The following is a 57671-nucleotide window of genomic DNA, read 5'->3' as shown; positions in this document are numbered from 1 at the left end:
GTACTGGATGCCACCATGGGCAGTGGTAGCACATGTGTTGCAGCCTTACAGGAGAACCGTTCTTACCTTGGTATCGAACTGGATCGGCATTTTTATAATGTAGCGTGTGATCGTATCGAACGTGAAAAAGAAAAATTGAAATAAAAGCAATCGGCTGGTAGCTAACCACTGTAATACCACCCATGAAACCTCGGTGGTCAACTACCAGCTAATTGTTTATACTTCAACATCTTCCTCAATCCATTCCATCACTTCCGCATACTCTGTGTTGATATCATCAACATCCAGTGCACACAAAGCTTCCTGCTGGTTAAATACCTCCGCAGCTTTGATAGTTGGTTTTACACCTACCACTGCTGTCATGTGCTTTTCCATCAGATCCCTAACTTCATCAATCAGTGGTTCTTCGCAAAGCACTGAGTCGTGGATCGAAGCAAAGAAATATTTATCCTGATATTTATTCATTAGTTCAGTCATTACGCCATCGATTATGGCATCAGATTCTATTTTCTGCATCGTTACGGCAAGGTCGGAGTGATGCCCCTTTTTCTCGTGTTGGATTACCTGATAGACCGTGCTGAAATGTTCTCTAAATGCTTCTGCTTCTTTTGTGAAGTAACCTTTATTGTTTTCTGAAAAATAAACGTTAGCAAACATTTTAATTTTGAAGTCAGCAACATCTTCCTGAGGAACTATCAGCAGGTCTGTCATATGCCTGTAAAATACTCCACCAGAAGTTATGGAAATATAGTTGGCTACATCTTTTGGTAAACTGTTGTGAACAAAATTCTCCAACAATATTTTGTTCAGGCAGAACGGTTGAGAGTTCGCCACATCTAAATTATATATCACCGCATCTGGTTTGCTTTTGATGTAAGTAAACTGCCTGAGTTCTCTCCATAGAATAGAAAGTGGATGGTATACACGCCTGCCTCTGCCTCTGCGTTTAGTATTGAATGCTGTTCCGTTGGCGATGCTGTGTATAGAATGGAGATATCTTTCTTTCTTACCATCAATTACTTCCAGAAATGGTTTTTTCTTTTGCTTTGGCTTTAATTTTACGCCTTCTGGGTTCGCCAAAGCGTTTGCATACCAAGCTTCCACATAGGCAACTGCTTCTGCTACATTAATTCCGACATCTTGAATTTGGTAATTTATCCATTTGGTAACTGCATCCTCTTTTGCCAGATCGGCAGCCCTGAAACGCTTTATGTTGTTGAAAAGCGTGCCACGATCTACCAGCATTCTAACGTGTCGGACATCGTACTTCTCTGTAAGCCTGTAACCCTTGCACTGACCACGAAAACCATTTTCTTCACTTGCTACGGTGTAGCTGCCATTTTCCTCAATCACACCGTGTTTCAACAGAATAGGCTTGAGCCTGTTATAATCTTTGCCGTATAGGTATCTTTCAAAGCTGTGTTTTGCTGATAGGTGTACGTAATCTCTGCGTTCGTACTTGTCATTCAACACTCGGTTGATGTGGATCTGGTGCAGCATGAAATCCAGTTTCTGGTGATGCTTCTCTACCATAAATGGCTTCCATCCTTCCTGTTTCAATAATGCCTTGGAGTCGAAATTATGGGGTATGTATATTTCTTCTGTTTCTGTATTTATATTCATATGGTTCTGATTTTATATTTCTATTCACAGAATCCATTTTGTTTTAAATTTTAGAAATTTTATTTATCCACATCAGATTCCGATACCTTATATATCAGATCTCACTGTTCTCTAACTTCTATTTAACAATATCCATTTGGAATATTATTACATGGTGCTTTCATGCTTCAAGCACCGTATAAGGCACATAGAATATCATCTTGGATGATAAATCTATTTGTATGTGATGTAATTGATTTAGAATTTATTATAATTATACAAGTAAGATATATGTATAGTACCTTATTATTTCTTCTCTAACTTTTTAGGTAAGTGATATGTATAGTCCGTATATCATAATCTTGTATAGAATTTGATTGCAGTGACCATGGGTAAATGAGCGATGTACCAGTTGCATATATAACATAAATACAAAGCAATCATGATACACAACCTTACAGAAACCGACCTATACCGCTATGCAGAGGAATTTTATATTTCAACTGACAGAGCAGAAGATCCAGCTGACATTGATATATCAGAGGATTTAGACATACACCTGATTGTCATGTGCATTGTCAACCCACAGTTCAGGATGAATGCTGGTGGAAGAAGTAATCCTGCTGTTGAGAACCTGATCGTTGAGTTCGAAGTGTGGCTCAAGGCAGTGATAAGGAAAACTAAAATAGCATCGCTTCCCTTCATGAAACCAAGAAAATCACTCCTAAATAAACAGTACTCCTAAAAAGTGATTAAAAGCTTTTATATGCCATTTCATATATTTATATTTACTCCTGATTAAACACATGCTAATTCAGGAGTAACCATGCAAGAGAATATGAAGGCAGTAATCTACACACGTGTGAGCAATCTGGAACAATCTACCCAGAGGCAGATCAATGATCTCAAGCGTGTAGATGGTTTTGAAATCGTTAAGGTATTCTCTGAAAAAATCTCTGGTTTTTCCAAGAAGATGGAGGAACGGCAGCAGCTTCAAGCGATGTTACGATACGTTGACGAACACGGTGTAGAAGCCATCGCTGTACATGAAATATCTCGCTTGGGCAGGAATACTCACGAAACGCTTACCCTGCTAAAACAATTGGAAGAAAAGGGAATCAGGCTGTATATCCACAACTTGAACATTACCTTAAATAATGGGAATGCGAAAGATGACATCTTTTCCAAGCTGATCGTTACTATCGTTTCTGATTTAGCACGGTTGGAATCTGAGCAGTTATCGTATCGCATTAAAAGCGGAATAGAAGAACGCAAGCGAAATGGATTGCAGACAGGTAGACTTTATGGTAGTACTGAAAGCAAAGAGAAGTTCCTGAGCAAGCACAAGGACATCCAAAAGTACCTGAAATCTGGCATGTCATACTCCGAGATCAAAAGGCTGTGTAAGTGTGGTATGTCTACAATCAGTAAGGTGAAGGAATGCTTGGTGGCGTAGCCTGAGAATGCTTATGGAGCATTATTATGTTGTTACAAAAAATACGATACTAAATTTATTGTAAATCCATGTGAAGCTGTTATTTTTGCATTACGGTTGAGGCGATATACAACTTCAACTTGTATTATACGTTTGAAAAAAGAGATGAAGCCTTACGGGGCTAAACCTCTAAAACTATATTGCTATATTATAACAGTATAGTTTTGATTGCTACTGCAATCTTCGTGAACAACTTGATAAGCGTATCGAACTGGACGTCATAACGCTTAACCAAGTCAGCAAACCTCACCCAATGAGGTTTAGCAAGATGTGTTATAGAAAGGTTAGGCTTACGAGAATCCCCATTCTCTATATAGCTTAACCTTCTTTTTTTACCACACCTGTTCTTCTTTCTGCGTTTACGCATAGTCGAAGTGGTTATGTGAAAAAAGATGCAACATTTGACAAAGCACTTGATGCATAAGAACCCTCTGTTCTCTTTGTAAAGGTAAAAAAAAGAAGCGGAACTTTTTTGCCCAAATTTCCTACAACTTGCTAACACGCTATTTTAAACAATGCACATTATTTTAGCAACAGTATAATTGTTTGACAGTCAATTATTTATATGTAAAATTGAATATTGTTAACATTTTTATTGTGGAAAAATATTTCAAAAAAAATCTTTGAAATCTCTTTTAAGCCAGTTTTTAGCCTTTTAGAGCGCACTTATTGTTGGTGTGGTGTTTGGCGAAGCTCAGAATTTGAGTGCTGCCACAGTGCCTTATTTCGATATATCTAAATAATTTAGTTTTTATATATTTAAAATGGTGAGGTTGTAAACACGCTGTTATATGCGTAAAGTTATATTTTGACATGTTTTGGAATTTATACTTCTATATCAGGATCTTTGAACCTTACAGTAATCTGACCTTAAATAGTTACTGGGGATCTGGGTTCAGAATCATGGCTTCGTAATCTCACGATAATTTCCTCTTACACGATGATTATAGACATCGATAATATGAATGTATTAGTGAATACAAAAGTTGATGTACCGAGACTTCAAAATCAGGAAGTACAGGCAACAAATCCCAATAACGTTTTTTTGAAGACAAAAGGGCTTAACAACAATGTGTGAAAATTTAATAAAAAAGGTGATCATGAAGTTGATCACCTTTTCTTTTTGTAGTCATTAACCAGCACAACAACTCATTTTCTTCACATCTTTGGTAAAAGACATCGCTGCCAGCTTCACACCTTCTGCCAAGGTCAGGTACGGGTGCAGTGCCGAGGCAAGTTCTTTCACCGTAATATTGTACTTGATGGCAAGGCTTAGTTCCATTGTCAGCTCGCTTCCCTCTGGTGCGACAATCCTTGCACCTAACAATTGGTCAGTTTCTGGGTTGCGAATCAGCTTGATGAAACCTCGTGTATCCAGCGCAGCAATGCTACGTGGAACTTCTGTCAATGGCATGATGGTAGATTCATGGGGAATACCTTTTTCTGCTGCCTGTCGCTCGTCCATGCCCACGCCTGCTACCTGCGGATCAGTGAAGACAACCCATGGCAGCACGCTGTAATCTACTTTATGGTTTGAGCCTTGGAAAGCATTGCTTATGGCTGTTGTACCTTCATAAGCAGCGGTATAAACAAACTGCGGAAGCGTATTTACATCACCGATGGCGTAGATGTTCGGAACATTCGTTTCAAGGTACTCATTCACCAGCACATGTCCTTTCTTTCCAGTTGCCACGCCTGCTTTCTCCAAGCCTAAGTTTTCAGTGTTTGCTTTTCTGCCCGTGGCGATCACAAAATGTGAAGCCTCAATGGTTTGGCTTTGTCCGTTAGATACCAGTTCCGCTTTGACTACGCTGCCTTCCTGCCATACTCGCTGAATGGTAGCCCCCGTTCTTATCTCCACACCTTCGGCTCTCAGATGCTCTGTCAGTTCGCCTGTGATGTCCTCTGCTTCAACTTTTAAAATCCTATCCCTTACCACAACGGTAACCCTTGTGCCGAGGCGGTTGTAGAGTTGGGCTATCTCCAAGCCTATGTAACCACCGCCCACGATGATAAGCGAATCTGGCTGCTCTTCGAGATCAAAGAGCGTGTCGCTGGTCAGATACGGAACATTCGATAGACCTTCAAAGGGTGGGATATCTGTGGTAGAGCCTGTGGCGATGGCGATCTTAATTGCTTTGTATATTTCACCATCTACAGAAACAGTATTCTTATCAACGAACTCTGCACGTCCTTCCACCACGGTTAGGTTTTGCAGGTCAGGAAGTAAATCCAGATACTTGCGCTTCTGCATCTCCGCTACCAACGTCTGCTTCTGCTGAATGATTTGCTTGAAGTTTATTTCCGCACCTTTCGCCTGTACGCCTTCAAACGGGGAATGCATGGCATGACGCACACTTTCGGCTGCTCTGATCAAAAACTTGGATGGTACGCAGCCCACGTTCACGCACGTTCCACCCAGAGGCAAACCACTATTCACCATCAGCGTGGAAAGTTGCAGGTCATTGGCTCTGATGGCTGCGGCAAAGGCTGCAGATCCACCCCCGATGATGATCAAGTCATACTGTTGTTTCATAGCTATCTTTCTTTTTGGTCTGTTACTTTATAACCTGTTTTGAGAACTGCTTCCCTGATGGCAGGTATACTCGTCTTGGTGCTGTCGAACGCTACCACGGCATTGCTGTTGTCATAAGAGGCTTTCGCCTTCACAATCCCATCAAGGGCAAATACTTCTTGCTCCACGTGTGCCTCGCATCCACTGCACGTCATGCCACTGATGCTGAACTCCACGGTTTTGGTTGTGTTGATGCCGATTGCTGTCGTTTGAATCACCTGCTTGGGCTTCGGATAGAAGATGTGGGAGAATGAAGGAAAAGCAAGCATCACGGCTGCAAATGCTGTAACCGCAAACAGAAAAGTCTTTGACTGGAAAAAGCTTGGCTTTTCTACTTCGCAGTCGCAGTCATCTTGCTTTACAGGTCGTAGCTTTTGATACCACGCCAGCCCGAGAACAAGTACAGTTGCACCCACCAGCACGTATCGGTAAGGCTCTAAGAACGAAAATGAAGAAGCTACACCACTTGTGCCAGCAAGTAGAGCCAGCACTGGTGTGATGCAGCACATCGATGCTGCGACTGCACCAAACACGCCTAAACCGATGAATTTATTTTCTGCTTTCATGCGAGTTCGAATATTTTGTTTTCTTCCAGTAGTTTGAAAAATGGTCTGAGCATCTGCTCGTACTTGGGTGTGAGTGAGTAGAAGATGGTTTTGCCTTCCTTGGTGGGTGTGATAAGATCACGGTCTTTCAGCTTACGCAGGTGCTGCGATACGGCAGAGATGGTCATGCCAAGCACATCGCTCAGATCGCACACACAGAGCCTGCTTTCCTCATACAGCAGGAAAAGAATCTTTAACCTAACGTTGTTGCCAGCCAACTCAAGCCCTTGGGAAAGTTCGAAAAACGAATCGTTCAATTCCGTTACCCGTTCTCTGCACCTTCTTATCTGGCTTTCGTCAGCTTCTTCTCTTATACAGTTGATTTCCATTATTTCAGTTTATCATTTAAGCAACTGCTAAAATAACGAAAAGGATTATCTTTAATATAGTGCAGAACTTTTTTAATGGGAATAATTTTAGAGAAAGATGCGTTGGTTACTTTAAAAGAAAAGACCTGTACTTCACAGCACAGGTCTTTTTTATGTTTTAGTATATGCAGATATTAGAATTCACCAACAGCTACTTTGTAAGTTGGATCTTCCAAGATATTGACATCGATCACATCACCTGCATTTTTCAATAACCTCTGGCAATCAGGACTAAGGTGCTTGAGATGCACTTTCTTCCCGACCTTATGGTAGCGTTCAGTGATCTTATTCAACGCTTCGATCGCTGACATGTCCACTACCCTACTTTCAGCGAAATCAATAACCACTTCATTCGGATCACCCAGAACATCGAATTTCTCATTGAAGGCAGTTACTGAGCCAAAGAACAGCGGACCCCAAATCTCATAGTGCTTTACGCCATCTGCATCGGTATATTTTCTGGCACGGATGCGTTTGGCATTATCCCACGCAAACACCAGTGCTGCGATGATCACACCCACGATCACCGCCAGTGCCAAATTGTGCAGCACCACGGTTACGATCGTTACCAGAAACATCACGAAGATGTCAGAACGTGGCATCCTGTTGATTGTCCTGATACTTGCCCATTCGAACGTTCCGATTGCCACCATGATCATCAGACCAGTCAGAGCAGCCATAGGCAGCATCTCGATCAGTCCAGCACCGAACATGATGAACACCAGCAGCATGACAGCAGCCACAATACCAGAAAGCCTTGCTCTTGCACCAGAGGAAATGTTGATCAAACTCTGACCAAGCATGGCGCAACCGCCCATACCAGAAAAGAAGCCAGATAAGATATTAGCTGTACCTTGTGCTACTGCTTCCTTGTTGCTTCTTCCTCTGGTTTCTGTGATTTCATCAATGATGTTTAGCGTAAGCAAACTCTCAATCAGACCGACACCAGCCATGATCGCAGCGTAAGGAAATATCAGTGCCAGCGTTTCCCAAGTAAAAGGGACCATCGGGATATGGAACGGGGGAAAGCCACCTTGTATAGAGGCAATATCACCCACTGTCTTGGTGTCTATGCCAAAGAATGCTACAATACCGAACACGACCAAAATGGCTGTAAGAGAAGCTGGAATGGCTTTGGTCAGCTTCGGAAGCCCCCAGATGATCAGCATCGTCAGCAACACCAGTCCAAGGATGATATACAGCGACTGTCCTGTGAGCCACTCGCCTGATGGATCTTTGAACTGGTCTAATTGCGACATGAAGATGATGATTGCCAGACCATTCACAAAGCCGAAGATCACAGGGTGGGGCACCAATCGCATCAGCTTGCCCAACCTGAACACGCCAGCCAATATCTGGATGATACCAGCCAAGACAACTGTTGCAAACACGTACTCGGGTCCGTGAGATAGTGCCAGTGCAACGATCACGACTGCCACTGCGCCTGTTGCGCCAGAGATCATACCTGGGCGACCGCCCAGTATGGATGTAACCAAGCCCATCACGAAGGCTGCGTAAAGACCTGTCAGGGGAGATAAGCCAGCGATCAGCGCAAACGCCACCGCCTCTGGTACCAATGCCAGCGCAACGGTAAGACCTGATAATATTTCTGTTTTGTAATTTACTTTTTGTTTAAAATCGAATAGGTTGAGGTATTTCTGCATATAGAAATGAAAGCTTTAACGAAGCCACAATAGCTCCGTTCAGAGCCGAAAAGCCCTGTTGTAAATAAAATGTTAATTGAAAAAACGGTGATTACCGTGGGATAGGAAGAAGAAGCTGCGTACTCACGGGGGAGTAACAGGGGAACTGGTAAACAGATATGTTATAAATGCCTTCTTCATTTTTGAAGGTGCAAAGGTACGGGTTTACAATCTTAGATGCCAACTATTTTTTGATAACAGTTTAATAACGAGGAACAAGTTGGAGTAATGGATTGTTAATCGTAATATTGCAATCATACGATTTGAAACTATGGGATTGACGAAAACCGAGAACTTTACCGATAAGCAAAACGAAGTAGCCAAGCTGCTGAAAGCCTTGGGGCATCCAGCGAGGATCGCTATCATCGAACACCTGATCAAGATGAAAGCCTGCGTGTGCGGTGATCTGGTCAACGAACTTCCGTTGGCTCAAGCTACGGTGTCGCAGCACCTGAAAGAATTAAAAAACGCTGGCATTATCAAAGGCACGGTGGAAGGAAACGCTGTATGCTACTGCCTTGATGAAAACGCATTCGAATACCTGAAAGCCTACTTTTCAAACATACTGGCAGATGTGAAGTGCCAGCAATCAAACTGTTGTTAATACTTTAATCACAATTACCATGAAACTATCAGAAGTCAAGAATATCCTGCAAACTGCCGATGCGGTAGATTTTCAGTTAGATAACGGAACAAAAGTGCCTGAGCATTTCCACGTAACAGAGGTGGGCGTAGTAACCAAGCACTTCATTGATTGCGGTGGCACCGTACGCACCGAGAAAGTGGCAAACTTCCAGTTATGGGAAGCAAACGACTTCGACCACCGCTTAAAGCCACAGAAACTACTCAACATCATTGCTCTTTCTGAAAAAGCATTGGGAATGGAAGATCTGGACATCGAGGTGGAGTACCAAGGAGAAACAATCGGCAAGTACGATCTTTCATACAATGAAAATACCTTTGTGCTGTTGTCTAAAACAACCAACTGCCTTGCCCCAGACAAGTGCGGTGTTCCGAAGGAGAAAATCAGAATCAACCTCAAAGAGATGCAGTCGGATAACGCCTGCACACCAGGTAGTGGCTGCTGCTAAGCAGCCACTACCATTCAAAGCTTCAAGACTTATAAATATACCCTTATACAAGACACTATGAGTAAGATTGTACTGTTCAGCGACATTCATGCTAACCTGCCAGCCTTGGAAGCCTTCTTTGAAGATGTGGAAGCCAGAAAGCCCGACTTCATCTATTGCCTTGGCGATCTGGTGGGATATAATATCTGGGCAAACGAGGTGGTGGACGAGATTCGCAGAAGAAACATCCCGACTATCGCTGGTAACTATGACTTCGGTATCGGCAGAGAAAGCAATGATTGTGGATGTGCCTACAAGACCGATCAGGAGAAAGCCAACGGAGCAGTATCCATCTCTTTCACCAACGATATTATAAAACCCGAACAACGCCAGTACCTGCGCTCTTTGCCAGCACATATAAAAGTAGAGTACCAGCTAAATGAAGATAAGCTAAACCTGCTGCTGGTGCATGGTAGCCCGAGAAAGATCAACGAGTATCTGTTTGAGGATCGAGACGAGAAAAGCATGTTGCGCATCATGGAAACTGCCGATGCCGACATCATGTGTTTCGGGCATACCCACAAGCCGTACCACAGGATCTTGGATTTAGGGGAAGAGGGTAAGCCATATTACCGCCATGCCATCAACATCGGCTCAGTGGGTAAACCCAAGGATGGCGATAACCGTGGTGGCTACGTGCTGCTGACCATTGACGAGAAAAGTTCGGTGCTGAATAAGGATAGCATACAGGTGGAGTTCATCCGCTTCAAGTACGACTACGAGAAGGCTGCCCGTGCCATAGAAGCATGCATCCTACCAAACGACTATGCCGAGAATTTAAGAAAAGGCTGTTAAACTATACGATATGAGTGTTACAAACTGTGCCCCGACACACGAGCGGAAAAAGCTACGCTTCTTTGACCGCTACCTTACCCTGTGGATTTTCCTTGCCATGTTTCTGGGTGTTGGCATCGGTTATTTTCTACCTGAATCATCTGGGTTCATCAACTCTTTTTCCAGTGGCACGACCAACATCCCGCTTGCCATCGGTTTGATCCTGATGATGTACCCACCGCTTGCAAAGGTGCGGTATGAGAAAATGGGGGAAGTATTCAAGAACGTGAAGATCCTGAGTATTTCGCTGCTGCTGAATTGGGTGATTGGACCGATTCTGATGTTTCTACTGGCAATTGCTTTCTTTCATGACCAACCCGAGTACATGGTCGGACTGATCCTGATCGGCATCGCCCGTTGCATTGCGATGGTGATGGTGTGGAACGAGTTGGCAGAAGGCAACAGAGAGTATGCGGCAGGCTTGGTGGCACTGAACAGCATCTTCCAGATCTTTTTTTACAGCCTGTATGCTTATCTGTTCATTTCGGTGCTGCCACCATACTTTGGTGTAAAGAGTGCCGAGATCAACATCACCATCGGGCAGATAGCAGAAAGTGTGATGATCTATCTGGGTATCCCGTTCTTTGCTGGCGTGATAAGTCGTTATACCCTGATCCGATGGAAAGGGCTGGACTGGTTCAATAACAAATATATACCATTCATTTCGCCTATCACCTTGATTGCGTTGCTGTTTACAATTGTGCTGATGTTTAGCTTAAAAGGGGAATTGATCGTGCAGATCCCGTTTGATGTACTCAAGATAGCCGTTCCGCTGGTGCTGTACTTTGTGATCATGTTCTTTATCAGCTTCCTTATCGGCAAAAAGCTTGGTGCAGACTACTCCAAGAATGCAGCTATTTCCTTTACGGCTACGGGTAATAACTTCGAATTAGCCATTGCGGTTGCCATCGGTATCTTTGGCATCAACTCTGGTCAGGCGTTCGCTGGTGTGATCGGTCCGTTAGTGGAAGTGCCTGCGTTGATCTTGCTGGTGAACGCTGCGTTTTGGTTCAAGCGGAAGTGGTATGGTGAGAGTGCAGCAATGGCAACAACAGGCGAGTGATAAAATAGAATTGAAAAATATGTACACAAATAATGTACACTATTGTTTTTAAACAAAATAATCAATTAATCTATAATTGAATTTTTTTGATAACAAAAAACCCACTGAGTAAATCCAGTGGGTTTTGTTTTGTATTTTGTAGCCCCGCCCAGAATCGAACTGGGATCTAAAGTTTAGGAAACTTCTATTCTATCCATTGAACTACAGGGCCGGGTAATCCGGAAGTAGCCCTCCGTCAACCTGCACAAATTTAGCTTAATTCCGACTATTTACAAGCTTGACTACTCCTGTGGGGTTTGCTCTTGTGCTGGCTGGCCCTGCGTGGTTTGTTCCTGCGCCGGCTGCCCCTGTGGGGTCGGTTCCATAATGGGCTCATCGTAAAGAGCGATAGAGATACCAAATGCGATCACCGTAAGTACCAGCCCGACCATAAAGATAGAGTAGGAAACACGCAGTATTTTGTACTTGCGGCTGAGCACTTCACCCAGGTAATAAATGTCGGTGATCATGTTGGTGTAAAGCGACTTTTTATCCCGCATGATCTCGTGCATCCCGTTTTGGAAATCTTCCAAAGGAATGTTAGTGAAGTTGCCGAAGAAGAGCAGGTTCACCTTTTTGCTATTGATCTTTTTTCTGTTGAAAGAGAAGCTCGTAACTTCAGGCTGGGCCGAAATAATGGCAAATATCACAGACCCGAGTGTCGTGAGCAGTAGCATGCCGACAGGTATGAGCAGTGAGCGGTGCTGGGCAAACTCAGCTCCGGTAATAGAGGTTTTAGTACTCAGGTAGGTGATGATCACCGACATAATGATGGCGTTGAGGCTGATCATCATGTTGGCTTTGTTATCGGCAATGGCACTCAGGTTGAGGTGGGTGCGGTACGTGTTGCGGAACATGGTTTCGATGCCGCGCTTGGGCTGCGCCAGTGTTTCGCGCTGCTCTTTCTCTTCCTTCTTCTGCTTCTTCGACTCTTTCTGCAGTTGGTTGCGCTGCTCTTGTATGTTCAGGCCAAGCTGCTCGGCATATTTGTGCTGAGCTTTTGCCGTATAGAAGGTCGTAGAGAGCAGGAACTCCATCTGAAACTGGGCCCACTCCTGATCCGTGAAAAACTTTTCTTTAAAGATCTCCCATTCGACGCGCAGTAGCTCGGCCGTGGCAAAAAAGGTCTCTTTGCCAATGTTGGCCATGTCGGCATCCACGATAACTTCCTGCAAAAGGGTTTCTGGTTTAGTGCCGTGCCTGGTGGCCATGATACAGTCTGTCACGCGGGCGATGCGCTCAGCCGGGTAGTTCTTTTCCTGTAGCCACGAGGTGGCGAAGCGCACGCTCTCCTCTTCGTGTCCGTCGTAGGCAGTTACGTAGCCGGTGTCGTGAAACCAGGCAGCGAGCTCTAGGTCCTGCAGCTCTTCCGGACTCAAATTGTATAGCTCTCCCAACTGGCGCGTTTCGTTGGCAGTCTCGAAGGTGTGTTTGTAATTGTGATAGACAAGCTTTTTGGACAGCTGTTCCTTGAAAAGCCTGAAAACGTACTCACTGGCTTGCTTAATGATGTCTTGTTCTTCCATAACGGTGTCTGCCGCCATTGTCAGGGAGCTATGCAGAAGGAGCATAGTAGTGAGCGGCGGTTGAAGGTGGTGCTAGTATTCTTTTGCCGTTACGGTGAATACCGCTTTTTGTTGAATAGGGCGCTTATGATACCCACATTGCCCTATATAGTAAAGCAATAACTTAATGCCGCCGCCATACGTTATCAATCTCAGCCCGACTGCATCCAAGGCAAACCTTCGGGCTCTGATACCAACCATGCACTACCATACCCAATCACCGCTTATGGTCCTCTCCGGACGGCGACAAACGTTGTGTTATTGCCGTCATACTTGCATTTGCTAGACAGGACACCCCGTACACACAGAACCTTATGAAAAATCAGATTCGCCTTATACCTATTATCCTGCGTTCCCTGGCAGTGGGCTGTTTCTTACTGCTCCTGCAAGCCTGCGTTACCCATAAACCTTACTATAGCCGTGATGTGCTCAACTGGCAGCAAAACGAGCCCAAGCCTGATAACAAGGTAAACTACACGGTGTTCCTGATTGGCGATGTGGGGGCACCTGAACTTGATCGGCAGGAGCCTTCGCTTAAGCTGATGCAAAAGCAGATGAATGAGGCCGGTTCACAAAGTGCCACCATCTTTTTGGGCGATAACGTGTATCATAACGGCTTGCCAGAGCCAGGCCGATATGACCGGGAAGTCTCAGAAAAGCGCCTTAACGCACAGCTTGACGTACTGCGTGGCTACGAGGGAGAGAAGTACATGATCCCAGGTAACCATGACTGGAACCACAGCGGCCGGGGCGGGCTCGAATTTGTAGTGCGACAGCAGAACTACGTGAACGAATACCTGACCGAAGAGGGCATTGTGGTGGGCGGTGATTTTTATGTGCCAGGCGATGGCTGTCCGGGGCCTTATGAAGTGAAGATCTACGATGATGTTGTGATGATCGCGCTGGACTCAGAGTGGTGGCTGCACCCTTGGGAGCGCCCCTATGGAGCCGGCAGCAATTGCTGGGCATCAACGGAGGCTGACCTGCTGGTGAAGCTCGAGGATATCATTGAAAAGCACCAGGGTTCTAACATTGTGGTCGTAGCGCACCATCCTTTGTTTACCCGTGGAAATCACGGCGGCTTTTTTACCTTGAAAGACCATGTGTTCCCGCTCACCATGCTCCGCGACTGGATCTATGTGCCGCTGCCTGTGATCGGGTCTATTTACCCATTTGCCCGCAAGTACGGCGGCATCCTGCAGGATATCCCGCACCCGCGCTACAAAGCTTACATCGAGGGGCTGCTTACTATCTTTGACAAGTATGATAACATCGTATACGCTGCAGGCCATGAGCACTCACTGCAGCACTTTAAGTACAATAACCTGACGCACATCGTAAGCGGATCGGGCTGTAAAACACAGCACGTAAAGCCAGGCGGCAATGCCATGTATACCCATGAGGTGAAGGGTTTTGCGAAATTGCTGTACTATGAAAACGGCGAAGCCTGGGTAGAATACTGGACTCCGAAGGGCGATGGCTCTGAGGGTACGCTGACCTTCCGCACACCACTCTACGCCAAGGAGCCTCGTCGTAAGAGAGGAGCGGTGGTGGATGAAACCAACTATGCCGACAGCTCCATTGTGGTAGCTGCCAACGATACTTACAGAGCCAGAGGTTTGCGCCGTACCTTGCTGGGCGAGCACTATCGCCGTGAGTGGGCCACACCGGTAGAAGTGCCCTTGCTGGACATGCGCAATGAGTTAGGTGGCCTTACGCCCTACCAAAAGGGCGGAGGCAAGCAGACTGCCTCTCTGAAAGTGCGTAACCCGGATGCACGGGAGTACACGCTGCGCACTGTGGATAAAGACCCGACACTGGCACTGCCGGAATATCTGCGCCAAACCGCTGCAAAAGCACTGCTACAGGACCAGATATCCGCACAGCACCCTTACGGGGCTTTGGCTATACCCAAGTTGGCGGATGCCGCAGGAGTGTTCCATACCAATCCCAAACTGGTGTTCATCCCGCAGACGCCCTACCTGCGTCAGTACATGGATGAGTTTAGCAACACGCTGGCCTTCCTGGAAGAAGACGCCGATGAAAACCACGAGGATGTAGAGAGCCTGGGCTTTGCCGAAAATCTGGTAGGTACCGATAAGGTGCTGAAAGAACTGCGGCAGGACAACGATAACCAGGTAAACCAGCAGGAGTTCGTAAGGGCACGTCTCTTTGATATGCTTGTGGGGGACTGGGATCGTCACGAGGGACAATGGCGCTGGAAAGAAGCCAAAACCGACAGTGGCAAGGTATACATACCTGTGCCTGAGGACCGCGACCAGGTGTTCTTCAAAGCAGACGGTGTTATCCCCTGGCTGGCTACCCGTAAGTGGGGTGTGCGCAATGTCCAGAACTTCAGCCACGACTTCCGCGACATTGTAGGCCTGAACCTGAGCGCCCTGACCATCGACCGTTCCTTCTCGCCCGCCATCACCCGCCAAGACTGGATTCGCATAGCCGAAGAAGTGAAAGCTGGCGTGACGGATCAGGTGATCGAAGAGGCCATCAATCAGTGGCCGGCAGAGGTGCGGGCCATATCCGGAGACGAGATCAAAGCCAAACTCCGCTCCCGACGCGACAAGCTACCACAGGCGGCGGAGGCTTATTATGAACACATCTCCGAGATGGTGGATGTGGCCGGCAGCGACAAGCACGAGCACTTTGTGGTGAACCGGGTGAATGATGAAGAAACACACCTGACGGTTTACAAGATCAACAAAGAAGGCGAGCTGCGCGACACCCTTTACAAGCGAACTTTCTATACCTCCGAAACCAAGGAACTGCGGCTATACGGACAACGTGGTAAGGATATATTTGAAGTGAACGGGAACGTGAACGACGGCATACTGGTACGAATCATTGGCGGCAACGATGAAGATGTGATCACCGATAACTCACGTGTAGCAGGCCTTGGACGACACACCGTCGTGTATGACACAAAAGAAGGTAACGTGTTCAACTTCGGACCGGAAACGAAAGACCGTACCAGCATCAGTCCGGATGTGAACTTCTATGACCGTGACAATTACCAACTGCCATACCTGGGACCTCGTTTGTCGCTGGAGTATAACGTAGACGATGGCTTGTTTGTGGGGGCAGGTATACTGGCGCGAACACACAAGTTCCGTAAATCACCCTATGCAGCAGAGCACCTGCTGGAAGGCAATTACGCTTTCTTCACAAACTCCTTTAACGTGCGCTATGCCGGCGATGTACGTCAGGTGTTTGGCAACTGGAACGTTGGGGTGAATGCCGCCATACAAGGACCCCAGTACCAGCGCAACTTCTACGGTTACGGCAACGATACCCGCCAGCAGGACGGTGAGGACGACTCTTTCTACAGAGTCCGGTTTAAGCGGGTGAACGTAGGGGCTACGCTCAACAACAATCTGGCGCCTTTCTTCAAAATAGGTATAGGTCCGACTTATGACCGATTCCGGGTAGTAAATTCAGAGCAGAACACCTACTTGGTAAACGAAGCGCTGAGTGGGCGTGTGGAGCCAGGTACTTATGATTTTGAACGGGATCGTTTTGAATCGCAGCATTATGTAGGATTGATGGCTTTTGCTGATTTGGATGTGCTGGGAGAGGGCAACCAGAAGAACCCGCGCATCGGGATGCGCTCCCACAACCGCATCAGCTACAACAAGCAGACCGATGGTGAGGGCTTGAGTTATACCCATGTCAGCTCAGAATTTGCTTTTTACCTGACGCCGAACTTCCCGTTCCAGCTTACCTGGGCAGGCCGCCTGGGGGCAGCGCACAATTTCGGTGACTTCCGTTTCTACCAGGCCAACACACTGGGCGGCATGGACAACATGCGCGGCTACCGCCGTACCCGCTTTGCAGGGCGCAGTGCGATCTTTGCCAACGCAGAGGCTCGCCTATCCCTCTTTGATTTCAACCTATACCTGACGCCAGGTAGACTGGGTGTGTTGGGCTTGTATGATGTGGGCCGTGTATACTATGATGGTGAGCGCGAATCCGCCTTCTTCCGTAGCCTACATACAGGTGTAGGCGGTGGTGTATGGGCCGATATCATGCAAAAAAACGTGATTGTGCTAACCTATGCCAAAGGCGATGTGGACAGGCTCTGGACATTAAGCTTCGGCTTTTTATTCTAAAACTATCTTAAAACGTATAGCAAAAAGTGCCGCAGCAGAGGCACTTTTTGCTTTTACCGCCCCTTAATTAGTCTTGAACTATGAAATTAACCATACCTAAATTACTCCTGATTCCTTTACTATTGTTAGGAGAGCAAGCATTGGCGCAGGAAACCGAACAGGACCTGAGAGATGTGCAAAAGCAGACGATCGATTATGCCAGCCCGGGTGTGCGGGGCATGGGTCGGAGCCGGGGCATCGTGATCGGCTATGAGCGCCTGCCGCAATTTGACATGGAGTCGGAGTCAGATAACCCAGAGGTGGGCAACGGCAGTGCGCGGGTGCGACGCCACAACAAGTTTTTTGTGCGGGCACTGGCTCCCATCATGAACAAGCCTAACAACAAGCTGATCCTGGGTATAGACCACAAGTTCGAGGAGTTCAACTTTGAGAGCGTATCACCGGCCTCGTACAGCCTGTACCGTAACCTGGAAGACAAGAACCTGAAAAGTCTGGGGCTGCAATTGGCCTTTCTACATTCATTCGATGAAGTGCGGTTTATGCTGGTGCGCGCCAAGGGCGAGCTGAACGGAGACTATACCCGCGATAATGTCAATGTATCCGATTACCTGAAAACAACCGTAGACCTGGCCTATGGCTGGAAACGCAGCCCGGATTTTGCATGGGGCGTGGGCTTGCAGTTGGGCTATACCTTTGGGCGGCAGCGCATCTACCCGGGCATTATGTACAACCGTACCTTCAACGACCGTTGGGGTGTCGAGTCCATCTTTCCGGCTAACTTAAGGGTGCGCTACAATGTGTCTGAGAAGACGCTCCTCTACACTGGTTACCGCATTGAGGGCGCCAGCTATAACCTGTACGCCAACGAACCACCGCTTTCGCAGTTCAACGACATCGAGTTGCGCCGCACCGACATCAAAGGGCTGGTACGCCTTGAGCAGGAAATCTATGACTTCCTGTGGTTTGCAGTGGAGGGTGGTTTCCGGCAGTACTACCGCCACCGCGCATTTGATGTTATCGGCTCTCGCGATGAACTGATCACAAACACACTGGCCGGAGCAGGTTACATTGGCATTGAGCTATTTGCTGTACCTCCCCGCAAACTGCTGGAGCGCAGCCAGAACCGATAAAACAAGGTATAAACACAAAAAAGCCCGGCTTGCAGGTATAGCAAGCCGGGCTTTTGTAGCTACTCTGACTCCCTGGCCGGCTCCATACCTTCCGGGATTAGTCCGCGCAGGTACTCGTAAGTGGCATACTGCGAGCGGGTATGGGTAGGAGCTACTTGCTCCACATAGTTGTTGTTAATGTCACGGGCCTTGGTATCATCAGCGAGTTGTAGGTCAATGATAGTGCGCACTTGCTCAACAAGGTCTTTCTGAAGAATTGGAAAAGCCACTTCCACACGGCGACTCAGGTTACGGGTCATCCAGTCGGCGGAGGCCACAAAATACTCTTCTTTGCCGTTGTTGTGGAAGATGTAGACCCTGGCATGCTCCAGGTAGCGGTCCACGATGCTGCGCACCCTGATGTTTTCGCTGAGTCCTTCCACGCCTGGCATCAGGCAGCATATGCCACGCACCAGCAACTCGACCTTCACGCCAGCCTGACTGGCAGCATACAGTTTCTTGATGATGCGCTCGTCCTGAAGGGCATTCATTTTAAGGATCATGGAGGCTGGCTTGCCTTTTTGGGCATTTTTGATCTCCCGATTGATCAAGTCCACAAAGCGGTCCCGCATGTTGATAGGGGCCATCAGCAGCTTCTTGAACTTCTTGTCGTGCTGGCGATCAATAAAGAAATTGAACACCTGCTCTACATCCTGTGTAATGGCCTGGTTCGAAGTGAAAAGCGCGTGGTCAGCGTAGATCTTGGACGTGTCCTCGTTGTAATTGCCCGTGCTCAGGTAGGCATAGTTCACCAGTTTGCCATCTTCGTTGCGGGTGATCAGGCCCAGCTTGGTATGTACTTTCAGGTCAGGCAGTCCCAGTATGACGTTGGCACCGGCTTTTTGCAGCTTGCCCGCCCAGAAGATATTCGACTCTTCATCAAACCGGGCTTTGAGTTCCACCACCACGGTCACCAGTTTCCCGTTCTTAGCGGCTTTTACCAGCGATTTGGCAATGGCTGAGTTTTCGGCTACACGGTATAGCGTGGCACTCATGGCAGTCACCTTGGGATCATTGGCGGCTTCTTCAAACAGGCGCAACACGTAATCAAAGGACTGATAAGGGTAGTGCACCATGTAGTCCTGCTTTTGCATGGCCTCGATCAGGCTCTCTTCTTTTTCCAGAAGCGGATGTACCAGTGTCGGCTGCGGTGTGTACTTCAGATCCGGCAGGTTGAAATCAGGGAACTGAAAGAAGTCCCGGAAGTTGTGGTACTTGCTCCCTTCCACCAGCTCGTCTTCGGATATGCCGGTGTGCGCCATGATGGCTTCGAGCATCGGTTTAGGCGATTCTGGGTCGAAGAGCAGGCGAGCCGGGTAGCCGGTTTCACGCTTCTTCAGACTTTTCTGGATCTTGGCCATCAGGCTACCGGATACCTCTTCTTCAATGTCCAGTTCCGCATCACGCGATACTTTCACGGCGTGTGCCTCAAAGCGGCTGTAGTTCGGGTATAGCTCGGGCAGGCAGAAGCGAATCACGTCGTCCAGGAACATCACATAGCGCTGCTCACCTACTGTTGGGAGCTTTACAAAACGGCTACCGTGCTTTTTAGTAGGTATCTCCAGCATAGAGAAGCGCTCTGGCTTCAGGTCTTCCTTTTTAGGGTCGAAGAGATGCACACCCAGGTATACGGTCTGGTCTTTCAGGAAAAAGTGCGTCTCGGTATCGTCAAGCAAAAGCGGCAGGATATGAGGATGTATATGCTCGGCAAAATATTCGCGCACCCACTTCTGCTGCGTTTCATCCAGTTCATTTTCAGTCAGGAGGTTGATGCGGTGCTCGCGGAGGTCAGCTAATATACTTTCTCTGAACACCTCCCCAAATTCTTCCTGCTGGCGCTTCACTTCCTGCATGACCTGCTCAAATGTATCGGCCGGGTCTTCGGACAGCTTGTCGCGGGTTTTCTTTTTGAGTTTGATGAGGCGCTTAAGCGTGGCTACCCGCACTTTGAAGTACTCGTCGAGGTTGGCCGAGAAAATCGCCATAAATTTAACGCGCTCCAGCAGCGGAACCGTACGGTCTTTGGCCTCCTGCAGCACGCGGTAGTTGAATGCAAGCCAGCTGAGTTCGCGGTTGATCAGCGGTGTGGTGGTTGGTTTTTTATCTTCGGTATTAGTTTCCATGGTTTTGTATGTTGCCCGGTGCGGAGCAAGGTATAAAGGTGTAAGCACGGCTTTGAGGTATGGGGTTATACCTGGTTATGCTGTTGTGCTATGTTATCTGTGGTTTTTGGGTATGTCATAAAACAAAAGCTCGGCATTCTCCCGGTCGATGTCATACCAGCTGTCGCAGTTGAATCGAAGCGCCACCAAGCCCGCAGTAGGCATGCTGGAAATCTGCTTGGGCGATAGGAGGTTGGCAAAGTCTGAAATGGCTTCGTTGTGACCCACCATTAGGATACAGTCCGCCTCAGCAGGTGCTTCACGGGCTATTTCAAGCAGCTCGTCTGCGCTGGCGCCATATATGCGGTCATCTACTACAAGCTTGTCAGCGTCGTAGTCGAGTTCGCGGGCTACCAGTGTGGCTGTTGTGAGCGCCCGTACCGCAGGACTCGAAACAATGAGCTGCAGATCGGTGTTGTTGGCGGCCAGCTCCTGCCCCATGAGCGGAGCGTCATTTCGGCCACGTTTATTGAGAGGTCGGTCATGGTCGCTCAGCTCTTCAAATTTCCAGCTGGACTTTGCATGACGCATGATATACAAGGTTTTCATAAGGTGATGTTCTTTCAGAAAGGTATAGCAGGCCGCCTTATACATCGTGCGGTCGCTATGCTTGGTGTTTACTGAAAGCGAAGCAAATTTGTTGTGAGGCGGGTCCTTAGATTGGCTTAGGTTAAGTTTGGCAGGTATAGCAGGATGCCCTGACAGGTATAGCAATTGTCCGTATGCATACAAAATCAAAAAGGGGAAAGCCCTTCCGGACTATCCCCTTTTCTTGATTTTTTTAAGATGAGCTTATACGTTGTTCGGGTAGCGCTCATAATGAATCTCTGCTACACGGCGCTGCAGCTCGGCACGCAGATCGTCGATGTTGATGCGGTTGGTAGCCGAAATGAACAGGGCCGGAGCATGGATTTTCGCCATGTAAGTAGCTTTCAGGTCTTCGATAGAAGGTCGTACATGATGCTCTCCCTCTTCATCATTCCCGCTTTCTTCCTGCATCTCCTGCTCACGCTGCTCCAGGTACTGGTCTATTTTGTTAAATACCAGCAATACGGGTTTGTCAGCAGAATTAATATCCAGCAGGGTATCATTCACAACGGCGATGTGGTCTTCAAAGGAAGGATGCGACACATCCACTACGTGTACCAGCAAGTCGGCTTCGCGTATCTCGTCGAGCGTCGACTTAAAGGCCTCAATCAACTTGGTCGGTAGCTTGCGGATGAACCCAACCGTGTCAGACAGCAGGAAAGGGATGTTGTCGAGCACCACTTTGCGCACCGTGGCGTCTACTGTCGCGAAGAGTTTGTTTTCGGCAAACACATCAGATTTGGAGAGCAGGTTCATCAGCGTGGACTTGCCTACGTTGGTATACCCAACCAATGCCACACGCACCATGCCGGCGCGCGACTTGCGCTGCTCAAAGTTCTGCTTCTCGAATTTCTCCAGTCTGTCGCGCAGCAAGGAGATCTTGTCGCGCACAATACGACGGTCCGTCTCGATCTCGGTTTCACCTGGACCCTTCATACCGATACCACCCTTTTGCTTGGAAAGGTGAGTCCAAAGATTAGTCAGGCGAGGAAGCAGGTATTGGTACTGAGCCAGTTCTACTTGTGTGTGGGCCTGGGCAGTTTTGGCACGGAGCGCGAAGATGTCGAGAATCAGTAAGCTTCTATCCACGATCTTGACCTGCAGTTCGCGCTCAATGTTGCGCACCTGCGAAGGGCTCAGGTCATCGTCGAAGATCACCATGTCGATGCTGTGCTCGGTCACGTAGGCTTTGATTTCATCCAGCTTGCCGCTGCCCACAAAGGTGCGGGTGTCTGGTTTGTCAAGCTTCTGCACGAAGCGCTTCATGGCTACGGCGCCGGCTGTTTCGGTCAGGAAGGCCAGTTCGTCGAGGTACTCGTTGGTTTGTTCGTCGGTTTGTTTGTAACCGGGCACCGCCACCAGCACAGCGGTTTCCTGCGGCTTGGCGGTTTCGTAGTATTTTTGTTTACCCATTATCAGATGTTAAGCGTAGCGGTTTGTCAGCCTTTTTTCGGCATGAATCATTGTACGTAATTAGTCCCGGCCCCGGTTGGATGATGACAGGTATAGCGCTGCAAGCGCATACAGGACAGATGCAAGTTAGGTTAAAAATTTCAGAAGAAAGGGGAAAAAGCCTAACTTGCTACCCTTATAAAAGAGCCACAGCCTATCCACTAATACCAACCATGGAGCATAAGACCTATCATATTGAAGGCCTGATCGAATTTATACCGCGTGTGTTCCGCGACGAACGTGGCTGGTTCATGGAAACCTATAATGCCAGCATGTTTGCGCCTTTTGGGATCAACCCGATATTTGTGCAGGACAACGAGTCGGTGTCGAAGAAAGGCGTGTTGCGCGGGCTGCATTTTCAAAAGCCGCCTTATGCACAGGGCAAGCTGGTGCGGGTAGCTTCGGGCAGGGCGTTGGACGTAGCGTTGGATCTACGCAAAAACTCCCCGACTTACGGACAGCATGCAACCTGCATCCTTGATGCCGAGTAGCACAACATGCTTTACATCCCGGAGGGCTTTGCGCATGGTTTTGTGGCTTTGGAAGACAGCACCAGTTTTCTCTACAAATGCACGAACCTCTACCATCAGCCCTCTGAAGGTGGCATTCTCTGGAACGATCCGGCCTTAGGTATAGACTGGGGTATAGCCGAGCCGCTGGTGTCGCCCAAAGACGAAGTACTGCCGCTGCTAAAGGACTTTGATTCGCCGTTTTAAGAAAGACTTTAGGCGCTTGTAGATAATCTCTATTTAAGAGTTTTTAAAACCAAAGGCCCACGATGTATGAAGTCGTGGGCCTTTGGTTTTAGGTATAAGTTGTGCCTGAGAATTTCTCACATTAGCTCATGGGAGAATCAGTGCATTTGCTCGTCTCCAGTTCTACAACAATTCCACCAGCGTCTCCAGCCCCATGCCGCGTGATCCTTTGACCAGCACGTAGCTTTCCGAAATCGGATTGGCTTGCAACCAGTTCTGCAGTTCCGCCTTCGTTGCAAAGTAGTGGAAGTTATTGCTAACCTCGGAAGCGTACTTCATCTCGGGCCCGCAGAGCAGTACGGTTTCAAAGTTCTGTTCCGCGATGATCTCACCAATGGCTTTGTGCTCGGTGGCGCTTTCAGTTCCCATCTCCAGCATATCACCCACGATCACCACCTTGCGCGGAGCATTCATGCCACCGAAGTTACGGATAGCCGCCGCCATGGAGGTTGGGTTCGCATTGTAGGCATCCAGAATAAGGGTATTGCTTCCCTTTTGCATCACCTGTGAGCGGTTGTTCACAGGGCTGTAGTTGGCAATGGCGGCGTTGGCTTTCTCCAGCGGCACGCCAAAGTACTTGCCGATGCATGCTGCTGCGGCCATGTTCTCGTAGTTGTAGCTGCCTACTAGTTGGGTATTCACCACATTGCCTTCCTCGTCTTTATATACCACATAAGGGGAGGCCTCCAGCAACTCGCTTTGGTAATAGTCGCCTTGGGCAGGATAGGTTATTTTGTGCTCAATGCGGCGACTCATGCGCATCAGGTGCTCGTTGCCGGTATTCACAAACACAGTACCGCCATGCTCTAGCAGGTGCACATAAAGCTCGCTCTTGCCACGGGCCACGCCTTCCAGACTGCCAAATCCCTCCAGGTGCGCCTTACCGATGTTAGTGATCATGCCGTGCGTAGGTGAGGCAATGCTGCTCAGCAAAGCAATCTCGCCGATGTGGTTGGCGCCCATTTCAATGATCGCCATTTCGTGTTCGGGCTTGATGCGCAGCAGCGTGAGCGGTACCCCGATGTGGTTGTTGAGGTTGCCCTGGGTATAGAGTGTGTTGAACTTCTGGCTCAGGACAGCATAGATCAGCTCTTTAGTCGTGGTCTTACCGTTGCTGCCCGTGATGCCGATCACCGGTATGCTCAGTTGCTTGCGGTGGTGGCGAGCCAGGTCCTGTAATGCCTGCAGTGTGTCTTCCACCACAAACACGTTGTCAGAAACCAGGGTGGGGTCGTCTACCACGGCATATTTGGCGCCCTTCTCCAAAGCGCCCTGTGCAAACTTGGCTCCTTTAAAATTAGGTCCGTTCAACGCAAAGAACATACTTTGATCCTGCAATGCGCGGGAATCAGTACTCACGTGGCGACACTCGAGGTATTTTTGGTAAAGAAAGTCGATGCTGTTCGGCATGAAATGCGTATTTTTAGTCTATAATTGGTCGCAGCTGCCCGTATGAAGGTATAGCTTGCCACCGCCTTGGCAATATACATCCAAAACGGCAAAAGCAACAGCCCAATTGCCTAACAAACTGCCTATGCGCTACCTGCTGTCTATCCTCTTTTTCTTGCTGCTTATACCTGATGTATTTGCACAGGATCCTTTGCGCTTCCGGCAACGCACGGATATACCTGTGAAAGCGGGTGAAACTGAACTGCGCAATCCCTGGGGTGGTGGACTTAACACGCCGCAGTTCTCAACTATCGACCTGAACAAAGACGGCCGCGATGACCTTTTTGTCTTCGATCGCATGTTGCGCAAAGTTTACACCTACCTGGCGGTGCAGGAGGGAGGCCAATGGCGCTATAAGTACGCTCCTGAGTACGAGGCCATGTTCCCGGCCGAGCTTGAAAACTGGGTGCTGCTGCGCGATTACAATTGTGATGGCCTGAAAGACATTTTTACCAGCACACCGCTCGGAATTCGGGTATACCGCCAGGAAGCTACCACCAACAAATACCCTTCTTTTGTGCTGGCACAGGATGCCCTCTTTTATCGCAGTCGCAACGGCGTGAACAGCATCAACATGCAGATGAACGTCTCCGATATACCTGCCATTGTGGACATAGACGGTGACGGGGACCTGGATATCCTGCTTGCAGAGTTTTCGGGAGGCTATACCCTGGAGTATTACAAAAACATGCAGGTAGAGGAAGGCAAACCCTGCGGTACAATGGAGTTTGCGCTTGGCTCCGACTGGTGGGGGCAGATCACCGAATGCGAGGGCTGCAACTCGTACGGCTTTGGTGTGCAGTGCCGTATGGCAGCACCGTTGCATTCGGGCCACGATGGTTCCTCGCTGCTACTGCTCGACCTGAACGGCAACGGGGTGAAAGATTTGCTGATGGGTGGAGTGGCCTGCGATAACCTGGTGATGATGGAAAACAGAGGAACGCCTGCCTTAGCCCGCATGGACAGTTTTGAGCCGGCTTTTCCTTTCGGAACGCGAGCTGCCCGCTTCAACCTATTTCCGGCAGCTTATTCTGAAGACGTGACTTTCGATGGTATACCTGACCTGCTCGTGGCACCTAACAGCAATGAGAACGAAGGAAACCTTGAATTACAGCGCTCATCATGGCTCTACCGTAACACGGGCACTGCCAACCAACCGAATTTTGAATTCACCCAGGATAACTTTCTACAGGACCAGATGATTGACCTGGGCGAAAATGCCTATCCCGCTTTTGCGGACATCAACGGCGACGGCTTACTTGACCTGGTAGTGGGCAACGGCCGCTCCGACCGCAACGGGCGCTTTGTGGCAACGCTTAGCCTCTACCTGAATACGGGCACCCTGGCTGATCCTGCTTTCACGTTCGTTACGGACGATTACCTGGCCTTGTCTAACGAAAACATGCTTTCGCTGAAGCCATCATTCTTTGATATCAACCGGGATGGTGTGTTGGATCTCGTCCTGACTTACAGGGCACAGCTTGGTTCGGACCATGCCACCGCTGGCACTACCCACATCGACTATCTTGTAAACAATGCAAAAGCCGGTCAGCCTTACGCATTCAACACGGCCCGTCTGTTTCACTTGCATACCCTGGCCAATGGCGACACTCCTTACCTGTTTAGTGTCGATGCGCAGCGGGTAGATATGCTGGTTGGAAAAGCCAGCGGTACGCTTGACTACTATCGCTCAGCAGGGAATGGCTTTGTATTGGAGAAGCAAGCCATCGGCGGCATCAAGTTTGATTTTTTTCGTCGCAACCTGGCACCAGCTGTAGTGGACATTGACGGCAACGCCAAGCTTGATCTGCTCACAGTAGACGACAGCGGAACACTGCGTATTTACAATGACTTTCTGGATAACCTGAATGGTGCCTTTACCGAAACAACAGAGGTGCTCGAAAACGAAGTGATAGGGGAGGCACTCTCTACCCGTTTTGGTCGAGGACTTGGACTGGCTGTGGCTGAACTGGGTGGGCCCTATAAGCTATACCTGGCCATCGGTACGCAGGGAGGAGGCGTATACCTGCTGGAGCAAACCGGAGGCAATTATGGCAACCCGAATGACAAGACAAGTAACCTTGAACTGAAAGTATACCCGAACCCGGTTGCTGGCGCTCAGGAGCCAGTACAGGTAAGGGCTAGTGAGTCTGTATCGCTTGTGCTGCACGACATGATTGGCCGCAAGGTATACGATGGAGCCGGCAACTTCAACCGCCGCCATACCTTACGAACAGGGCACCTGAAAGCAGGCGTATACCTGCTACGAGCCACCTCCCGCGATGGCCGCCACGAAACCCGCAGATTGGTCATACACTGATGCAGGCCTTTCTGTTAGTAGACCTCTCGGAGGGAATCGAATTTGACAAGCCGATTCTGAGCATGGTGCGGCAGCATGAGCCGGCTATACCTGTCTTTGATCTAGATGTCAGGTCCGATGTCACCCTGCAACAGTACGCCGTGCGTCTTCTGCAGGAGAACCCGGAAACGATCGTGTGTATAAAAGGCGGACAGAGGGATTTGAACCGGCTGATGCCTTTACTGGAGGAGTTACTTTTGCCACACGCAAAGCGACATCTGCTACTGATTGGTCAGCAACCTCGCTTACTTCGTATGATGCAGGCCCGGCCAGGTATAGCCTATACTTTACTGGCCGACGAAGAAGCGCTGCGCCAGTTTTTGGTAAGATCAGTTTAGTGTAAAATTATCCGCGTCGAGGTGTGCTGGGAAAGCTTCTCTGAACTCAGTCAGTTCCTGTTTGCTCAAAGTGATGGTATGTATACCTTCAGCTTCGGTGGTTTCCAATAGTTTATAGCCTTTAGGATGGATGATAGCTGAGTCACCGGAGTAAGGATGGCCGTTGCCATCGGTTCCAACCCGATTCACGCCTACCACATAACTCAGATTCTCAATAGCACGGGCCTGCAACAGAATGCTCCAGGCGTTGGCCCGGGGCTTCGGCCAGTTGGCTACATACAGTAGCAAGTCATACTGGCTGCTTGCGTTGCGACTCCACACCGGAAAACGCAAATCGTAACACACCAACGGGCAGATCTTCCAACCTTTCAGTTCTACCAGCAGCTTTTCTTTGCCTGCAGTATAGGTGTGATGCTCCTTGGCCATCCGGAAGAGGTGTCGCTTGTTGTAATGCTCGTAAGTGCCATCCGGACGCACCCAGTACAGGCGGTTGAAATACTGCTCACCCTCCCGCACGATCACGCTACCCGTCAGCACTGCCTGATGCTTCGCTGCCTCTTCCTTCATCCACTGCAGGGTAGGCCCATCCGCCTCTTCCGCCAGGCTAGTAGCGTCCATACTGAAGCCCGTCGTGAACATCTCTGGGAGCACGATCAGGTTAGTGGCGGGTGCTGCAGCGGCGAGTTTTTCCGAGAACATCGCTCGGTTAGCGGCTGCGTCTTGCCAGTGCAGGGTTGTTTGGATGATGGTGACGCGTAAGTCTTGCATGATAGAGAAGTATAAGAAATAATGTTTAAAGGTTGTATTGATATTTTATCCCAGGCTAACCCTTTTGCTCAAACTAACCCTTTTGCTCAAACTAACCCTTTTGCTCAAACTAACCCTTTTACTCAAATTAACCCTTTTGTCATTCTGAAAGAATCTTGTGTACAAGTTAGATAAGTTCTTGCTACGCAGTTTTGGCTATTAGTCTTCTTAACTTGGCGTTGTTTCATAGCTTCGCCTGTGCGGCGGGCACTCACTTTTTTCCTTGATGAAAAAAGTAAGCAAAAAAATCAAGACGCTCCAAACTCGCTGACCGCTCAAACAGTGGAGCGTCGTTTGGTGCACCTAGCAAGTGTGATTTGTTTCATTGTTTAAGGGGCAAGTTAGTCCTGCTATACCTGCCAGTGGTGTGGATGGTTAGAAACAATTCGTCATCAACCATCACAACTTCACTAACCGCTCAGCTGCTTGCCTGAGCGTCTCCTCACTTTTGGCGAAGCAGAAACGCAGGTAGTGGTGGTCGGTTTTATTGTGGTAGAAGGCCGAGACAGGGACAGAGGCTACGCCAATTTCCTTTGTCAATCGCTTGGCAAAATCGAGGTCGTGCTCTTCTGAGATGGCATCGTATTTCAGCAGCTGGAAGTAAGTACCAGCCGAAGGTATAAGCTCGAAGCGGGAGGGCTTCACTAGTTCACAGAACAGGTCGCGCTTGGCCTGGTAGAAGTCGGGGAGGGAACGGTAGTGTGCTTCGTTGTCCATGTAGTCGGCTATGGCGAGTTGCAAGGGGGTAACAGAGCAGAACGTGATGAACTGGTGCATCTTGCGAAGCTCCACGGTCAGGGCCGGAGGGGCCACCACGTACCCGATCTTCCAGCCGGTGGTATGGTAGGTCTTCCCGAAAGAGGAGATCACAAATGCCCGCTGTCGCAGTGACTCGATCTGCAAAGCACTCACATGCTCCTTCCCGTCAAACACCATGTGCTCGTATACCTCATCGCTCATGAGCAGGATGTCGGTGCCATCGGTCAGGTTAGCCAGCTTTTCCAGGTCCTCGCGCGGAATCACAGCGCCCGTTGGGTTGTGGGGCGTGTTGATAATGATCATGCGGGTGCGGCGTGAAATGTTCTTCTTTAGCAGATCCCAATCGATACTGAAGTCAGGCAAAGCCAGGGACACATAAATCGGGATGCCGCCCGCCAACCGGATGGCTGGTGCGTAGCTGTCATAGCAGGGCTCCAGCACCACTACTTCGTCACCTGGTTTTACTACTGCCGTGATGGCCGCAAACAATGCTTCCGTAGCGCCAGACGTTACGGTCACTTCCTGGTCAGGGTCCGGACGGTAGCCGTATACCTTCTCTGTCTTCTCGCTGATCTTTTGGCGCAAGGCCGGCATGCCGGGCATCGGGGCATATTGGTTATAACCCTCCTGCATATACTTAGTCACCAGCGCAATCAGCTCATCCGGACAATTAAAGTCAGGAAAGCCCTGCGACAGGTTAATAGCACCGTACTCGTTGGCCAGGGCCGACATCACAGCGAAAATACTGGTACCGACATCGGGTAGTTTGCTGCCAGGGTAATTGATCATAAGATGAGGGTTTTGCTGATGAACGAAGATAGTATTTACGGGCAAAATACCAAGTATAATTTAGTCGAGTGCCTGGGCCACTAACTGCTGCAACTCAGGTATAGCCTCTTGTTCAAACCAGGGGTTGCGGCGCAGCCAAAACTCGTTGCGCGGCGAAGGGTGGGGAAGCGGCATGTACTGGGGGAGATAGTCTGGCCAGTGTGTGACAGTATCAGTAAGGGTTGGCTTGGCGGATGCGCCCAAAAAGTAGTCCTGCGCATACTTGCCCACTAGTAAAGTGAGCTGCACATTGGGCAGCAGTGGCAGCAGTTGCTGATGCCACTGCCGGGCACATTCAGGGCGGGGAGGCAGGTCGCCGCTCTTGCCCTTGCCAGGATAGCAAAAACCCATCGGGATGATGGCCACTTTGCGCTCGTCGTAGAACACTTCCGGCGTTATGCCCATCCACTTTCTAAGGCGCTTTCCGCTCTGGTCATCCCAAGGTATACCGCTGGCATGTACTTTGGTGCCGGGGGCCTGCCCAACTATCAGCAGCCTTGCAGATGGCGCTGCACGCAGCACTGGTCTGGGGCCGTGAGGCAAGTGCTCGGCACAAAGTCGACAGGCACGTACCTGTTCCAGTAAAATGTCAAGTGTAGCGGTCATACTGTGTGCAAAGGTATAGCGATCAGCTAACAAATTGTGCTTTTTGCTGTATACAGTGGGTATATGCGACAAAGATTACCCGGACTTCTCTTGTTGATCATCATACTTCTGTTACCAGATTTTAGTCTGGCCCAGGAGCAGCCTACCTATAAAAACGCTTTTACTGTTAAATTCTTCGGGCTATCCGTACACCTGCGGCAGACGCCATATCCGGAGCTGTTCAAAAACAGGCTCGACCAGAAAGGTATAGCTGTACTGAACTTTGGAGGCATCGTTGGTTACGATCGCTTTGTAGTGCGTGAAGTCATTAGTGTGCGGGTAGAGCAGGGACTATATTCCGATTGTGCTTCTTCCCTGGCAGGCTTCACACACCTGGGTTGGCGCGGACAGATCTTCAAGGCAGGGCGGCACTCGCTTAACGGCGGCATAGGGCCCACCCTGGTATACCGTCGTGACTGGAACCGACTGCAAGGCTACGAAGACGACGGCTACTTTAACCGCAGCGGTGACTGGCAGTACAAGTTTTACTGGTACGGCGGAGAACTTGAGTATAACTACCAACTAAAAGGGCAATATGACTTGTCGCTTAACCTGGTACCCGGCATACCAGAACTGGTATCATTTGGAGCCGGGTTCAGGAAGCGTTTCTAAACAGTGATGCCAAGGCCTACCAGCCGCGTTCGTCCCTGTCCTTGTCGCGACGGTTCTGTTGCCGGCGGCCTTGCTCGCGTAACGGAGGGAGCTGCTCATGCTGCTGCCATCGGTCACGGGCATGTTGGTTGTGGGGGCTGTAATGCTCATTGCCATCACGCCATTCCCGGCGTTCGTCTCTTCGGTGCTGCGGGTGATGATCGTCTGAGAAGCCGTGCTGGTGGCGGTTTATATTTTCATGCTGCTGTCGCTCATGTTGCTGCTGCCGATACTCCTGCCGTTCCCGCTCTTCCCGCACTCGCATTTCTTCTTCGTAGTGTCTTCTTTCCCGGTCATGCATAAACGGTCTGGGCTCTTCCCAGCGGCTGCGAAAGTTCTGCTGCCCCATTTCGTGGCGTGGATGCGGACGATGTGGGCGCCCGTGTCGCTCATGATGTCTTTCTTCTTCCTCGTGATGCATTTGTTTTCTTTTTGATTCCTACAATGTCTAATATAAAGCATAGATGCCGAAGATACAAGGAGTTATGACCAGGTATGGTCCGGCACCGGGTTTTATGTACGGGCATAGGAGCCTGATGTTTGTCAGTGCTCAAACTCAGTTAAAAAAAAGACAGCCCTCCATTTCCGGGGGGCTGTCTTCATTACTAATCTACTACCAAAGTAACCTAATCTGTCTGCTATACGCATTAGCGACGGTTGCGTTGGTTTCTGTCAGAATCTTTGTAATAATTATCGCGACCTGAATCTGTTTCGTCGGCCCAGCGCGGTCCGCCCTCGTAGCCACGGTCAAAATTACGGTCGCGGTATGACTCCCCGCTGTAGCGGTTTCGACTGCTCAGTTGCTCGGCACGGCGATCAGAGTCATGGCGGTTGTGTGGCTGATAATCAGGATCATCAGAATGCATGATGTCATCCCAGGTGTCACGTACACGCTCAAAGAATCCGCGCTTGTCCCGGTTCTCAGGCTCAACGTTAGGCGAGTAGCGGCCTTCGTTGTACCAGTTGTGTGAACCACTGCCGTAACGGTAGTCTGTCTCTTTGTAGCGGCTACGGGTGCCTGGCCCTTCACGCCACAGGCTGTCCTGTGAGGTTGGCGGTTCGTTGTAGTTGCCAGGCTGTGAGCCACCGCTCATGCGTGGTCTGTAATCCTGCTGGCTGCCGCTTCTCTCTTCTCTGGAACCATGGTTCAGGTACTGGCTCTCGTTGCGGTAAGGGCTTTCGCTGCGACTGCCGTAGTGGCCGCTCTGGAAAGTGCCGCGGTCGCTCTGATAGGGAGCCGGTCTGTTGCCTGTGTAGTGGCGGCCGGTTTCAGCCTGACGATCGCGATCCTGCGCTCCTCTTGGGCTTGGGCCGGTGTGGAAGTAGTTGCCTTCGTCCCACTTTTTCTCGCTTTGGCCTCTGTAGGCATAGCGTTGCGGTTGCTGTTCTCTGTCTTTGTTGTATAGTTCACGGCCAATGCGCTGGTTCTCAGCTCCTGGCCGTCCGTGGTTTTCTCCTCTGTTTTCCATAATTTTATTTGCGTTATAATAAGCGGTGTAAAAAGTATAGCCATACGATGGCGTTATTTTTTACGGGTTACAGAGGCTATAGTTGGCTCGGGATCAGGTATAAAAAAAGAGGCACCCCTTTGCAAGGGCGCCTCCAATGTCTTTATCCGGGGCAATATTAGAAATATGTTTCCATGATCTCGCGCACATCCGCCTCTGCCAGGGGCTTGGAGTAGTGCTTGCGCACCTCAGGGTATTTTTTGAGACGCTCAAGGTCGTAAAAGCTAGCCGAAGAGGTGAGCATGAGCATCACAGTGCGCATCTTGTTCTCGTCTTCAAAGCGCTGGTACTCGTCCAGAAACTCGAAGCCATCCATTACTGACATTTTAATATCAACGAAGATAAGATCTGGCTTGGGGCAGTTTGGCTCCCCGCTGAAGGCTTTGTTCAGGTAGTCAAGGGCTTCCTCGCCGTTTGTCACCACCCGAATGTCTGATGCCGCCTCCATGCGGGAGAGCAGGCGCTGATTCAGGTAATTGGTTGTATCGTCGTCGTCTATCAGCAGGATAGTCTTTACAGATTTCATAATTGGTATTTTGAGTTCTTTTACAAATATGGCCTTTTTTGTTTTAAACTAAGACAAAAAACAGGAGTGTCATGATTCTCCTCTGGCCAGGGCCTCCGCTCTTTGTCTAGCTCTTACGAGACTAGTCACCTCGATGGCTGAGATCATGATACCTTCTACGCTGGCGGTGCTATCAAACAGCGGCTGGTATTTAAAGTTAAGGTAGGCATCGCGTGGTTTTCCGTTGAAGTCGTGGTCAATTGGTGTCTGGAACTCATTGATGTAGACGGTGCGCCCTTTGGTGTATACCTCGTGCAAGAGGTCAAAAAAGCCAAGGGGTTCAAGCTCAGGCCAAATGTCACGGGCGGCACGACCCAAATAGCTCCGGTTGCCATACAGCTTGTATACGCCAGGCGTCACATATTGACATACATGGTTTGGTCCCTGCAACACGCACAGGTGCACTGGCGAAAGGCGCAACATGCTCTCGAGCCGGTCGTCTTCTCTACTCTCCTCCTGATTTTTCTGATCATCGATATCGGTGTAAGTACCAATCCAGAGGGTGATATTGCCCTGTTCGTTACGCATCGGCAGGCCCCGCTCCAGGAACCAGCGGTAGCTACCGTCTAGGTGATGGCGTATGCGGTACTCTATCTCAAAGCTATTGCCTGATGCCACTGCGTTATGCCAACTGGTGAGCACTACGGCCGAGTCGTCCGGGTGCACTGCGCCAATCCAACCGTCTGTCTGGCCCGGGCGCATGCCGGTATAGCTGTACCAGTTCTCGTTAAAGAAAAGTACTTTACCCTTAGGTGAGGCAGTCCAGGCCATGTGTGGGAGCACGTCCAGCAGGTGCCTGAAGCGGGCGTCACTTTCTCGGAGCGCCTCCTGGGTATCCCTGTTTTGGGTGATGTCAATGATAGAGCCGATCGTGCGGATAGGCTTGCCATCAGAGTTATAGGTGGTATAGCCTTGGTCCAGGATAAAGGCGTAGCTGCCATCAGCTCGCTGAAAGCGGTACTCGCCAATCCAGGTGCTTTGTTTGTCGGCTAGAGCCTGCTGTATGCTGCGTTGTACTTCCTCAAAATCTTCAGGGTGTACGCGCGAGTCCCAGGACTCTCCGCTGTCACCTATTTCCTCGGGGGTATAGCCAAATATCTCCTGAAGCCCTTCGCCCCAGCTCATGCGGTTATTCTCAATGTCGTACTCCCAGGCGATGGCCTTGGTCGCATTGCTGATCAGGTTAAGCTGCTCCTGGCTCTGTTGATGCATGCGCTCGATCAATACCTTTTCGGTTATATCGCGAATCTCGTGCACCAGGTATTGAACCTCTCCGCTTTCGTCAATGATCGGGGTGGTGGTGGCATCCCAGTACCGCTCCATGAAGCCGTCTTCGGTCGCAATGTCGTAGCGGAGCACTTCCGTATTATAAGGCTTCTTATGTATCAGGGCAGACTGCAGGGAGTGATGAACAGAACCTTCGGAGTCTATCTGTGGATTGTCAGGGTTGTTCGGAAAAATGTGGAACAGGTGCTGGCCCATGATTTCATCGCGCTTTACATGCGTATGCTCCAGCAAAGCATCTGTAGCCTCTACGATGGTTAAGTCAGGCGTTAGTACCACATATAGCCCCGGCAAAGCCCTGAAGATGGGCTCTAGCTTGGGTGGTGATATCGCGATTTTGGAATGCACAGCTATTTATTAGGCTTAAGTTCGGTTTTCGTAGCGTAGAAGCTTCTAAAATAGAAAAATTTAGTCGAATTGTTGCCCTAAATGTTGCACTAGCTAAAAAATATATCAGCTGCACAAGCCCATTGTTTTATAAGGGGCTGTGCAGCTGATATGCTATAGGGTAGCTGGAGTAGATATCCCGTGCGAAAATCTACCCTTTAACAGCCGCTTTTACATCCAGGCTGTCAAACACCTCACGTGCATCAGCGATGCTTTGTATGTCTTCCACAATCACGATCAGCTTGTCTTTGGCTTCCTTGAGTCGGGAGCGTCGCGAGTGCTGCTGCACATACTTGAGGATGTTGCCAAAGGTCTCGGACTGGAAATAAGCGTCGTTGTTGTCACTCGGCAGGTAGCCTTTCATCACTTCCTTCTTGATAGTGAGCTTTTCGAAGCCCAATTGCTGTGCCTGCCAGCGCAGCTTCACGATCTCTACCAGTTTTTGTACCTCCTCTGGCAATGGTCCAAAACGGTCAATGATGCTGGCCCGGAGCTTTTCGAGGTCCTGCAGGTCTTTGGTGCTGTCGAGCTTGCTGTAGAGGTTGAGTCGCTCGGAGATGTTGCCTACGTACCAGTCAGGTATAAGCACTTCCATGTCGGTTTCGATGTTACAGTCGCGCACCGGCTCCACGAACTCGGCCAGGTTGTCTTTCAGGAACAGGTCACGGAACTCTGTTTCTTTGAGCTCTTTGATGGCGTCGTCGAGCACCTGGTGGTACATCTCGAAACCAAGGTCATTGATAAAGCCACTTTGCTCACCACCTAACAAGTTACCAGCACCGCGTATGTCGAGGTCGCGCATGGCAATCTTGAAGCCTTCACCCAGGTCCGAGAATTCCTCAAGCACACTCAGTCTCTTTCGGGCGTCGGTTGGCAGTCCAGCCACCGGTGGTGTAAGCAGGTAGCAATAGGCTTTCTTGTTCGAGCGCCCCACACGGCCCCGCATCTGGTGCAGGTCGGAGAGGCCGAACATGTGCGCCCGGTTGATGATGATGGTGTTGGCATTAGGTATATCCAGACCCGATTCGATGATGTTCGTTGACACCAGCACGTCGTACTCGCCTTCCACAAACTTCATCATGCGCTTTTCGAGCGTCTCGCCGTCCATCTGTCCGTGGGCGTACGTGATGCGGGCATCTGGCACCAGCTTCAGGATCATGTTGGCGATCTCTTCGATATCCTTCACGCGGTTGTGCACAAAGAACACCTGGCCGCCACGTTTTAACTCTGCTGCCACGGCATCCCGGATCAGGATCTCGTCGAACACATGCAGCTCCGTTTTCACAGGCTGTCGGTTAGGCGGCGGTGTGGCAATTACGCTCAGGTCGCGGGCACCCATCAGGGAAAAGTGGAGCGTACGAGGTATAGGCGTAGCCGTAAGTGTGAGGGTATCTACGTTCACACGCATCTCCTTCAGTTTCTCCTTGGTCTTCACACCAAACTTTTGTTCCTCGTCTATTACCAGCAAACCAAGGTCTTTGAACTTCACATCCTTGCTGGCAATGCGGTGTGTGCCGATCAGGATGTCCACTTTGCCTTCGGCTACCCGCTGGAGGGTGTTTTTGATGTCCTTGGCTGTTTTGAAGCGGTTGATGTAGTCTACCGTAACCGGGAACTGCTCGAGTCGGTCGCGGAAGGTTTTAAAGTGCTGCATGGCCAGTACCGTGGTTGGTACCAGCACGGCCACCTGTTTTCCATCACAGGCTGCTTTGAAGGCAGCACGTATGGCCACCTCGGTTTTGCCGAAGCCCACGTCGCCGCACACGAGGCGGTCCATCGGGTGCGGCTGCTCCATGTCGGCTTTCACGTCTTCGGTGGCCTTGCCTTGGTCCGGGGTGTCTTCGTAGATGAACGAGGACTCCAGCTCGGCTTGCAAAAAGCCATCACGGGTATAAGCATAACCTGGCGCGGCCTTGCGCTTGGCGTATAATTGAATGAGTTCGGCAGCGATATCTTTTACCTTGCTCTTTACTTTCTTCTTTTTGTTCTCCCACTCCGGCGAGCCCAGCTTACTCATGGTCGGCGGGCCGCCTTCTTTGCCGCTGTACTTGCTGATCTTGTGCAGCGAGTGGATGGACACGTAGAGCAAATCGTCGTCACGGTATACCAATCGGATGGCCTCTTGCAGACGGCCGCCAACCTCCACTTTCTCCAGTCCTGCAAAGCGACCCACGCCGTAGTCCATGTGCGTGATGTAGTCGCCGGGCTGCAGGGTGCGCAGCTCTTTCAGCGTCATCGCCTTCGTTTTGGAGCGGCCTTCTTTGGCTTTGTGCTGGTAGAAACGGTCGAAAAGCTGGTGATCGGTATAGCAGGTGATCTTGAGCTGCTCGTCTATAAAACCTTCCCGTAACGACACGGCCAAATGCTGGAAACGCATGTCATGGTCTAGTTCATCGAAGATGGTGGTGAGGCGGTTGATCTGGCGCGGCGACTCGGTGGCAATGATGTTCACAAAGCCCTTGCTCTGCTGCTCGTGCAGGTCCTTTACCAGTCGGTTGAAGTCTTTGTTGAATGAGGGCTGCGGCTTGGACTGTAGTTGCAGTACCTCCGTGTCTTTGTAATTAAAGCGCTTGCCAAACTCCACGATGCTGAACTTCTCCAACAGCTTCTTGAACTGCTTCTGCGTCTGGAAGAGTTGCTCGGGGTCCGACACGATCTGGGTGCCGCCGCTACCTGCCATCAGCTTATCGAAGGCATGTGACGCTTTGTCGAAATACTCGTCGATCACATCCAGCGTCTGACGCACATCCTTGAACCAAATAGCCGTGTTCTTGGGTAGAAATTCCAGAAAAGCTTCGCGTGTTTCCTGTAGTAGTTTGGTCTGTACGTTCGGTATGATCGAGATGCTTTTCTTCGTTTCCACCGACAGCTGTGTGTCCGGGTCGAAGGAGCGGATACTTTCTATCTCGTCTCCAAAAAGCTCGATGCGGTAAGGCAGGTCGTTGGCGTACGAGAATACATCCACAATACCACCTCGAACGGCGTACTGGCCCGCTTCGTACACAAACTCAGTACGCTCAAAGCCATACTCAGCCAGCATCTCGCTGAGGAAATTCACGTCCAGCTTTTCGCCCACTTTGGCTCCCAGCGTGTTCTCCACCAGCGATTTCTTGTTGATCACCTTCTCCGTGAGCGCCTCCGGGTAGGTCACGATCAGTTCGCCTTTTTCGGACTTGGTATTGAGGCGGTTGAGCACCTCGGCCCGCATCAGGATGTTGGCGTTTTCGGTATCGTCGAAGCTGTAAGGCCGCTTATAGGACGTCGGAAAGAGCATGACCTCCTTCTCGTCGCCGAGCAGGTTTTTGAGGTCGGTATAGAAATAGGCTGCCTCTTCCTTGTCGTGCAAAACGAAGAGTTGGTGCTGCGGGTGCAAGGTATAAACTGCCGAGGCCATCACGGCATCCAGACTACCGGCCATACCTTTGAGTTGCAGACGATAGGGTTTGTCGGCTTTGAGTCGCTCGGCAATGGTCTGCACCACCCCATCGAGTCGGTACAGCTCTAAAAAATCAGTTACTTTCATTCAGTTCTAAAAGTCACAAAACAGCAAAGGCAGAACACAGGACTTTTAGATAGTCGTGTTCTGCTGGGTGTTATTTACAAAGATACTACAAGTTAACGTCTTATCAGAACTGGGAGAAAGGGGAGAAGGTTGCGGGGAATGTATAAGTATGTTTTTTAGTAAGGATAAACTACTGGCTCTCTAATTTTGTATAATTATATTCACCATTCCTTACGGTATAGTTAATTTTTAGTGAAAAAGACTCTACCTTATGAATCGATGGAAACACCTTTACTTCGCTACAGACTAACTGACCCTGCTGGCTTCAGCACGAAAGTATACGCTATTGTTATTATCGCTGGAGGCGTATGGTTATTTATGACTTATCCCGTGGTTGGTGTCCTCATGATCCTGTTCGGGATTTTTCCTTTGGTCCAGTATAAGTGCCTCGAAATCGATCTATACCAAGGTACTTATTGCCTGGGAGTGAATATACTAGGGCACACTGTGGGTGCCAGAGAGCCGTACCCAGGCACTAAGTGTATTTTTCTAAAGAAGAACAGGTACACTTCTTCCAGTTCACACCGTTCTTGGCGACCCACCGTTTCCACTTCGTTTGACAGTTATTTATGGCTGGAGGATGGTACTAAAATTCCGTTGTCGTGCAACAGCAGTAAAGAAACAGCGATGCTGAGAATCCAACCATTTGCTCAGGAATTGCAAACAGAACTCAAAGACTTAACAGAAGGAATCCCACATTCTTAACGGCATCTTGCGTAGTACCAGAGCTTAATCTCCGCAACAACTATCCTGCTATATATAACTTGCCTTCCGCTCCCTACAAAGTGGCAGAACCTAAATCTTCTATGAATTTGTTTTAATCCAAATTTAAATTCGTATAAGTATATTATAGGGCTTGCGTTATAGCTATGTGAGTAGGTAAGAAGTAAATGGTAAGGGGATGCCATGGATGTGATCAAACGAAATAATATCAACGTTTTTGGGAAAGGGGAGAAGCTGCTCATGTTTGCGCACGGCTTTGGTTGTGATCAGAACATGTGGCGCTTTATTACGCCTGCTTTTCAGCAGCACTATAGAATTGTGCTGTTTGATCATGTGGGGGCAGGCAACTCTGATCTTAGTGCTTATGACGCAAGAAAGTATAACACCCTCAACGGCTACTCAACTGACATTCAGGAAATATGCCATGAACTTGACCTGCAGGATGTGATTTTTGTAGGACATTCAGTAGGCGCCATGATGGGAGTGCTCAGTGCGATCGAATCCCCGGACTTGTTTAGCAATTTGGTGCTGATCGGGCCTTCGCCGTGCTATATCAACGATGAGAATTACATTGGTGGGTTTGACCGCGCCGACATCCTGTCGATGCTGGCGTATATGAAACACGATTACACACTTTGGGCAGATACGTTTGCCCCGCTCATTATGGGAAACTCAGATAAGCCTTCGCTAGGAGAAGAGCTAGTAGAGAGTTTTTGCAATACAGACCCGGAGATAGCACGCCATTTTGCACAAGTCACTTTTCTGTCAGACAATCGGCTGGACCTGCCTAAGCTCAAAATTGATTCGCTGATCATGCAGTGCGCTGAAGATATTATCGCGCCCACCGAAGTTGGGAATTATGTGCATAAAGCGATCAGAAACTCTACGCTGGTGCAAATGAAAGCGACAGGCCACTGTCCCAACCTGAGCGCCCCTATCGAAACGATAGCCATTATGGAAGACTACCTGAAGGTATAGACTCAGGTATAAACGGCGCATCGATGCTGCAATTGCAGTCTGGTGGCAGGTTCTGGGATCATCACAGCACAACGACTTTATTTCAGCATCACCTTGATCTGCACCGGGTCCTGCAGCACGCGCAGGTTCTGTTTCAACTGCTCCAGTTCATAGACCAAGGACTCTTTCGCCCGCTTAAACTTTTGACTCATCTGCTTTGGGCTCCCACAGAAGCGATCGTAAAACGTGGCATTGGGTCCGAAGATGAAGCCATTGAGTTCTGCCTGCAACTCGCTCACCTGTTCATCCAGCAGCCTCACATAGTATTGTAGCTGTTCGTCAGGCAGCTCGTCGAGCGCCTGGCCCTGCTCCTGCATAAACTCCATCTGTAAGCGCAGCAGTTCGAAGAAGTCATCCTGATGGTAGGCCTGGGTGACGCGCTTCATGGCTTCTTCTTTCCAAACACGCTTGGTTTCGTCACGTTCCTTGTCGGGATGCAGCTGCTTGGCGAGGTTGGTGTACACGCGGCGGCTGGCCTTGCTGATGTTATTGAGCTCGGCCCTGGCTTTCGCTTCCTTTTGTTGCTGGGCTTTGGTTTTGCGGCCTTTCTGGCGGTTCTGTTTGGCGCGTTCCCGTTCCTCCTCTTCACGGTCCAGCTGGGCCTGAATACGCTCAAATTCATCAAGCTCATCCCAGTTGTCAGGTATAGCTGCCTCTTCGTTGCTGTCTATACCTTCTTCCTCAAAATCCTCTTCATCAGTTAGGTAAGCTGTGCGTTCACTGTAGGGAACCTCTGCATACCGGTCGTGCAATGCGATCAGGTCTTTGCGCTCATAGTTCTCGATCAGGTCCAGTGCGATGCTGGCAATCAGCTGCGCAAGCTTCTCTTTTTCCCTGAAACTGAAAAGCGGCAACGCAAAAGCCTCGTCCAGCAGATGGGCCAAAGCAGCCCGCTGCTCCACCTGCTGCATGATGATGGGGCGCAACTCCTTCTCGATACGCTTCTGGGCAAGGTCCATGCTGTCGCGCCGGGTGGTCAGCTCCTGCTTCAGCTGCTCTATCTGCGCCACTTTTTTATTGAACTCCTGCTGCAGTTGGCTCAGTCTGCGCTGGTCTTCAGAGGTAATCTGTGGGGAAAGCGATGGAACAGGCTTGTCGGACTTTGGAGCAGGCATAAGCAGGTAGCAGGTTTTGTAATAAGGTATGGCGCTATGGCTGGCAATTTACAAATAAGCCTGCGCTATACCTTACTGCTGCGCATTGAAAGGTATAAATCGGTTATTTTGAAACAGGTAGAGCTTAGTGAGGTTTCCGTCCAGTACGTAGACACCGTCTGTTCTCAGGGTGGTGACTTGTTGCCGGCGCGGATTTTGAACAATGGAATCCTGTGGGGCCAGTTTGAGTTGCAAGGTGCTGTACCTGCGGTCGTTCAGCTGTTGCGACGGGTAGGAGGCTATTTTCATTTCGCGGGCCTGCGGCGTGCTGTAATCCAGAAAAGCGAGAATGTGGATGGAGTCGTTCTGAAGCACCTGTACAGCATAATCCGGATTACGGTTGCCATTGAGGTTACCACGCAGGTATATGGGGTTATCAACTTGTAAACGGCGGTTCGACATGGCCTGGTCAGTAAGAACAGCTACTTCTGTCTGTGGCTGGCGCTGTTGTAGCAAGCGGGTAAGTGTGTCTGGCAACGGGTGCAGAATGGCTCCTTCGTCCGTGGCACGGGCTACACTATCAATGGAGGCTTTGGTATCAGCGTCAATCTGGCTGTCAATCAGTTCATCATCGGCGGCACGGTTGTAGTTGCCATCGGCGGAGTCGGAGCCACAAGAGGCGAGAGCCAACAAGGCGACGAATATAGGTAGGTATAATTTCATAGGTATAGATGCTCTGTTCTAGTGTGTTGCTTTGCATACCCTGCACACAGGCAGAAGGTTGCGGGCTATACCTTATCTGATCAGTTCTACTTTGCGTTCGCCAATCTGCTGGCGCCACATGGCATAATACAAGCCTTTTTGCGCTACCAGCTCGGCGTGATTGCCTTTTTCCACGATCTTCCCTTTTTCGAGCACATAAATCGTGTCGGCGTGCATGATCGTGCTGAGACGGTGGGCGATCAGGATCGTGATCTGCTCGCGCAAGGCCGACACTTCCTTCACTGTAGCGGTAATTTCTTCTTCGGTGAGAGAGTCGAGGGCGGAGGTGGCTTCATCAAAAATGAGCAAACGCGGGTTACGGATCAGGGCGCGGGCAATAGATAGACGCTGTTTCTCGCCACCTGACATCTTCAGTCCGCCTTCACCTATCTGGGTATGGATGCCATGTTCGGAGCGGCTGAGCAAGGTGGTTGCCGATGCCTTTTTCATCGCTCTGATCACTTCTTCGTCGGTCGCGTCCGGTTTCACATACTGCAGGTTCTCCTTGATGGTGCCCGAAAATAGATTCGTCTCCTGCGTCACAAAGCCCAGTTGTCGCCGTGCCTCGTTCAGCCAGATTTCTTTCACGGGTGAGCCGTTGTAGTAGATCTCACCGCTGGCTGGCAGGTATAGGCCAACCAGCAGCTTCACGAGTGTGGATTTACCTGAACCCGATGGCCCTACAAAAGCGATGGTATCACCCGTGTTGGCTTCGAAGGAAATGCCGTCGACAGAGTTTTGCGGCGCACCCTTATGCCGGAAGACCACGTCCTCGAAACGCAACTGCTGCAACGGTCCCACATCAATGGCTGATTCGGGCCTTGTCTCGACGGGTTTGTTCATGAGTTCGTCGAAGTTGTGCAGCGAGGCCTCGGCTTCACGGTAAGTCAGGATGATGGTGCCCATTTCCTGCAAAGGACCAAAAATACTGACCGAGATAAACTGCATCGAGATCAGTTCGCCCGTAGTGAGCACATCCCGAAAGATCAGCCAAAGCAGCGTGAACAGGATGGACTGTTTGAGTAGGTTGAGTGCCGTGCCTTGCAGAAAAGAGAGCGTGCGTACCCGCTTCACCTTGGTCATCTCCAGCGTAAAGATCCGCTCGGTGTGCTCACGCAAACGGCGTATTTCGGGATAGGTCAGGCCAAGACTCTTCACCAGTTCAATGTTGCGCAGCGACTCTGTAATCACCCCTGACATTTTATTCGTGGCCCGGTTGATGGAGCGTTGCATGGTCTTGATCTTGGCGCTGAGCAGACTGGTGAGCCCGCCGAGCACGACCATCCCGATGATGAAAATAGGGACCAGCGCCCAATGCTTGGTGATGGCATACCAGACCAGAAAACCCACACCCACCAAAGAAGAAAACAGGATGTTGATGAACGAGTTGATGAAGCGCTCAGTGTCGCGACGTACCCGCTGCAGGATGGAGAGTGTTTCGCCGCTGTTTTGGTCGGCGTATTCCTGGTATGAGAGTTTTAAAGTTTGCTTGAGGCCGTCGTTGAAGATCTGCACACCGAATTTCTGTACGACCAGATTGGTAAAATACTCTTGGAAAGCCTTCGCCAGACGGGAGAGTAGTGCTACCACAACGGCTAATAACATCAGCCAAAGTGCGCCTTTCACACGCTCTTCGCTGGTCATGGTAAAAGGCGGTGTGGCGTACTTGTCGATGATCTTGCCAAAAATGATCGGGTCGACGAGTGCCAACACCTGGCTGGTGCCCGCCAACAGAAGTGAGAGTATAACCAGCCCCCGGTGAGGCTGCAGGTAGTTCAAGAGTACGCGCATGTGCTGAGGGTATAAGCTAAGGTATACGTACGGGCCATAGGGCTGCAGATGTTCGTTTCAAACAAATAAGGGAGGGCAATCAAACAAAGTGACTGAACGTTAGTTAATTGGCAAGCGATTTTGCCTATCTTTCGACTTTAACTAAAATCAATAACTATGAAAAAAGCACGAATTCTGCACACATTAGCTATGCTGTTTATGGGCATACTGGTTTCAACCACAGCCTTAGCACAGGATGCCAAGCCAAAAGCAAGTCCTCCGGCGACAGCTTCAGGAAAAATAGGCGATGCTACCATTACGATGAACTACAGCAGCCCGTCTGTAAAAGGCCGCACCGTTTGGGGCGAGTTGGTGCCTTATGGTAAGGTATGGCGAGCTGGTGCCAATGAGGCGACCACTTTTACCACCGACCGGGATATCATGGTGGAAGGCAAAATGCTTCCGGCTGGCACCTATAGTTTCTATACTATACCTGCCGAAGACGAGTGGACCATCATCTTCAACAAAACGGCTAAGCAATGGGGCACGCAATACGACGAGAAGCAGGATGCTTTGCGTGTGATGGCCAAGCCTCGGCCAGCATCCTCGATGAGTGAGCGTCTGGTGTATGATGTGACAGATGAGGGCATCGTGCTGCGTTGGGAAAACCTGGAAGTGCCAGTTATGGTGAAAGCAGCCAAGTAATCATTTCATTTATTTTCTCAGCCCTGCTATTTCGGAAGCTATAGGTATAGCCCCAAGATAGCAGGGCTGATTTGTTTTACAACCATTCGTATACCTAAGCTGGGAACTCTATGTCGCATTAAGGCAGGGGTTAGATCCGGCGTCTACCTTACTCTTTCGGTTGGTCTTTGTCAGTGAGCGTCGCCCGCACAGGCACCCCTTCGGGGTTGATGAACTGTACCTGCTGTCGTGGATATACCGGGATGATCTTGCCAGCATACGCTGGTTTGTTCAGCTCGTTGGTAATGCGCAGGGTGAGTTCGCTCTTCCATTTGCGCCGCTCACGTGCCCCCACCAGGTAGCGGATGGTCACGTTTGTCCACGACTCGTCCATGGAGACAAACACCTGTGGCTTGTCCGGCACGGCATCATCCAGGCCGGCCCGCTTCAGAAGCTGGGAATAAGAAGCGGCAGGTGTTTTCATGTAATTGCCTAGCAGGTTTTGCGCCACGTTCTCCAGTACCTCCATCGCCAGCGGAACGTTCGACTCGTTGGCTACTCCCACATCCAGTTCGTCCCACACATAAGGGAAGTCGCCGGTAAGGTTGATGACAGTGCCCGTCAGTACTTCGTTGTTGGGGAAGGTAACCAAACGGCCGGTGGGCTGTTCGGCCCGCACGAAGCCAGGTTGATAAGGTGCCCCGATCTCCCAAACCGTGGTGGTCAGGAAGTCGATGCGGTACACGTCGCCAAACACTTCGCCTACCCGGATGCGGTCCCCCACGCGGTAATAGCCTTGGTAGGAGTTCATGAGCCAGCCTGTAAAACTTTCGATAGGCGTTTGCAGTGACCATGACAGAGCCAGACCGATCAGACCAAATGACCCGACCAGTGCCCGTATATCACCAGCCACCACGCTGAGAGCTACCCCCACAGCCAGCAACCAAACTGCGATAGAGACAAGCGAGATAACGGCGCTGGAGCTTTGCCATTTGCCAATAGTGCGCAGCAGGATAGCCCGCAGCATACGCACAAACAGCCACGCCAGCACGAGCGTGATAAGCGCGATCAGAATCTTCGGGAGGTTGAAAATGAAACTGTCCCATAGCCCTTGCAATGCCCCGATGGCCTCTTCTGCAGCTTCTTTGGTGGAGCCATTCGAAACAACTGCTTCAGAAGCAGTGTCACCCGGCACCAATTCTTCAATCGCAACCTCTTCTACCACAGCTACTGAGTCCGGACCGTTTTCCTGTGCTAAACCTGCTTCGCTTGGCGCAAACATCAAAAGAATGAAACCAGTGATGGCTACAGCCAGGATGGAGGCCTGCCGGAAGTTTCGGAGCCTGTTCTGGGCGCCTTTGACGGCCGAGCCTCTGGCAGGTTTCCTTCTGCGGGCTTTGGTACGGAGATTTCTGCGCGTGACACTAGAGGTATAGGGCTTTACCTGACCGGTGCCCTGAGTGCCGGCACTCGTAGTGGTGGCGCGTAAATTTCGTGTGGAGGTTCTTCTGTTTCGATTATAAGAAGGCATAGGTTTCGCGGCTTTCTCTTTTGTTCTGCCATTTTGAGCAGTTTTATTTCTATACGGAAGAAAGGCCGGGGTGCTACAAATAGTCGCGTGCTATACCTGTGCGATGTGCCGGGGCAGGTCCTCAAGCTGGAACCTGTGCAAGAAACCTGGCCCATCTGCTATACCTGTCTCTTGCCAGCCCAATAGCTCAGCCATTTTTTGCCAAAGCTGTTGCGAGGTCAGTCCGGCCTTGCGCATTTCGGTAAGGGAGAGGGCATCATGCGATTTGGAGAGTTTGGTGCCCTCGCTCACAATGAGCGGATGGTGCACAAAAGCCGCATTGGTAAAGGCCGTGGCATCGGTATGCTGCGCCAGGAAAAGCTGTGCCGCCGTGGAGAGCATCAGGTCCTCACCTCGCACAATCAGGTTGACGCCCATGTCCAGGTCATCAACGATTGAAGCGATCTGGTAGGCAGGTATACCGTCTTTGCGGCGCACCACAAAGTCAGGCATTTCGAGGGCCAATGCCACAGTGCAGTTGCCTAGTAGCTGGTCTTCAAAAGAGATGAAGGTGCTCTCCGGTATACGGACGCGCCAAGCGGCATTGGGTGTATTGAGAGGCAGCTGTTCGTCGCGACAGGTAAGCGGGTAGAGCCCCTGCGGTGACAGGGCATTTATCTGACTGCGGGAACAGGGGCAGGCATACACCATGCCTTGCTTTACCAGTTTGTCGAGTTGTGCCTGATACGCCGGAAGCCGTAAAAGCTGCGAATAGTTGTCCTGAAAATCTTTGGGATTACGTGGCCCTTCGTCGTAGTCGATGCCCATGAAGTCAAGCGTGTCAAAAATGTCCTGTAGGTACTCAGGACGGAAACGGGCATTGTCGAGGTCGTCGATACGCAGCGTAACTATGCCTTGCTGCTTTCGGGCCAGCGCCCATGTAATGGCAAACGACAGCGCATTGCCCAGGTGCAGGTAGCCACTGGGGGTAGGGGCAATGCGGGTTTTGATTGGCTGTTTCGTTTCCAAAGGTATAGTGCTGGGTTTGATAAGGTCAAAGGTATAGCTGCTATTTCTTAAGTCAAATTAGAAACTGTTAAAATGCCTGAGGATAAGGTGTATGAATTACGGAATTTCGCTATGTTTGATAGTATGCAGATAAGCGTATGTTCACGCTTTTGCGGAAGTTGGGCGGTATAAGAATTAATAAAACGATTCAGTTAAATGATCCAAAATGGAAAGAGTTTGAAGGTGGGTATAGAACACCTTACGACGCTTCCATTGCTCTGAGAAAATTAGAAAGTGCAGAGAGTTCAGAAGAAGTAGATGATATACTTTCTGAGCTTTGGGACGAACTGCACCATCAAGGAGATGTCGGTTTAGCTTCCTACTTTGCTGTGCCGCATCTTGTCAGAATTGCCAGAGAGAAAGGTATAGTTAACTCAAGCTTACTCGGACTAATAGCCGTCATTGAAGTTCAAAGGCATAGGGAGAATCCCCAAATACCTAGAGACCATCAAGAAGATTACATCAATTCATTAAAGGCTATACCTGAACTTATAGAAAACAGTAAAAACAAAGATTGGGACTTGGCATTTACAGCAGCGGCTCTATCAGCATTGGCAGCATCACAAGGACAAGTAAAAGTGGCTCAAGCTGTCCTGAATTTTGACGATGAAGACGTACTGGATGAATTTCTGGAAGCTTACTAAAAATTAAATCTGCCAACACAGCACAGGCAGCATGTTCGGCTATGCCTCACCCGTTGCCTGTACGAGACCGTTGGAGTGCATTTTAATAAAAGAAAACCTTAAGACAATTTGGCCCTGGACATAATAGATGATAACTGAAGAAACCATAAAACGTCTTCTGAAAGATAAGAAGAATGTTTGGGTTCGATTACATGATCAAGATTGGGAATTTGAGATATGGCCATTAGATAAATTGAATGAATGGAATGATGGCTATAATGTTCAAGAATCATTGCCTGGCTATTTAGCATTTGGTTCAGATGGCGGATTAGAAATGCTAACAGTGGAACAGTCCACAGGTGAGGTGTATTCGGTTCCTTTTATTCCTATGGACAGTGCTGAAGGAATCAAAGTTTCAGATTCATTAGAAGAGTTGGTAGGTAAACAGAAATAACGAAACGCCAACAAAGTGTAGCAGTACGGCTTGCTGACGCTTCGCCATTCTACTACACGAGTAACGTTACCAGCAATATCAATCACAAATGAAGAATCTTCTACTAGTATTCTGCCTACTTTTTTTCTCATGCAGCCAGCAGTCAGGTGAGGAAATTCATAGCGTTGAGTATTCAGGTGATTTTAAGGAATATAAAGACATTGATACTTTAAGTACATTTATAGTTGACAGGTATACAATTGATCTGGATTTTGATAATAGAGCTGATACAATAGTATTGGAAAACTTAGAAGACCTAAGGGGGGAGCCTCAACTATTTACTTTCATTAAAGTAAAGCTTGCTACTAATAAGGAGTTTGTTTTAAAGAATGTGCAGGGAGCCCAAATTGACAGTAAAATAAACCTTAAACTCCCCAACAGGCTCCGATCAGACAAACTCTACATACCTGAAATCAATGAAAAGAATAGCCTTTTGTTCGTGTGGGATTACCAATACCCTGATTGCACCGCTGGCCTTTCCATCTACCAAGTTGACAGGAATGGAATCAGCGAAAAGCTAAACCAAAACTACTATGCTTCAGAGATAGTGGAATCAAATAAGAATGTTTTAGTCATTGGCAGGCCTGACTGCGAAGAAGACACAGCAATGGATTCTATTTACGTTAGCTTATAGAAGTCAGGGCACTAATAAAAAATACAGCTAGTAAGAAGGTGCAGCATTTATACTCAGCTTCGCTTCACCCATCAGCTGCTTAACCCGTCGTACAAAATATTCGAGCATGAAGCATCATTTTACCATTATTATTCTGACTCTAGTTGCTGCGTTTTCTTCTTGTAAAAAGGACGATGCATCAATGATTTTCTATTGGGATGAAACTGGATGTGCCGATCCTTGGAAACAGAACAGCGATGCTACTGATGAGGAGAGAAAAGCTGAAATAAAAAGATACTTAGAGAGTCAGAGCGTGAGAGTTGAGAGAATTGAGTTTGGATTTGATCAGGCCAAACAACAGTTTTGTTATGCATGCCACTGTACAACAGGAAGAGTCATTACAGTTAAAGTAGCCGGGGCGGACGCACAGATAATGAAAAAGCTAAAGTTCTATCAATAACAAATGAAATACCTTGTACAGCAAGGTGCAGCTTTTATCCTTGGATGTGCTTCACCTACTTTATGTACAAGACAGTCTAAGCAAAGAAGCCTTACTCCATACCTAAAGTAAAAGAGCCCTAAAATGAATGCATTGTTCCATTGCATATCGCAATACCACCCTATTCCCTTAGAAGCATGGGAGGCTCTTTCCAAATCACTAACGCAAGTTAAGATCCCGAGAAATTCTTTTCTGGTGAAAGAAGGAATGGTGTGCAATAAGCTGTACTTCCTGGAGCAAGGCTGTTTGCGCGGGTATTATAACTTGGATGGGAAGGAAGTCACTTACTGGTTTGGCTTCGAAAATAATTTCATCACTTCTTTTTACTCCTTTATTTCCCGGAAGCCAGGTATAGAAAACATACAAACCCTGGAAGACTCTACCTTATGGGGGATCAGCTTTGAATCCCTGAACAAGTTGTTTGATGCACATCATGATCTGGAGCGCCTTGTGCGGATTATAAACGAGCAGTACTATATCAGATTAGAAGAGCGGTTGATGGCCATGCAATTTAAGACGGCCCGGGAGCGGTACGAACAGCTCATTGGCACCTCGCCACATATTTTGCAGCGAGTCCCACTCGGGCAAATTGCTTCTTACCTGGGTATTAGTCAGGAAACGTTGAGTAGGATACGAAGCCAGGTTTGATGGATTTTCTTTTTTGACAATTGTCAAAAGAAAACTTTGAGTACCTCTATACCTTTGATTCATCACTTAAGGAAAGAAAGACATGAATCAGAAACCATCAAACGCATTTGTAGCAGCCTCCTGGGCTACTTTACTTACCGGTGTAACGGCATATGTCATTGGGCTTTGGAATGCCGACATGATGCTGAATGAAAAGGGCTATTATTTCGCCATACTTATGTATGGTTTATTCTCAGCTATCTCCCTCCAAAAAAGCGTGCGTGACCAACTGGAGGGTATACCGGTTACCAATATCTATTACGGACTCAGCTGGTTTTCTACCATCATGGCCATTGTATTGCTAACCGTCGGACTTTGGAATGCCGATTTGCTCTTGAGTGAAAAGGGCTTCTATGGCATGTCCTTTCTGCTAAGCCTATTTGCGGCTATTGCGGTTCAGAAAAACACCCGAGACAGTTTAAGAACAGAAGCACCTGCTCAGAATTATGGTGAGCTGTATTAACTGCATGACAGGATTTTATCAAGGTGTGCAGTATTGAAAAGCTACTGCACATTAAATGCTTAACTTATCAGCCTTTATTCTTGAATGATAGCATCTGTTCGAATTAGTTTATGAAACCACACCTCTCCCGCGAGATCATCTACAGCATAGCACGGCACAGCAACTGGCGCGAGGCAGGTATAGCGGCCTGGCTCCGCAAGGAGCAGGTATACGCCGGGCCGCAGGACTGGATAAAGTTCATTAGGCTGTTTCTGCTCGGACTTGGGGGCAGCTTTCTGATCTCGGGTATTATCTTCTTCTTCGCCTACAACTGGGCCGACATGCACAAGTTCGTGAAGTTGGGCCTGATCGAGTTGCTGATACTGGCCGTGACGTTTGCGGCGGTGTTTACCAGACTTAGCAATACGGTAAAAAACGTGCTGCTCACGGCCAGCACCATGCTGGTGGGCGTGCTCTTTGCCGTGTTCGGACAGATCTACCAGACCGGGGCCAATGCCTACGATTTCTTTTTGGGCTGGACGATGTGCGTCGTCCTTTGGGTAGTAGTGGCAAGGTTTCAGCCGCTGTGGTTCATCTTTTTGGTGCTGCTCAATACCACCTTTGTGCTCTATACACAGCAGGTCGCCACACACTGGACTTTCGCTGTGGTGCTGGATGTCCTGTTCATTATCAATGCGACCGCTGTTGTGGTTTGGGAAGGATTGGCCGCAAAAGGACGTGTAGGTATACAGCACCGTTGGTTTCCGCGCCTGGTGGGGCTGGCGGCTATCACATTCATCACCGTCAATATGATCTACATTCTGTTTGCAGAAATACGCGAAGACTACGGACTGGCTTATCTGCTTGGCGTAATCTTGTATGGCGCAGGTATAGCTCACGGATTGCGGGTGCGGGATATCTTTTACCTGACGGCCGTTCCGTTCAGCGGCATTGCTGTGGTAACGGCTGTGCTGGTGCGGATTGGGGAGAACATACCTGAATTGATGCTGCTACTGGCCACCCTTTTTGTGGTTGGCAGCATTACCTTACTGATACAGTACCTTAGCAAACTTAACCGACAGTGGCATGGCCGATAAAGAACCTTTACAGCTCGAAGTCCTATTGCAGGAGATCGCGCAGGAGCAACCCGATTTCAGCTACGACGCAGCGGCCATCACTGCAGAAGTAGCGCAGTCTACCTCGCTGCTCAAGCGTTGGCCTGTGAAAGTGCTCACCATTTTGGGCGGCTTGCTGGCTATGGGCACCTTGATGGGGGCTATCGCTGGCACGCAGCTGCTAAGCTCAGGTGCAGCGATGCTGGTTTGTGGCTTGGTTTTCCTGGTAGGGGCGGAGGTAATGATTCGCACCAACAAGGATACGACCACTGACGCGCTGGGTATATCCATGAACATTACCGCCTATGTAATGCTGGCCTTCGGCATTGGTCAATTGACGGATAATGCTACGTCAGTAGCGATGGCGATAGGTATAGCGGCAGCACTTGTGCTGATTTTTTCGAAGAGTGCGATCTGTGTGTTCTTCTCCGTACTGGTGCTTCATGGCAGTTTGTTGAGCCTGATCTATATACACAAGGTATACAACCTGTCGCATGCGCTGATCGTGGTGTTGGCAGGCATGCTCACTTTCATCAGCCTCTACGAAGCGAAACTGCTGGCCTTGTCACGGCGCTTTGCCTTGGTTTTCGGGCCGTTCCGCATGGGGCTGATCTTTTCCCTGATCGTTACGCTGGCGCTGTTTGTGCACCAGAAATTACTCTCCTCCAATATTAGTTATTTCTGGATTTCGAGCCTCTTTTTGATTGGTTGCCTGCTGTTGCTCCTGTACCGTGTGCTGCGCGAAAGTGGAGTGGAGAATAAGAAGACGCTGGCCATTTTCTATACCTGTGGCGGGTTGGTATTGCTGCCGACTGTACTGGCGCCATCGGTGCCGGGCGCCTTGCTGGTGGTGCTTTCGAGTTTCTACATCGGCCACCGGACAGGTTTCTGGGTGGGACTACTGGCATTGGCCTATTTTCTGGTGCTTTATTACTACGACCTGAACATGACACTCCTGGCCAAGTCAGGTGTGCTCGTCTTGACTGGCAGCCTTTTTCTGGCGGGCCTATACCTGTTGAACCGTTATCTGCGAAACCATGAAGCGTAACCTCAAAAGTATTGTGGTGCTGGTCAACCTCGTGGCGGTACTGGCATTTTTCAACTTGTCGGTGGTGGACAAGGAGGAGATTCTGGATGAAGGGCAGTTGGTGCTGCTGGAACTGGCGCCCGTAGACCCGCGTTCCCTCATGCAGGGCGACTACATGGTGCTCAGCTATGCCATCAGCCAGACACAGGAACTCGAGAAGCTCCCTAACCGGGGCTATGCTGTGGTGCAGTTGGACTCACAGAACGTGGCGCAACTGGTGCGTTACCAACCGAAAAAGGAGCCGCTAAACGAAGGAGAGCTTCTGCTCAGGTATAGCAAGGGAAATTGGTCGCTCAATCTTGGGGCGGAGTCCTACTTTTTTGAAGAAGGGCAGGCGGAGACTTTTGAGAAAGCCGGGTATGGCGGACTGCGAGTTGACAGTGAGGGCAACAGTGTGCTGGTCGGGTTATATGATAAGAAGCGGCAGTTGATTGTGCCAAATCGGGCCAAAGTATCTCAGAAATAAATGCTATCTTGATTGTCATACAACAAGCCGATGGAGAAAACTTATTTCAGCTATAACACAGGGCATTATTTCAGTACAGGTGTCCGGGTATTTGGGTGGATCACGACTGTGCTTGCAATAACGATGATTGTGAACGGTTCTGTAGCAGCCTACGCCTTCCTTCCCGCTGCCATTATAACGCAGTTCACACACTATCGCATCGAGTTCGATCTGGCAAATAAGACTTACCGGGAGGGTGCGCGGTTTGCAGGTATAACTTCTGGTAAAATGCTGCCACTGGCGGGTATCGATTTCCTGTTTCTGAAAAAGAACAATTACAAGCAGGTCAGCGAATCGAGAGCATCGATAAGCACATTTCAGTTTGTGAAATACGACGGCTATATCAAGCTATCAGACAACGTGAAGATGCACCTGCTGCAGCGCAAATCAAAAGAGCAGGCCCTACAGGAAATGCAGCAAATCGCTCAGGACCTACAGGCAGAACTGCGTGACCTGACCGAAATGAAAATCCAGTAAGATATACCTGTTGAGAAGCGTTTTATAACAGGTATAGGTCGTGGGCTCGCTTATTATACAGGTGGATTTGCCTGAACTATACTCCTCACGAACGGCAGGAAAGACTCTATTATCAAGTGAGAGATTCAGCCTATTTGAAGAACCCACGACAGCCACTTCTACCAATCCATTCTTTTCTTTAGTTCGGTGATATGTGCCAGGTGATGCTCGCCGTGCCAGGCATAAAGGCCGATGTGCTGCCGGATGGTCTGCTGGCCGGAAACCGGGTGCACAAACGTGCGGTCAAGCTGCTCGGCAGAAAGTTGGTGCAGCAGCAGGACCCAGCGCTGGTGCAAGGCATGGAGCAGTGTAAGCGATATGCCCGGATCTGCAGTTTTGGCCTCGGGAAGCTCTGCCCAGGCTACCTCATCATAGGGGCGGATGGTTGGATTCTCTTCAGTCAGGGCCAGTTTCTGGCGGGTATAGCCATTCAGGTGACTGTCTGGCAAGTGGTGTACAACCTGACGCACAGTCCAGCCGCCGGGGCGGTAAGGCGTATCCAGTTGTTCATCTGAGAGGTTGGCAACGGCCTGCGCTAATTTTGTAGGGAGGCTGCCAATAGAGAGAATGTACAGGTTGAGCTGGTCCTCTGAAATGCTGGCGGTCAGGTCGAACTGACCAATGGGGTAGCGAAGTTTGTCCATGATTAGTCTGAGAAGTGCTTCAATATAGAGAATCCTGATCAACCTTATACCTGTTTTCCGCAGATACTTCTATCGCCATAAAGCAAAGCGCCACTTCCGGTTTATGAAGGTGGCGCTTTGCTTAAGGTATATCACTTTTAGAATTCTACTCTGTAATTCAGAATCGGCAGCATACCCACCATATAGCGGGTTACCACTTCCTCTTTTATGCGGTCGTAGTGCACACCAAACACATTCTGGCGGTTGGTGAAGTTCTGGATGTCGAGCGACAGGATGTAGCTAACATTCGGTTTGTTTTTGCGGTAGCTCACCCGGATGTCGGAGCGGAAGTAGTCGGGCGTCTGCACTCCGAAACGGTTGTTTACGTCCAGCACCTCGTATTTCATCTCTTTCGATTTTTCCAAGTCAATCGGGGTGTAGCGGTTGCCACCTGCCCACATCACTTTGCCATTCAGGCCGATCAGGTTTTGCTTGTTGCTGCCCACTTTAAACTCCTTACCGGCCAGCAGGTTTACAATGTGATTGCCGTTGAAACGGGTGCTGCGCTCGATGCCTTTGATCGTAGTGTATTTCGAGTCGTAGAGCGAGGTGGTGAGCAGGAAGTAATAGTTGTTCGTAAAGAATTTCTCCAGCGTCATCTCCACCCCGTAATTGCGTCCGGTACCCTCGTTTACCAAGGTCTCGCGACTGATTCCTCGCTCGTAGTTTAGAGCAGAGTAGGTGCTGTTTTCGGCGGCGCTCACTGGCACATTGAACAGGTGCTGATAATAAGTTTCTACTTTCAGGCGCAGGTCTTCGCGGAGCATCTGGTCATAGCCTAGTACATAATGCGCGGCACGGGTAAAGCCTAGTTTACGGTTCGGTTGGGTATAGCTGCCGTCTGGTTGTCGCTGCTGCGCAAAGTAGGAGGTCAGGGCGTCGTGGCGGCTGTGCAAACCGAAAGCAGCGCTAAACGATCGGGCTGCATTTACCTGGTATTTCAAACCCATGCGCGGTTCTACTACGGTGTTGCCGTTCAGTCCAAAGTACAGGCTGTGCAGACCGGTGTTGAGCGTGAGCTGCTCGGTGAAGCGATACTTCCACTGTGCAAAGGCCTGCGCCATTTGCGTACTGCCACGCTGGTTCACAAACTCACCTTCTTCATATTCTATGTTGCGCCCGCCCGCATAAGAGTCGTAACCCAGTTGGCTCAGGATAAAGCCGGTGCGCAAGGTATGGCGGTTGTTGAACTTGCGGTTGTAAAGTGACGAAAAGCGGGTAGCCTGCTGCGCAAAATCGTGGCGGTAGAAAGGTATAGCTGTGTAGTCTGTTGCCAGCGAGTCGACCCATACCTTGTTGCCGCTTGTAGAGAAAGAAAGTGTGGATTCAATATAATCGTCTTTGCCGAGGAACAGGATATGCGTGAGGCCGGAGGAAGCCATGCGCGCCTGAAAGCGGTCGTCGAAGCGGTCAAGGTAGCCTTCCCACTGCTCCGCATCGCGCTCCGCTTTTACGTTCTGCTCACTCAAACCACCCAGTCCCCAGAAAGAGAAGTAACCGGCTTTGGCCGTGGGCAGGTATAGCTTAAATGAGAAATCCTGAAAAACAGGTACGGCATCACCTGATATCTTCACACCGATCTTGTTCAGCATAGCCAGTGTTGAGTAGCGGTAATTAGCCAGGTATGAAGCCTTCGAGCCTGCTTTAAAAGGTCCTTCAGCGGCAAAGTCTATACCTAGTATACCTGCCTGCAGCGCATACTCGCGCTTCTCGTTGTTACCGTTGCGCAGGCGGATGTCGAATATACCTGACAGGGCATTACCATACTCCGCTGGAAAAGCGCCTGTGTTGAAGTCAGAGTTGTCGAGCATGTTCACGCTCAGGATGCTTACGGCACCGCCGGCTGCACCTTCTTCGGCAAAGTGGCTCGGGTTGGGCACCTCTATACCTTCCACGCGCCAGAGCACACCCCGCGGCGAGTTACCCCGCACCACTATCTCGTTGCTCATATCCTGACTGATGCCTACGCCGGCATAGTTCTGGGCGGCACGGGCCGGGTCGTTCACACTGGCGGCGTAGCGCTTGGTCTCTTCCACCGAAATGGAGCGCGAACTGATCATGGCCATCTCATTCAGTGGGTTTCCCTTGCTCTGCTGCTCAGCACTGATCACGACCTCCTGCAGTTTTCTGAAGGATTCGCTCAGGCCAATGTTCAGCACCAGTTCTTTGCCCGAACCAAGCAGTAACTCCGGCAATACCTGCTCTTCGTAGCCCAGGTAACTGATGCGTAAGGTATGGCGGCCTACTGGTACTTTGTCGAGGCGGAAGGTGCCGTTTGCATCAGTGGTTATACCCATTGGAGGGTCAGTGGTAAGGATGGCAACCGTAGCTCCGATCAGGGGTTCCTGCGACTCTTTATCAATGATCTTGCCCCGGATAGTTTGGGACAGCGCCTGTCCTGTTACGGTGATAGGAGTACTGAATAGCAACAGCCATAACAAGGCTGAGTAAGCTGTTAATGTATTGAATTTCATGGTTTTATTTTGTGTGGTAGTGGTTGCGGTATCAAATCAGGGCGCAAAGGTAGAGAGTTTTGTTTTAGATTCATATAATCTAATCATAATATGTTTCAATTTTAGACTAGCTGACTTTATCCATCGACCAACATGTGTTATACCTTGCTGATTACAACACTCGTATGAAGAGAGTATGGGGAAGCTATTATTTAAACTAAGTGTACTTTGTCTGGTATGGCTGATACCCTTCCTGGCACAGGCACAAAAGAAAAAACAGATGAATCTGGAAGCTTATAAGTGGGAAAATCGACTGCTATTATTATTTGCTCCATCTGAAAATGATGCGACTTTTATCGATCAAAAAGAAATAATCCGCAAAAACAAGCAAGGTGTAACAGAGCGGCAATTGGTAGTGTTGGAGTTCACACCCAGTGGAAATACAGCTGGTATGCGTGAGGAGCTGTTAAGAAAATTTGAGGTAGACTCAGGTGGCTATACCTTGCTGTTGCTGGGCAAAGACGGCCGGGAGAAATTCCGAAGTCAGAAAGCGGTGGACATGGAAGAGATTTTCAAGATAATAGACCAGATGCCGATGCGCCGACAGGAAATGCGTAAACAAAATTAAAACAGTTATCATGACCTTCGAGCCCCGACCTTTGCATCACGACAAACCTTCGCTGGTTGCCAATGTGCGCGACCAGCTCACAGCCTTTATCCGGTCTTTCACACTGGTGCTTTATGCTGCAATGGGCATCGCTGTGGTGGGTGTTGTGATGAAATTTCTGGGGCTGACCGGAGGTAGCTTTGTGTTTGTATTTGCAATGGCCATACTGATGCTGCTCTTTCTGGTGCAGGTCGGTCTGTCTTTCTTTTATATTATCTCGAACGTATGGCTGGCACTGCTGGGTGCTCTCAGCAGTCTGTCGCTAGTGACAGGGCTGTTGGCGCTTATT

General features: G+C 49.4%; 51 protein-coding genes, 1 tRNA gene and 1 pseudogene (2 of these 53 running past the window's edge). 27 read left to right on the top strand and 26 right to left on the bottom strand.

The features are described 5' to 3' along the window. Positions 1 to 144, top strand: partial view of a DNA-methyltransferase gene (locus AC5FX6_RS17430; RefSeq protein ID WP_493598235.1) — the end only. 555 nt of this gene lie to the left of the window's left edge; 144 of the gene's 699 nt are visible here — the last part of the coding sequence; its start codon lies beyond the left edge, outside the window; it ends in the stop codon at positions 142 to 144. A 72-nt stretch (positions 145 to 216) separates the two neighbouring features. Here the strand turns inward: AC5FX6_RS17430 and AC5FX6_RS17425 are convergent, their stop codons facing one another. Beyond that, positions 217 to 1623, bottom strand: a complete 1407-nt coding sequence (locus tag AC5FX6_RS17425) for a hypothetical protein (RefSeq protein WP_493598234.1) — start codon at positions 1621 to 1623, stop codon at positions 217 to 219. A gap of 421 nt (positions 1624 to 2044) precedes the next feature. On the opposite strand from AC5FX6_RS17425, the gene AC5FX6_RS17420 reads away from it, so the two are divergent. Both AC5FX6_RS17420 and AC5FX6_RS17415 read left to right on the top strand, forming a co-directional pair. After that, the gene (locus AC5FX6_RS17420; protein ID WP_493598233.1) at positions 2045 to 2347 is read left to right on the top strand and encodes a hypothetical protein; all 303 of its coding nucleotides are present in this window, start codon (positions 2045 to 2047) and stop codon (positions 2345 to 2347) included. 93 nt (positions 2348 to 2440) lie between these two features. After that, complete coding sequence (locus tag AC5FX6_RS17415) at positions 2441 to 3058, top strand: recombinase family protein (RefSeq protein WP_493598232.1); 618 nt, start codon at positions 2441 to 2443, stop codon at positions 3056 to 3058. A gap of 1171 nt (positions 3059 to 4229) precedes the next feature. Here AC5FX6_RS17415 and merA read toward each other — a convergent pair. From merA to AC5FX6_RS17395, 4 genes are all read right to left on the bottom strand, one after another. Beyond that, the gene (gene merA / locus AC5FX6_RS17410; RefSeq protein ID WP_493598231.1) at positions 4230 to 5633 is read right to left on the bottom strand and encodes a mercury(II) reductase; all 1404 of its coding nucleotides are present in this window, start codon (positions 5631 to 5633) and stop codon (positions 4230 to 4232) included. A 2-nt stretch (positions 5634 to 5635) separates the two neighbouring features. Then, positions 5636 to 6238, bottom strand: a complete 603-nt coding sequence (merTP, locus tag AC5FX6_RS17405) for a mercuric transport protein MerTP (protein WP_493598230.1) — start codon at positions 6236 to 6238, stop codon at positions 5636 to 5638. Next, positions 6235 to 6606 (bottom strand): ArsR/SmtB family transcription factor, encoded by a 372-nt coding sequence (locus AC5FX6_RS17400; protein ID WP_493598229.1) that lies wholly within the window; start codon positions 6604 to 6606, stop codon positions 6235 to 6237. Before AC5FX6_RS17400 ends, merTP begins: the two co-directional genes overlap by 4 nt. 173 nt (positions 6607 to 6779) lie before the next feature. Beyond that, entirely contained in the window at positions 6780 to 8309 is a 1530-nt protein-coding gene (locus AC5FX6_RS17395; RefSeq protein WP_493598228.1) for a SulP family inorganic anion transporter, read from the bottom strand. Between the two features lie 310 nt (positions 8310 to 8619). Here AC5FX6_RS17395 and AC5FX6_RS17390 point away from each other — a divergent pair, with 310 nt between their 5' ends. Genes AC5FX6_RS17390 through arsB form a run of 4 tightly spaced genes read left to right on the top strand, consistent with a single transcriptional unit; the run spans position 8620 to position 11375 of the window. Beyond that, complete coding sequence (locus tag AC5FX6_RS17390) at positions 8620 to 8952, top strand: ArsR/SmtB family transcription factor (RefSeq protein WP_493598227.1); 333 nt, start codon at positions 8620 to 8622, stop codon at positions 8950 to 8952. 19 nt (positions 8953 to 8971) lie between these two features. After that, positions 8972 to 9439, top strand: a complete 468-nt coding sequence (locus tag AC5FX6_RS17385) for a DUF6428 family protein (RefSeq protein ID WP_493598226.1) — start codon at positions 8972 to 8974, stop codon at positions 9437 to 9439. A 57-nt stretch (positions 9440 to 9496) separates the two neighbouring features. After that, positions 9497 to 10273: a metallophosphoesterase family protein gene (locus AC5FX6_RS17380; RefSeq protein ID WP_493598225.1), complete on the top strand. Its 777-nt coding sequence runs from the start codon at positions 9497 to 9499 to the stop codon at positions 10271 to 10273. A gap of 10 nt (positions 10274 to 10283) precedes the next feature. Continuing rightward, positions 10284 to 11375 (top strand): ACR3 family arsenite efflux transporter, encoded by a 1092-nt coding sequence (gene arsB, locus AC5FX6_RS17375; RefSeq protein ID WP_493598224.1) that lies wholly within the window; start codon positions 10284 to 10286, stop codon positions 11373 to 11375. 139 nt (positions 11376 to 11514) lie between these two features. Here arsB and AC5FX6_RS17370 read toward each other — a convergent pair. Next, a tRNA-Arg gene (locus tag AC5FX6_RS17370) sits at positions 11515 to 11586 on the bottom strand. Between the two features lie 70 nt (positions 11587 to 11656). After that, positions 11657 to 12985, bottom strand: coding sequence for a Pycsar system effector family protein (locus AC5FX6_RS17365; protein WP_493598223.1), 1329 nt, complete (start codon positions 12983 to 12985; stop codon positions 11657 to 11659). A gap of 308 nt (positions 12986 to 13293) precedes the next feature. Between AC5FX6_RS17365 and AC5FX6_RS17360 the strand changes: the two genes are divergently transcribed. Then, positions 13294 to 17103: a metallophosphoesterase gene (locus AC5FX6_RS17360; protein ID WP_493598222.1), complete on the top strand. Its 3810-nt coding sequence runs from the start codon at positions 13294 to 13296 to the stop codon at positions 17101 to 17103. A gap of 80 nt (positions 17104 to 17183) precedes the next feature. Beyond that, complete coding sequence (locus AC5FX6_RS17355) at positions 17184 to 18233, top strand: DUF6268 family outer membrane beta-barrel protein (protein WP_493598221.1); 1050 nt, start codon at positions 17184 to 17186, stop codon at positions 18231 to 18233. Positions 18234 to 18292: 59 nt separating this feature from the next. Here AC5FX6_RS17355 and ppk1 read toward each other — a convergent pair whose 3' ends face one another. The 3 genes from ppk1 to hflX all read right to left on the bottom strand — a co-directional run bounded on the left by ppk1 (position 18293) and on the right by hflX (position 22435). Beyond that, positions 18293 to 20395 (bottom strand): polyphosphate kinase 1, encoded by a 2103-nt coding sequence (ppk1, locus tag AC5FX6_RS17350; protein ID WP_493598220.1) that lies wholly within the window; start codon positions 20393 to 20395, stop codon positions 18293 to 18295. Positions 20396 to 20488: 93 nt separating this feature from the next. Then, positions 20489 to 21166, bottom strand: coding sequence for a SixA phosphatase family protein (locus AC5FX6_RS17345; RefSeq protein ID WP_493598219.1), 678 nt, complete (start codon positions 21164 to 21166; stop codon positions 20489 to 20491). Between the two features lie 60 nt (positions 21167 to 21226). After that, the gene (gene hflX, locus AC5FX6_RS17340; RefSeq protein WP_493598218.1) at positions 21227 to 22435 is read right to left on the bottom strand and encodes a GTPase HflX; all 1209 of its coding nucleotides are present in this window, start codon (positions 22433 to 22435) and stop codon (positions 21227 to 21229) included. 212 nt (positions 22436 to 22647) lie between these two features. Between hflX and rfbC the strand changes: the two are divergent. Continuing rightward, positions 22648 to 23190 (top strand): annotated as a pseudogene (rfbC, locus tag AC5FX6_RS17335) (dTDP-4-dehydrorhamnose 3,5-epimerase). Between the two features lie 162 nt (positions 23191 to 23352). Here the strand turns inward: rfbC and AC5FX6_RS17330 are convergent. Continuing rightward, positions 23353 to 24639 (bottom strand): UDP-N-acetylmuramoyl-tripeptide--D-alanyl-D-alanine ligase, encoded by a 1287-nt coding sequence (locus AC5FX6_RS17330; RefSeq protein ID WP_493598217.1) that lies wholly within the window; start codon positions 24637 to 24639, stop codon positions 23353 to 23355. Positions 24640 to 24745: 106 nt separating this feature from the next. Between AC5FX6_RS17330 and AC5FX6_RS17325 the strand changes: the two genes are divergently transcribed. Both AC5FX6_RS17325 and AC5FX6_RS17320 read left to right on the top strand, forming a co-directional pair. Next, positions 24746 to 26998, top strand: coding sequence for a T9SS type A sorting domain-containing protein (locus AC5FX6_RS17325; RefSeq protein ID WP_493598216.1), 2253 nt, complete (start codon positions 24746 to 24748; stop codon positions 26996 to 26998). Then, complete coding sequence (locus AC5FX6_RS17320; RefSeq protein ID WP_493598215.1) at positions 26998 to 27375, top strand: hypothetical protein; 378 nt, start codon at positions 26998 to 27000, stop codon at positions 27373 to 27375. Before AC5FX6_RS17325 ends, AC5FX6_RS17320 begins: the two co-directional genes overlap by 1 nt. On the opposite strand, the gene AC5FX6_RS17315 is transcribed toward AC5FX6_RS17320, so the two are convergent. From AC5FX6_RS17315 to AC5FX6_RS17305, 3 genes are all read right to left on the bottom strand, one after another. Further along, on the bottom strand, positions 27367 to 28143 hold the full coding sequence (locus AC5FX6_RS17315; protein ID WP_493598214.1) for an amidohydrolase: 777 nt from the start codon (positions 28141 to 28143) through the stop codon (positions 27367 to 27369). The genes AC5FX6_RS17320 and AC5FX6_RS17315 overlap by 9 nt on opposite strands. A 438-nt stretch (positions 28144 to 28581) precedes the next feature. Next, the gene (locus tag AC5FX6_RS17310; RefSeq protein ID WP_493598213.1) at positions 28582 to 29730 is read right to left on the bottom strand and encodes a pyridoxal phosphate-dependent aminotransferase; all 1149 of its coding nucleotides are present in this window, start codon (positions 29728 to 29730) and stop codon (positions 28582 to 28584) included. A 60-nt stretch (positions 29731 to 29790) separates the two neighbouring features. Then, positions 29791 to 30375, bottom strand: a complete 585-nt coding sequence (locus AC5FX6_RS17305; RefSeq protein ID WP_493598212.1) for a uracil-DNA glycosylase family protein — start codon at positions 30373 to 30375, stop codon at positions 29791 to 29793. A gap of 63 nt (positions 30376 to 30438) precedes the next feature. Here AC5FX6_RS17305 and AC5FX6_RS17300 point away from each other — a divergent pair, with 63 nt between their 5' ends. Then, entirely contained in the window at positions 30439 to 31026 is a 588-nt protein-coding gene (locus AC5FX6_RS17300; protein ID WP_493598211.1) for a hypothetical protein, read from the top strand. A 16-nt stretch (positions 31027 to 31042) separates the two neighbouring features. Here AC5FX6_RS17300 and AC5FX6_RS17295 read toward each other — a convergent pair whose 3' ends face one another. From AC5FX6_RS17295 to mfd, 5 genes are all read right to left on the bottom strand, one after another. Next, positions 31043 to 31486, bottom strand: coding sequence for an acyltransferase (locus AC5FX6_RS17295; RefSeq protein WP_493598210.1), 444 nt, complete (start codon positions 31484 to 31486; stop codon positions 31043 to 31045). 226 nt (positions 31487 to 31712) lie between these two features. After that, entirely contained in the window at positions 31713 to 32534 is an 822-nt protein-coding gene (locus AC5FX6_RS17290; RefSeq protein WP_493598209.1) for a hypothetical protein, read from the bottom strand. 157 nt (positions 32535 to 32691) lie between these two features. Then, on the bottom strand, positions 32692 to 33099 hold the full coding sequence (locus tag AC5FX6_RS17285; protein ID WP_493598208.1) for a response regulator: 408 nt from the start codon (positions 33097 to 33099) through the stop codon (positions 32692 to 32694). A 69-nt stretch (positions 33100 to 33168) separates the two neighbouring features. After that, the gene (locus AC5FX6_RS17280) at positions 33169 to 34770 is read right to left on the bottom strand and encodes a PAS domain-containing protein (RefSeq protein ID WP_493598207.1); all 1602 of its coding nucleotides are present in this window, start codon (positions 34768 to 34770) and stop codon (positions 33169 to 33171) included. 190 nt (positions 34771 to 34960) lie between these two features. Next, entirely contained in the window at positions 34961 to 38332 is a 3372-nt protein-coding gene (gene mfd / locus AC5FX6_RS17275; RefSeq protein WP_493598206.1) for a transcription-repair coupling factor, read from the bottom strand. A gap of 945 nt (positions 38333 to 39277) precedes the next feature. Here mfd and AC5FX6_RS17270 point away from each other — a divergent pair. Then, positions 39278 to 40072, top strand: coding sequence for an alpha/beta fold hydrolase (locus tag AC5FX6_RS17270; RefSeq protein ID WP_493598205.1), 795 nt, complete (start codon positions 39278 to 39280; stop codon positions 40070 to 40072). A 77-nt stretch (positions 40073 to 40149) separates the two neighbouring features. Here AC5FX6_RS17270 and AC5FX6_RS17265 read toward each other — a convergent pair whose 3' ends face one another. From AC5FX6_RS17265 to AC5FX6_RS17255, 3 genes are all read right to left on the bottom strand, one after another. Further along, positions 40150 to 41226 carry a J domain-containing protein gene (locus AC5FX6_RS17265; RefSeq protein WP_493598204.1) on the bottom strand — a complete coding sequence of 359 codons (1077 nt, stop codon included), beginning with the start codon at positions 41224 to 41226 and terminating at the stop codon, positions 40150 to 40152. Between the two features lie 72 nt (positions 41227 to 41298). Continuing rightward, entirely contained in the window at positions 41299 to 41928 is a 630-nt protein-coding gene (locus AC5FX6_RS17260) for a hypothetical protein (protein ID WP_493598203.1), read from the bottom strand. Positions 41929 to 42000: 72 nt separating this feature from the next. Continuing rightward, entirely contained in the window at positions 42001 to 43758 is a 1758-nt protein-coding gene (locus tag AC5FX6_RS17255; RefSeq protein ID WP_493598202.1) for an ABC transporter ATP-binding protein, read from the bottom strand. Between the two features lie 156 nt (positions 43759 to 43914). Between AC5FX6_RS17255 and AC5FX6_RS17250 the strand changes: the two genes are divergently transcribed. After that, positions 43915 to 44442, top strand: a complete 528-nt coding sequence (locus AC5FX6_RS17250) for a DUF2911 domain-containing protein (protein ID WP_493598201.1) — start codon at positions 43915 to 43917, stop codon at positions 44440 to 44442. A gap of 148 nt (positions 44443 to 44590) precedes the next feature. Here the strand turns inward: AC5FX6_RS17250 and AC5FX6_RS17245 are convergent, their stop codons facing one another. Together AC5FX6_RS17245 and AC5FX6_RS17240 are read right to left on the bottom strand one after the other, a co-directional pair. After that, entirely contained in the window at positions 44591 to 45952 is a 1362-nt protein-coding gene (locus AC5FX6_RS17245) for a mechanosensitive ion channel family protein (protein WP_493598200.1), read from the bottom strand. A 90-nt stretch (positions 45953 to 46042) separates the two neighbouring features. After that, positions 46043 to 46960 (bottom strand): glutamate--tRNA ligase family protein, encoded by a 918-nt coding sequence (locus tag AC5FX6_RS17240; protein ID WP_493598199.1) that lies wholly within the window; start codon positions 46958 to 46960, stop codon positions 46043 to 46045. 137 nt (positions 46961 to 47097) lie between these two features. On the opposite strand from AC5FX6_RS17240, the gene AC5FX6_RS17235 reads away from it, so the two are divergent. The 10 genes from AC5FX6_RS17235 (at position 47098) to AC5FX6_RS17190 (ending at position 53540) form a co-directional block, all read left to right on the top strand. Beyond that, on the top strand, positions 47098 to 47643 hold the full coding sequence (locus tag AC5FX6_RS17235) for a hypothetical protein (RefSeq protein WP_493598198.1): 546 nt from the start codon (positions 47098 to 47100) through the stop codon (positions 47641 to 47643). A gap of 127 nt (positions 47644 to 47770) precedes the next feature. Further along, positions 47771 to 48076 carry a hypothetical protein gene (locus tag AC5FX6_RS17230; RefSeq protein WP_493598197.1) on the top strand — a complete coding sequence of 102 codons (306 nt, stop codon included), beginning with the start codon at positions 47771 to 47773 and terminating at the stop codon, positions 48074 to 48076. A gap of 88 nt (positions 48077 to 48164) precedes the next feature. Next, positions 48165 to 48749 carry a hypothetical protein gene (locus AC5FX6_RS17225; protein WP_493598196.1) on the top strand — a complete coding sequence of 195 codons (585 nt, stop codon included), beginning with the start codon at positions 48165 to 48167 and terminating at the stop codon, positions 48747 to 48749. A gap of 106 nt (positions 48750 to 48855) precedes the next feature. Further along, the gene (locus tag AC5FX6_RS17220) at positions 48856 to 49188 is read left to right on the top strand and encodes a hypothetical protein (protein WP_493598195.1); all 333 of its coding nucleotides are present in this window, start codon (positions 48856 to 48858) and stop codon (positions 49186 to 49188) included. Between the two features lie 123 nt (positions 49189 to 49311). After that, positions 49312 to 49875, top strand: coding sequence for a Crp/Fnr family transcriptional regulator (locus tag AC5FX6_RS17215; protein WP_493598194.1), 564 nt, complete (start codon positions 49312 to 49314; stop codon positions 49873 to 49875). A gap of 82 nt (positions 49876 to 49957) precedes the next feature. Continuing rightward, positions 49958 to 50377 (top strand): inner membrane protein YiaA, encoded by a 420-nt coding sequence (gene yiaA / locus AC5FX6_RS17210; RefSeq protein ID WP_493598193.1) that lies wholly within the window; start codon positions 49958 to 49960, stop codon positions 50375 to 50377. Between the two features lie 110 nt (positions 50378 to 50487). After that, positions 50488 to 51453 (top strand): DUF2157 domain-containing protein, encoded by a 966-nt coding sequence (locus AC5FX6_RS17205; protein ID WP_493598192.1) that lies wholly within the window; start codon positions 50488 to 50490, stop codon positions 51451 to 51453. Continuing rightward, positions 51443 to 52519 carry a DUF4401 domain-containing protein gene (locus AC5FX6_RS17200; protein WP_493598191.1) on the top strand — a complete coding sequence of 359 codons (1077 nt, stop codon included), beginning with the start codon at positions 51443 to 51445 and terminating at the stop codon, positions 52517 to 52519. Before AC5FX6_RS17205 ends, AC5FX6_RS17200 begins: the two co-directional genes overlap by 11 nt. Next, positions 52509 to 53024 (top strand): GDYXXLXY domain-containing protein, encoded by a 516-nt coding sequence (locus AC5FX6_RS17195; RefSeq protein WP_493598190.1) that lies wholly within the window; start codon positions 52509 to 52511, stop codon positions 53022 to 53024. The genes AC5FX6_RS17200 and AC5FX6_RS17195 overlap by 11 nt, the downstream gene beginning before the upstream one ends. A 30-nt stretch (positions 53025 to 53054) precedes the next feature. Beyond that, positions 53055 to 53540: a hypothetical protein gene (locus AC5FX6_RS17190; RefSeq protein WP_493598189.1), complete on the top strand. Its 486-nt coding sequence runs from the start codon at positions 53055 to 53057 to the stop codon at positions 53538 to 53540. 158 nt (positions 53541 to 53698) lie between these two features. Here the strand turns inward: AC5FX6_RS17190 and AC5FX6_RS17185 are convergent, their stop codons facing one another. Together AC5FX6_RS17185 and AC5FX6_RS17180 are read right to left on the bottom strand one after the other, a co-directional pair. Further along, positions 53699 to 54223 carry a YfiT family bacillithiol transferase gene (locus AC5FX6_RS17185; protein WP_493598188.1) on the bottom strand — a complete coding sequence of 175 codons (525 nt, stop codon included), beginning with the start codon at positions 54221 to 54223 and terminating at the stop codon, positions 53699 to 53701. 137 nt (positions 54224 to 54360) lie between these two features. Further along, entirely contained in the window at positions 54361 to 56736 is a 2376-nt protein-coding gene (locus AC5FX6_RS17180; RefSeq protein WP_493598187.1) for a TonB-dependent receptor, read from the bottom strand. A 175-nt stretch (positions 56737 to 56911) separates the two neighbouring features. Here AC5FX6_RS17180 and AC5FX6_RS17175 point away from each other — a divergent pair, with 175 nt between their 5' ends. Together AC5FX6_RS17175 and AC5FX6_RS17170 are read left to right on the top strand one after the other, a co-directional pair. Further along, positions 56912 to 57343 carry a DUF4174 domain-containing protein gene (locus AC5FX6_RS17175; protein WP_493598186.1) on the top strand — a complete coding sequence of 144 codons (432 nt, stop codon included), beginning with the start codon at positions 56912 to 56914 and terminating at the stop codon, positions 57341 to 57343. A gap of 10 nt (positions 57344 to 57353) precedes the next feature. Beyond that, positions 57354 to 57671 carry the 5' portion of a hypothetical protein gene (locus AC5FX6_RS17170; protein WP_493598185.1) on the top strand. Its footprint extends 306 nt past the window's final position, so 318 of the gene's 624 nt are visible here — the first part of the coding sequence; its start codon is at positions 57354 to 57356; its stop codon lies beyond the right edge, outside the window.

The organism is Pontibacter sp. LHS2, assembly GCF_058932845.1.
Note: the sequence above shows the minus strand (reverse complement) of the source record. Positions and strands in the feature narration are given on the sequence as shown.

Excerpts from the sequence above, each read along its gene's own strand:
- AC5FX6_RS17425 (WP_493598234.1), bottom strand. The coding sequence starts at position 1,623 with ATGAATATAAATACAGAAACAGAAGAAATATACATACCCCATAATTTC.
- AC5FX6_RS17420 (WP_493598233.1), top strand. The coding sequence starts at position 2,045 with ATGATACACAACCTTACAGAAACCGACCTATACCGCTATGCAGAGGAA.
- AC5FX6_RS17415 (WP_493598232.1), top strand. The coding sequence starts at position 2,441 with ATGAAGGCAGTAATCTACACACGTGTGAGCAATCTGGAACAATCTACC.
- merA (WP_493598231.1), bottom strand. The coding sequence starts at position 5,633 with ATGAAACAACAGTATGACTTGATCATCATCGGGGGTGGATCTGCAGCC.
- merTP (WP_493598230.1), bottom strand. The coding sequence starts at position 6,238 with ATGAAAGCAGAAAATAAATTCATCGGTTTAGGCGTGTTTGGTGCAGTC.
- AC5FX6_RS17400 (WP_493598229.1), bottom strand. The coding sequence starts at position 6,606 with ATGGAAATCAACTGTATAAGAGAAGAAGCTGACGAAAGCCAGATAAGA.
- AC5FX6_RS17395 (WP_493598228.1), bottom strand. The coding sequence starts at position 8,309 with ATGCAGAAATACCTCAACCTATTCGATTTTAAACAAAAAGTAAATTAC.
- AC5FX6_RS17390 (WP_493598227.1), top strand. The coding sequence starts at position 8,620 with ATGGGATTGACGAAAACCGAGAACTTTACCGATAAGCAAAACGAAGTA.
- AC5FX6_RS17385 (WP_493598226.1), top strand. The coding sequence starts at position 8,972 with ATGAAACTATCAGAAGTCAAGAATATCCTGCAAACTGCCGATGCGGTA.
- AC5FX6_RS17380 (WP_493598225.1), top strand. The coding sequence starts at position 9,497 with ATGAGTAAGATTGTACTGTTCAGCGACATTCATGCTAACCTGCCAGCC.
- arsB (WP_493598224.1), top strand. The coding sequence starts at position 10,284 with ATGAGTGTTACAAACTGTGCCCCGACACACGAGCGGAAAAAGCTACGC.
- AC5FX6_RS17365 (WP_493598223.1), bottom strand. The coding sequence starts at position 12,985 with ATGCTCCTTCTGCATAGCTCCCTGACAATGGCGGCAGACACCGTTATG.
- AC5FX6_RS17360 (WP_493598222.1), top strand. The coding sequence starts at position 13,294 with ATGAAAAATCAGATTCGCCTTATACCTATTATCCTGCGTTCCCTGGCA.
- AC5FX6_RS17355 (WP_493598221.1), top strand. The coding sequence starts at position 17,184 with ATGAAATTAACCATACCTAAATTACTCCTGATTCCTTTACTATTGTTA.
- ppk1 (WP_493598220.1), bottom strand. The coding sequence starts at position 20,395 with ATGGAAACTAATACCGAAGATAAAAAACCAACCACCACACCGCTGATC.
- hflX (WP_493598218.1), bottom strand. The coding sequence starts at position 22,435 with ATGGGTAAACAAAAATACTACGAAACCGCCAAGCCGCAGGAAACCGCT.
- AC5FX6_RS17330 (WP_493598217.1), bottom strand. The coding sequence starts at position 24,639 with ATGCCGAACAGCATCGACTTTCTTTACCAAAAATACCTCGAGTGTCGC.
- AC5FX6_RS17320 (WP_493598215.1), top strand. The coding sequence starts at position 26,998 with ATGCAGGCCTTTCTGTTAGTAGACCTCTCGGAGGGAATCGAATTTGAC.
- AC5FX6_RS17315 (WP_493598214.1), bottom strand. The coding sequence starts at position 28,143 with ATGCAAGACTTACGCGTCACCATCATCCAAACAACCCTGCACTGGCAA.
- AC5FX6_RS17310 (WP_493598213.1), bottom strand. The coding sequence starts at position 29,730 with ATGATCAATTACCCTGGCAGCAAACTACCCGATGTCGGTACCAGTATT.
- AC5FX6_RS17305 (WP_493598212.1), bottom strand. The coding sequence starts at position 30,375 with ATGACCGCTACACTTGACATTTTACTGGAACAGGTACGTGCCTGTCGA.
- AC5FX6_RS17300 (WP_493598211.1), top strand. The coding sequence starts at position 30,439 with ATGCGACAAAGATTACCCGGACTTCTCTTGTTGATCATCATACTTCTG.
- AC5FX6_RS17295 (WP_493598210.1), bottom strand. The coding sequence starts at position 31,486 with ATGCATCACGAGGAAGAAGAAAGACATCATGAGCGACACGGGCGCCCA.
- AC5FX6_RS17290 (WP_493598209.1), bottom strand. The coding sequence starts at position 32,534 with ATGGAAAACAGAGGAGAAAACCACGGACGGCCAGGAGCTGAGAACCAG.
- AC5FX6_RS17285 (WP_493598208.1), bottom strand. The coding sequence starts at position 33,099 with ATGAAATCTGTAAAGACTATCCTGCTGATAGACGACGACGATACAACC.
- mfd (WP_493598206.1), bottom strand. The coding sequence starts at position 38,332 with ATGAAAGTAACTGATTTTTTAGAGCTGTACCGACTCGATGGGGTGGTG.
- AC5FX6_RS17270 (WP_493598205.1), top strand. The coding sequence starts at position 39,278 with ATGGATGTGATCAAACGAAATAATATCAACGTTTTTGGGAAAGGGGAG.
- AC5FX6_RS17265 (WP_493598204.1), bottom strand. The coding sequence starts at position 41,226 with ATGCCTGCTCCAAAGTCCGACAAGCCTGTTCCATCGCTTTCCCCACAG.
- AC5FX6_RS17260 (WP_493598203.1), bottom strand. The coding sequence starts at position 41,928 with ATGAAATTATACCTACCTATATTCGTCGCCTTGTTGGCTCTCGCCTCT.
- AC5FX6_RS17255 (WP_493598202.1), bottom strand. The coding sequence starts at position 43,758 with ATGCGCGTACTCTTGAACTACCTGCAGCCTCACCGGGGGCTGGTTATA.
- AC5FX6_RS17250 (WP_493598201.1), top strand. The coding sequence starts at position 43,915 with ATGAAAAAAGCACGAATTCTGCACACATTAGCTATGCTGTTTATGGGC.
- AC5FX6_RS17245 (WP_493598200.1), bottom strand. The coding sequence starts at position 45,952 with ATGCCTTCTTATAATCGAAACAGAAGAACCTCCACACGAAATTTACGC.
- AC5FX6_RS17235 (WP_493598198.1), top strand. The coding sequence starts at position 47,098 with ATGTTCACGCTTTTGCGGAAGTTGGGCGGTATAAGAATTAATAAAACG.
- AC5FX6_RS17230 (WP_493598197.1), top strand. The coding sequence starts at position 47,771 with ATGATAACTGAAGAAACCATAAAACGTCTTCTGAAAGATAAGAAGAAT.
- AC5FX6_RS17225 (WP_493598196.1), top strand. The coding sequence starts at position 48,165 with ATGAAGAATCTTCTACTAGTATTCTGCCTACTTTTTTTCTCATGCAGC.
- AC5FX6_RS17220 (WP_493598195.1), top strand. The coding sequence starts at position 48,856 with ATGAAGCATCATTTTACCATTATTATTCTGACTCTAGTTGCTGCGTTT.
- AC5FX6_RS17215 (WP_493598194.1), top strand. The coding sequence starts at position 49,312 with ATGAATGCATTGTTCCATTGCATATCGCAATACCACCCTATTCCCTTA.
- yiaA (WP_493598193.1), top strand. The coding sequence starts at position 49,958 with ATGAATCAGAAACCATCAAACGCATTTGTAGCAGCCTCCTGGGCTACT.
- AC5FX6_RS17205 (WP_493598192.1), top strand. The coding sequence starts at position 50,488 with ATGAAACCACACCTCTCCCGCGAGATCATCTACAGCATAGCACGGCAC.
- AC5FX6_RS17200 (WP_493598191.1), top strand. The coding sequence starts at position 51,443 with ATGGCCGATAAAGAACCTTTACAGCTCGAAGTCCTATTGCAGGAGATC.
- AC5FX6_RS17195 (WP_493598190.1), top strand. The coding sequence starts at position 52,509 with ATGAAGCGTAACCTCAAAAGTATTGTGGTGCTGGTCAACCTCGTGGCG.
- AC5FX6_RS17190 (WP_493598189.1), top strand. The coding sequence starts at position 53,055 with ATGGAGAAAACTTATTTCAGCTATAACACAGGGCATTATTTCAGTACA.
- AC5FX6_RS17185 (WP_493598188.1), bottom strand. The coding sequence starts at position 54,223 with ATGGACAAACTTCGCTACCCCATTGGTCAGTTCGACCTGACCGCCAGC.
- AC5FX6_RS17180 (WP_493598187.1), bottom strand. The coding sequence starts at position 56,736 with ATGAAATTCAATACATTAACAGCTTACTCAGCCTTGTTATGGCTGTTG.
- AC5FX6_RS17175 (WP_493598186.1), top strand. The coding sequence starts at position 56,912 with ATGGGGAAGCTATTATTTAAACTAAGTGTACTTTGTCTGGTATGGCTG.